The 55,100-nt window shown below is 71.3% G+C and carries 55 protein-coding genes and 1 pseudogene (2 of these 56 running past the window's edge); 25 read left to right on the top strand and 31 right to left on the bottom strand.

Annotated features, from left to right (window positions below; genetic code table 11):
• From ACIBEC_RS03740 to ACIBEC_RS03725, 4 genes are all read right to left on the bottom strand, one after another.
• A protein-coding gene (locus tag ACIBEC_RS03740) for a DEAD/DEAH box helicase (protein ID WP_360492236.1) crosses the window boundary here: on the bottom strand, positions 1–2,511 show its 5' portion. The gene continues 330 nt to the left of window position 1, outside the view; the window shows 2,511 of its 2,841 coding nt (coding positions 1–2,511); the start codon lies at positions 2,509–2,511; its stop codon lies beyond the left edge, outside the window.
• A gap of 109 nt (positions 2,512–2,620) precedes the next feature.
• Positions 2,621–3,826: a serine/threonine-protein kinase gene (locus ACIBEC_RS03735; RefSeq protein ID WP_360492233.1), complete on the bottom strand. Its 1,206-nt coding sequence runs from the start codon at positions 3,824–3,826 to the stop codon at positions 2,621–2,623.
• 57 nt (positions 3,827–3,883) lie between these two features.
• Entirely contained in the window at positions 3,884–5,167 is a 1,284-nt protein-coding gene (locus ACIBEC_RS03730; RefSeq protein ID WP_360492230.1) for a restriction endonuclease, read from the bottom strand.
• A complete protein-coding gene (locus ACIBEC_RS03725) occupies positions 5,164–6,993 on the bottom strand; it encodes a DUF4357 domain-containing protein (RefSeq protein ID WP_360492227.1) in 1,830 nt (609 codons plus the stop codon). The genes ACIBEC_RS03730 and ACIBEC_RS03725 overlap by 4 nt, the downstream gene beginning before the upstream one ends.
• Before the next feature lie 166 nt (positions 6,994–7,159).
• On the opposite strand from ACIBEC_RS03725, the gene ACIBEC_RS03720 reads away from it, so the two are divergent.
• Both ACIBEC_RS03720 and ACIBEC_RS03715 read left to right on the top strand, forming a co-directional pair.
• Entirely contained in the window at positions 7,160–7,840 is a 681-nt protein-coding gene (locus ACIBEC_RS03720) for a hypothetical protein (protein WP_360492224.1), read from the top strand.
• Between the two features lie 163 nt (positions 7,841–8,003).
• A pseudogene (locus ACIBEC_RS03715) lies at positions 8,004–8,105 on the top strand (pirin family protein); the annotation flags it as partial.
• 156 nt (positions 8,106–8,261) lie between these two features.
• Here ACIBEC_RS03715 and ACIBEC_RS03710 read toward each other — a convergent pair.
• On the bottom strand, positions 8,262–8,735 hold the full coding sequence (locus ACIBEC_RS03710; RefSeq protein WP_360492341.1) for a hypothetical protein: 474 nt from the start codon (positions 8,733–8,735) through the stop codon (positions 8,262–8,264).
• Between the two features lie 4 nt (positions 8,736–8,739).
• Positions 8,740–9,126, bottom strand: a complete 387-nt coding sequence (locus ACIBEC_RS03705) for a hypothetical protein (RefSeq protein WP_360492221.1) — start codon at positions 9,124–9,126, stop codon at positions 8,740–8,742.
• Between the two features lie 281 nt (positions 9,127–9,407).
• On the opposite strand from ACIBEC_RS03705, the gene ACIBEC_RS03700 reads away from it, so the two are divergent.
• Positions 9,408–9,842, top strand: a complete 435-nt coding sequence (locus tag ACIBEC_RS03700) for an Hsp20/alpha crystallin family protein (protein WP_360492218.1) — start codon at positions 9,408–9,410, stop codon at positions 9,840–9,842.
• A gap of 201 nt (positions 9,843–10,043) precedes the next feature.
• Positions 10,044–10,436: a DUF2267 domain-containing protein gene (locus tag ACIBEC_RS03695; protein ID WP_360492215.1), complete on the top strand. Its 393-nt coding sequence runs from the start codon at positions 10,044–10,046 to the stop codon at positions 10,434–10,436.
• Positions 10,437–10,675: 239 nt separating this feature from the next.
• On the opposite strand, the gene ACIBEC_RS03690 is transcribed toward ACIBEC_RS03695, so the two are convergent.
• Positions 10,676–11,080: a DUF2267 domain-containing protein gene (locus tag ACIBEC_RS03690; RefSeq protein WP_360492212.1), complete on the bottom strand. Its 405-nt coding sequence runs from the start codon at positions 11,078–11,080 to the stop codon at positions 10,676–10,678.
• 53 nt (positions 11,081–11,133) lie between these two features.
• Complete coding sequence (locus ACIBEC_RS03685; protein WP_360492335.1) at positions 11,134–11,343, bottom strand: STAS domain-containing protein; 210 nt, start codon at positions 11,341–11,343, stop codon at positions 11,134–11,136.
• A 93-nt stretch (positions 11,344–11,436) separates the two neighbouring features.
• Between ACIBEC_RS03685 and ACIBEC_RS03680 the strand changes: the two genes are divergently transcribed.
• Complete coding sequence (locus ACIBEC_RS03680) at positions 11,437–11,775, top strand: hypothetical protein (RefSeq protein WP_360492209.1); 339 nt, start codon at positions 11,437–11,439, stop codon at positions 11,773–11,775.
• On the opposite strand, the gene ACIBEC_RS03675 is transcribed toward ACIBEC_RS03680, so the two are convergent.
• From ACIBEC_RS03675 to ACIBEC_RS03665, 3 genes are all read right to left on the bottom strand, one after another.
• Positions 11,715–12,356 (bottom strand): hypothetical protein, encoded by a 642-nt coding sequence (locus ACIBEC_RS03675; protein ID WP_396287717.1) that lies wholly within the window; start codon positions 12,354–12,356, stop codon positions 11,715–11,717. The two genes, ACIBEC_RS03680 and ACIBEC_RS03675, sit on opposite strands and share 61 nt — an antisense overlap.
• 257 nt (positions 12,357–12,613) lie before the next feature.
• A complete protein-coding gene (gene htpG, locus ACIBEC_RS03670) occupies positions 12,614–14,590 on the bottom strand; it encodes a molecular chaperone HtpG (RefSeq protein ID WP_360492203.1) in 1,977 nt (658 codons plus the stop codon).
• Positions 14,591–14,661: 71 nt separating this feature from the next.
• Positions 14,662–15,348, bottom strand: a complete 687-nt coding sequence (locus tag ACIBEC_RS03665) for a type III effector protein (protein ID WP_360492200.1) — start codon at positions 15,346–15,348, stop codon at positions 14,662–14,664.
• Positions 15,349–15,569: 221 nt separating this feature from the next.
• On the opposite strand from ACIBEC_RS03665, the gene ACIBEC_RS03660 reads away from it, so the two are divergent.
• Complete coding sequence (locus tag ACIBEC_RS03660; protein WP_360492198.1) at positions 15,570–16,175, top strand: Hsp20/alpha crystallin family protein; 606 nt, start codon at positions 15,570–15,572, stop codon at positions 16,173–16,175.
• On the opposite strand, the gene ACIBEC_RS03655 is transcribed toward ACIBEC_RS03660, so the two are convergent.
• Positions 16,156–16,554 (bottom strand): hypothetical protein, encoded by a 399-nt coding sequence (locus ACIBEC_RS03655; RefSeq protein ID WP_360492195.1) that lies wholly within the window; start codon positions 16,552–16,554, stop codon positions 16,156–16,158. The genes ACIBEC_RS03660 and ACIBEC_RS03655 overlap by 20 nt on opposite strands.
• Positions 16,555–16,748: 194 nt before the next feature.
• On the opposite strand from ACIBEC_RS03655, the gene ACIBEC_RS03650 reads away from it, so the two are divergent.
• The 3 genes from ACIBEC_RS03650 (at position 16,749) to ACIBEC_RS03640 (ending at position 18,344) form a co-directional block, all read left to right on the top strand.
• Complete coding sequence (locus tag ACIBEC_RS03650) at positions 16,749–16,937, top strand: hypothetical protein (protein WP_360492192.1); 189 nt, start codon at positions 16,749–16,751, stop codon at positions 16,935–16,937.
• A 133-nt stretch (positions 16,938–17,070) separates the two neighbouring features.
• Complete coding sequence (locus ACIBEC_RS03645; protein WP_360492189.1) at positions 17,071–17,271, top strand: hypothetical protein; 201 nt, start codon at positions 17,071–17,073, stop codon at positions 17,269–17,271.
• Between the two features lie 767 nt (positions 17,272–18,038).
• Positions 18,039–18,344, top strand: coding sequence for a MerR family transcriptional regulator (locus ACIBEC_RS03640; RefSeq protein WP_329924752.1), 306 nt, complete (start codon positions 18,039–18,041; stop codon positions 18,342–18,344).
• Between the two features lie 179 nt (positions 18,345–18,523).
• On the opposite strand, the gene ACIBEC_RS03635 is transcribed toward ACIBEC_RS03640, so the two are convergent.
• Positions 18,524–18,751 carry a hypothetical protein gene (locus ACIBEC_RS03635; protein WP_360492186.1) on the bottom strand — a complete coding sequence of 76 codons (228 nt, stop codon included), beginning with the start codon at positions 18,749–18,751 and terminating at the stop codon, positions 18,524–18,526.
• 501 nt (positions 18,752–19,252) lie between these two features.
• Between ACIBEC_RS03635 and ACIBEC_RS03630 the strand changes: the two genes are divergently transcribed.
• Both ACIBEC_RS03630 and ACIBEC_RS03625 read left to right on the top strand, forming a co-directional pair.
• The gene (locus ACIBEC_RS03630) at positions 19,253–19,456 is read left to right on the top strand and encodes a cold-shock protein (RefSeq protein ID WP_030918248.1); all 204 of its coding nucleotides are present in this window, start codon (positions 19,253–19,255) and stop codon (positions 19,454–19,456) included.
• Positions 19,457–19,942: 486 nt separating this feature from the next.
• Positions 19,943–20,347 carry a CBS domain-containing protein gene (locus ACIBEC_RS03625; protein ID WP_360492183.1) on the top strand — a complete coding sequence of 135 codons (405 nt, stop codon included), beginning with the start codon at positions 19,943–19,945 and terminating at the stop codon, positions 20,345–20,347.
• 66 nt (positions 20,348–20,413) lie between these two features.
• On the opposite strand, the gene dnaE is transcribed toward ACIBEC_RS03625, so the two are convergent.
• From dnaE to ACIBEC_RS03610, 3 genes are all read right to left on the bottom strand, one after another.
• Positions 20,414–23,968 carry a DNA polymerase III subunit alpha gene (gene dnaE / locus ACIBEC_RS03620; protein WP_360492180.1) on the bottom strand — a complete coding sequence of 1,185 codons (3,555 nt, stop codon included), beginning with the start codon at positions 23,966–23,968 and terminating at the stop codon, positions 20,414–20,416.
• Positions 23,969–24,270: 302 nt separating this feature from the next.
• Positions 24,271–25,200: a glyoxalase gene (locus tag ACIBEC_RS03615; protein ID WP_360492177.1), complete on the bottom strand. Its 930-nt coding sequence runs from the start codon at positions 25,198–25,200 to the stop codon at positions 24,271–24,273.
• Between the two features lie 156 nt (positions 25,201–25,356).
• Positions 25,357–26,193: an alpha/beta hydrolase gene (locus tag ACIBEC_RS03610; RefSeq protein WP_360492174.1), complete on the bottom strand. Its 837-nt coding sequence runs from the start codon at positions 26,191–26,193 to the stop codon at positions 25,357–25,359.
• Positions 26,194–26,508: 315 nt separating this feature from the next.
• Here ACIBEC_RS03610 and ACIBEC_RS03605 point away from each other — a divergent pair, with 315 nt between their 5' ends.
• Both ACIBEC_RS03605 and ACIBEC_RS03600 read left to right on the top strand, forming a co-directional pair.
• Entirely contained in the window at positions 26,509–27,234 is a 726-nt protein-coding gene (locus ACIBEC_RS03605) for an alpha/beta hydrolase (RefSeq protein WP_360492172.1), read from the top strand.
• A 28-nt stretch (positions 27,235–27,262) separates the two neighbouring features.
• On the top strand, positions 27,263–27,817 hold the full coding sequence (locus ACIBEC_RS03600; RefSeq protein WP_360492169.1) for a DNA starvation/stationary phase protection protein: 555 nt from the start codon (positions 27,263–27,265) through the stop codon (positions 27,815–27,817).
• Between the two features lie 252 nt (positions 27,818–28,069).
• Here the strand turns inward: ACIBEC_RS03600 and ACIBEC_RS03595 are convergent, their stop codons facing one another.
• Together ACIBEC_RS03595 and ACIBEC_RS03590 are read right to left on the bottom strand one after the other, a co-directional pair.
• Positions 28,070–28,552 carry a DoxX family protein gene (locus tag ACIBEC_RS03595; protein WP_360492166.1) on the bottom strand — a complete coding sequence of 161 codons (483 nt, stop codon included), beginning with the start codon at positions 28,550–28,552 and terminating at the stop codon, positions 28,070–28,072.
• Between the two features lie 31 nt (positions 28,553–28,583).
• On the bottom strand, positions 28,584–29,246 hold the full coding sequence (locus tag ACIBEC_RS03590; protein ID WP_360492163.1) for a hydrolase: 663 nt from the start codon (positions 29,244–29,246) through the stop codon (positions 28,584–28,586).
• Positions 29,247–29,661: 415 nt separating this feature from the next.
• Between ACIBEC_RS03590 and ACIBEC_RS03585 the strand changes: the two genes are divergently transcribed.
• Together ACIBEC_RS03585 and ACIBEC_RS03580 are read left to right on the top strand one after the other, a co-directional pair.
• A complete protein-coding gene (locus tag ACIBEC_RS03585) occupies positions 29,662–31,542 on the top strand; it encodes an amidohydrolase (protein ID WP_360492332.1) in 1,881 nt (626 codons plus the stop codon).
• An 85-nt stretch (positions 31,543–31,627) separates the two neighbouring features.
• Positions 31,628–32,353: a YoaK family protein gene (locus ACIBEC_RS03580; protein WP_396287716.1), complete on the top strand. Its 726-nt coding sequence runs from the start codon at positions 31,628–31,630 to the stop codon at positions 32,351–32,353.
• A gap of 103 nt (positions 32,354–32,456) precedes the next feature.
• On the opposite strand, the gene ACIBEC_RS03575 is transcribed toward ACIBEC_RS03580, so the two are convergent.
• The gene (locus tag ACIBEC_RS03575; RefSeq protein ID WP_360492160.1) at positions 32,457–33,416 is read right to left on the bottom strand and encodes a hypothetical protein; all 960 of its coding nucleotides are present in this window, start codon (positions 33,414–33,416) and stop codon (positions 32,457–32,459) included.
• A 254-nt stretch (positions 33,417–33,670) separates the two neighbouring features.
• On the opposite strand from ACIBEC_RS03575, the gene ACIBEC_RS03570 reads away from it, so the two are divergent.
• The 4 genes from ACIBEC_RS03570 to ACIBEC_RS03555 all read left to right on the top strand — a co-directional run bounded on the left by ACIBEC_RS03570 (position 33,671) and on the right by ACIBEC_RS03555 (position 38,864).
• The gene (locus ACIBEC_RS03570; protein ID WP_360492157.1) at positions 33,671–34,399 is read left to right on the top strand and encodes a dienelactone hydrolase family protein; all 729 of its coding nucleotides are present in this window, start codon (positions 33,671–33,673) and stop codon (positions 34,397–34,399) included.
• 132 nt (positions 34,400–34,531) lie between these two features.
• The gene (locus ACIBEC_RS03565; RefSeq protein ID WP_360492154.1) at positions 34,532–36,586 is read left to right on the top strand and encodes a transglycosylase domain-containing protein; all 2,055 of its coding nucleotides are present in this window, start codon (positions 34,532–34,534) and stop codon (positions 36,584–36,586) included.
• Between the two features lie 123 nt (positions 36,587–36,709).
• A complete protein-coding gene (locus tag ACIBEC_RS03560; protein ID WP_360492151.1) occupies positions 36,710–37,765 on the top strand; it encodes a hypothetical protein in 1,056 nt (351 codons plus the stop codon).
• A 304-nt stretch (positions 37,766–38,069) separates the two neighbouring features.
• On the top strand, positions 38,070–38,864 hold the full coding sequence (locus tag ACIBEC_RS03555) for an NAD(P)-dependent oxidoreductase (protein ID WP_360492326.1): 795 nt from the start codon (positions 38,070–38,072) through the stop codon (positions 38,862–38,864).
• Between the two features lie 39 nt (positions 38,865–38,903).
• Here the strand turns inward: ACIBEC_RS03555 and ACIBEC_RS03550 are convergent, their stop codons facing one another.
• The 3 genes from ACIBEC_RS03550 to ACIBEC_RS03540 form a co-directional block, all read right to left on the bottom strand.
• Positions 38,904–39,677, bottom strand: a complete 774-nt coding sequence (locus tag ACIBEC_RS03550; RefSeq protein ID WP_360492148.1) for a class I SAM-dependent methyltransferase — start codon at positions 39,675–39,677, stop codon at positions 38,904–38,906.
• A gap of 154 nt (positions 39,678–39,831) precedes the next feature.
• Positions 39,832–40,056, bottom strand: coding sequence for a DUF397 domain-containing protein (locus ACIBEC_RS03545; protein WP_360492145.1), 225 nt, complete (start codon positions 40,054–40,056; stop codon positions 39,832–39,834).
• Positions 40,053–40,901 (bottom strand): helix-turn-helix transcriptional regulator, encoded by an 849-nt coding sequence (locus ACIBEC_RS03540; RefSeq protein ID WP_360492142.1) that lies wholly within the window; start codon positions 40,899–40,901, stop codon positions 40,053–40,055. The genes ACIBEC_RS03545 and ACIBEC_RS03540 overlap by 4 nt, the downstream gene beginning before the upstream one ends.
• Positions 40,902–41,146: 245 nt before the next feature.
• Here ACIBEC_RS03540 and ACIBEC_RS03535 point away from each other — a divergent pair, with 245 nt between their 5' ends.
• Positions 41,147–41,548 (top strand): ATP-binding protein, encoded by a 402-nt coding sequence (locus tag ACIBEC_RS03535; RefSeq protein ID WP_360492139.1) that lies wholly within the window; start codon positions 41,147–41,149, stop codon positions 41,546–41,548.
• A complete protein-coding gene (locus tag ACIBEC_RS03530; RefSeq protein WP_360492136.1) occupies positions 41,545–41,805 on the top strand; it encodes a hypothetical protein in 261 nt (86 codons plus the stop codon). The genes ACIBEC_RS03535 and ACIBEC_RS03530 overlap by 4 nt, the downstream gene beginning before the upstream one ends.
• 229 nt (positions 41,806–42,034) lie before the next feature.
• On the opposite strand, the gene ACIBEC_RS03525 is transcribed toward ACIBEC_RS03530, so the two are convergent.
• Positions 42,035–42,400, bottom strand: coding sequence for a metalloregulator ArsR/SmtB family transcription factor (locus ACIBEC_RS03525; RefSeq protein WP_360492133.1), 366 nt, complete (start codon positions 42,398–42,400; stop codon positions 42,035–42,037).
• A gap of 97 nt (positions 42,401–42,497) precedes the next feature.
• On the opposite strand from ACIBEC_RS03525, the gene ACIBEC_RS03520 reads away from it, so the two are divergent.
• Positions 42,498–44,489 (top strand): heavy metal translocating P-type ATPase, encoded by a 1,992-nt coding sequence (locus tag ACIBEC_RS03520; RefSeq protein ID WP_360492130.1) that lies wholly within the window; start codon positions 42,498–42,500, stop codon positions 44,487–44,489.
• A 78-nt stretch (positions 44,490–44,567) separates the two neighbouring features.
• On the opposite strand, the gene ACIBEC_RS03515 is transcribed toward ACIBEC_RS03520, so the two are convergent.
• Both ACIBEC_RS03515 and ACIBEC_RS03510 read right to left on the bottom strand, forming a co-directional pair.
• Positions 44,568–45,911, bottom strand: a complete 1,344-nt coding sequence (locus tag ACIBEC_RS03515; RefSeq protein ID WP_360492127.1) for an MFS transporter — start codon at positions 45,909–45,911, stop codon at positions 44,568–44,570.
• A 240-nt stretch (positions 45,912–46,151) separates the two neighbouring features.
• On the bottom strand, positions 46,152–47,549 hold the full coding sequence (locus ACIBEC_RS03510) for a right-handed parallel beta-helix repeat-containing protein (RefSeq protein WP_360492124.1): 1,398 nt from the start codon (positions 47,547–47,549) through the stop codon (positions 46,152–46,154).
• Positions 47,550–47,643: 94 nt separating this feature from the next.
• On the opposite strand from ACIBEC_RS03510, the gene ACIBEC_RS03505 reads away from it, so the two are divergent.
• Positions 47,644–48,804: a Dyp-type peroxidase gene (locus ACIBEC_RS03505; protein WP_360492121.1), complete on the top strand. Its 1,161-nt coding sequence runs from the start codon at positions 47,644–47,646 to the stop codon at positions 48,802–48,804.
• Positions 48,805–48,873: 69 nt separating this feature from the next.
• Here ACIBEC_RS03505 and ACIBEC_RS03500 read toward each other — a convergent pair whose 3' ends face one another.
• A complete protein-coding gene (locus tag ACIBEC_RS03500; protein ID WP_360492118.1) occupies positions 48,874–50,151 on the bottom strand; it encodes a cytochrome P450 in 1,278 nt (425 codons plus the stop codon).
• A gap of 103 nt (positions 50,152–50,254) precedes the next feature.
• On the bottom strand, positions 50,255–50,872 hold the full coding sequence (locus tag ACIBEC_RS03495; protein ID WP_360492115.1) for a helix-turn-helix domain-containing protein: 618 nt from the start codon (positions 50,870–50,872) through the stop codon (positions 50,255–50,257).
• 154 nt (positions 50,873–51,026) lie between these two features.
• Here ACIBEC_RS03495 and ACIBEC_RS03490 point away from each other — a divergent pair, with 154 nt between their 5' ends.
• Positions 51,027–51,443: a DUF4345 domain-containing protein gene (locus ACIBEC_RS03490; protein ID WP_360492112.1), complete on the top strand. Its 417-nt coding sequence runs from the start codon at positions 51,027–51,029 to the stop codon at positions 51,441–51,443.
• Here the strand turns inward: ACIBEC_RS03490 and ACIBEC_RS03485 are convergent.
• Entirely contained in the window at positions 51,425–53,077 is a 1,653-nt protein-coding gene (locus ACIBEC_RS03485; protein WP_396287715.1) for an FAD-dependent monooxygenase, read from the bottom strand. The genes ACIBEC_RS03490 and ACIBEC_RS03485 overlap by 19 nt on opposite strands.
• A 114-nt stretch (positions 53,078–53,191) precedes the next feature.
• On the opposite strand from ACIBEC_RS03485, the gene ACIBEC_RS03480 reads away from it, so the two are divergent.
• On the top strand, positions 53,192–53,836 hold the full coding sequence (locus tag ACIBEC_RS03480) for a TetR/AcrR family transcriptional regulator (protein WP_360492106.1): 645 nt from the start codon (positions 53,192–53,194) through the stop codon (positions 53,834–53,836).
• Between the two features lie 68 nt (positions 53,837–53,904).
• Here the strand turns inward: ACIBEC_RS03480 and ACIBEC_RS03475 are convergent, their stop codons facing one another.
• From ACIBEC_RS03475 to ACIBEC_RS03465, 3 genes are all read right to left on the bottom strand, one after another.
• Positions 53,905–54,192, bottom strand: a complete 288-nt coding sequence (locus tag ACIBEC_RS03475) for a hypothetical protein (RefSeq protein WP_360492103.1) — start codon at positions 54,190–54,192, stop codon at positions 53,905–53,907.
• 190 nt (positions 54,193–54,382) lie between these two features.
• On the bottom strand, positions 54,383–54,664 hold the full coding sequence (locus ACIBEC_RS03470) for a metal-sensitive transcriptional regulator (protein ID WP_360492100.1): 282 nt from the start codon (positions 54,662–54,664) through the stop codon (positions 54,383–54,385).
• A gap of 111 nt (positions 54,665–54,775) precedes the next feature.
• Positions 54,776–55,100 carry the 3' portion of a cation transporter gene (locus ACIBEC_RS03465; protein WP_360492097.1) on the bottom strand. It continues 2 nt past the right edge of the window, so only the last 325 of its 327 coding nucleotides appear in the window; its start codon straddles the right edge of the window (only 1 of its three bases is visible, at position 55,100); its stop codon occupies positions 54,776–54,778.

The following is a 55,100-nucleotide window of genomic DNA, read 5'->3' as shown; positions in this document are numbered from 1 at the left end:
GTCGTCGTCGACGGCGCCGTCCCGCGTGACCGCCATCCACTTGACCACCGTCGGCCGGCCGAGGGCATTGGAGTAGACGCCCTGGATCAGGTACGTGGGTTCGGCGACGTCCGCGCTGACCACCAGGGCCTCCTGGCGCCCGAGGCGCACCAGCACCTTGTCGGTGAGCCACTCCACCACCGGGTGGAGGTCGGTGAGCAGCGAGATCTCCGGCCAGCTGGAGGTGGAGGATTCGCGGGCCCGCTGGAGGGAGTGTTCGGCGAGGCGGCGGTTGAGGGTGACGAGCAGGCGTTCGCGCAGCCGTTGCTCGCGGACGTAGTCGAGCGGGAGTGCCTTGAGCCGGTGGACGAGGTCGGCCGGCGGGCGGAAGGAGATCAGGCCGGAGGTCTCGTCGCGGTCCATCTCCAGAGTGCTCTGGGCGTCCGGGAAGACCTCGCGCAGGGCCTCGTCCAGGAACTCCCGGGTGGAGGCGAACAGGCGCGGGACGTCGGCGCGCGGCACGGAGGTTTCCTCGCCGGTGGGCTCCTCACCGACCGAGCCGAAGAAGTCGGCGAGGAAGTCGTCCATGCCGTCGGCCTCGTCGGCTTGCGGGCGGTGCGCCTCCAGGGATTCCTCCACCGTGCGGCCGCGTAGCAGGTCCTGGATGAGCGACTTCTCCTCGGCCTCCGCGCGGTAGAGGCCGGTGACCGCCTCCGCGGTGCCGAGCTTCTGGTGGGCCTCGCGCTCCCGGTCGAGCAGGCGCTCGGCGACGAGCGTGTCGTCCTTGGCGCCCTCGACCTCGCTGGTGAGGATCAGCGCGCGGAACTCGGGGGAGCGGGCCTGGCCGTAGCGGTCGATGCGCCCGTTGCGCTGCTCGATGCGGATCAGCGACCAGGGCACGTCGTAGTGCACCAGCTGGCTGCACTGGCGGTGGAGGTTGACGCCTTCGGACGCGACGTCGCCGGTGAGCAGCACGCGTACGGGGGTGTCGGCGAGGCCGAAGTCCTCGACGCACTGCATCTGCTGCTCGTCGGTGAGACCGCCGTGCATGATGCGGACGGCGCCCTCGGCTGCCCGGCCCTTGAAGCCGAGCGCGGCGGGGAGGACGCGGTGCAGCCATTCCAGGGTCTGTACGCGCTCGGAGAAGACGACGACGCGGGTGTCGGAGCCGGGCTTCACACCGATCGCCCGCAGCTCGGAGACGAGCGCGTTGAACTTCGCCGAGTCGGTGTCGGACATCGAAGCCGTGAGGTCGCGCAGCCGGAGCAGGGCCTCCCGCTCGGCGGCCACCGAGGACTGGCTCTCCTTCTTCTCAAGGGTCTTGATCCGTGTCTCGACCGTCGCCCTGAGAGCCGCGGGCGAGGACAGGAAGGACTTGAGCAGGGTGTAGGGGAAGAGCGGTACGTCGCTGACCGACTTCCGGCCGTCGGACGGCAGCCAGACCTCGGCCAGCTCCTCGAAGACCTTCTCCTCGGCCGGCGTGGCTGCGCAGCGGACCGATCGGGAGGCGCCGCGGTCGGCCCACTGACCCTTCATCTGCTCGCGCACTTCTTGGCTGATCTTGGTGCGACGGATGAAGAGGTGTTCGATGTCCTCGGCCCGGTAGTTCTCCGGGTCTCGGATGGCCGCCGGGTCCAGCAGACCGATGAGCTCGGCGAAGGACTTCGCGTCGCCGTTGTGCGGGGTGGCGGAGGCGAGGAGCAGGGCGTCCGTGCGCGGGGCCAGGATCTGGGCGAGCTGGTTGCGCAGCGAGCCGCGGTTGATCAGGTTGTGCGATTCGTCGATGACGACCGCGTCCCAGCTGATCCGTTCCAGGTGGTGCTTGTACTGGTCGGTGTTCTTCAGGGTGTCGATCGAGACGATCACGCGCTTGAAATAGGTGAAGGGGTTACGGCCGGCGGGGATCTCGCGCTGGATCCGCTCGATGCCCACCGAGTCCAGCCGGATCAGCGGGATTGCGAAGCGCGTCCACAGCTCGTGCTGGAACTGCTCCAGCACGTGCTGCGGGGTGACGACCAGGATGCGGTCCCCCCGGCCACGCCGGATCAGCTCGGCGAGGGTGAGCCCGATCTCCAGGGTCTTGCCGAGGCCAACCACGTCGGCGATCAGCATCCGGGGCCGCAGGTTGCGCCCGGACAGCGCGAGCTCGGCCGGGCGCTGCTGATAGGGGAGGGGGTCCAGCAGGAAGGAGTCGGCGAGGGCGAGGCCGCGCTCGGACTGGGGCAGGGCGGTCCGTCGCAGCACGGCCTCCAGGAAGAGGCGGGAGCGGCGGAAGTTCGGCGAGTCGTCGGCGACGAGCTTCGTCTGCCGGGGGTCGACCAGCTCGATCCGGTCCAGGGCGGTGAAGAAGACCGCCTCCTGGTCGCGGACGAAGTCCGAGACGCCGACCACTTCGACCCGGGCGCCGTCGTGCTCGGTGAGCGAGCTGTTGCGTACGAGCCACACTTCGTCCCGAACGAAGACCTGCGCGCCCGCCGGATACGGGTCCTCCGCGGTCCCGGTCGGTTCGGCGCTGCTCAGCTCGGGGGTCACCCGCGGCCTCCTGTGTTCATCGTGCTGTGTGATGGTGCCGGCCGTCCTCGCAGGACAGCGCACCAGGTGAAGAGCTTACGGCGAGTGCGAGGAGGGGGTGGGGCTCCGCTCAGAACGGAGCCTTGGCTGCGTAGACCTCGCGCAGCTGCTGGGCCGTGCGGCGGGCCTGCAGGGATCGCCGGCGTGTGCGAGGCGCTGATGCCGAGGGCGGTGCCGATGCCGGCCCAGGCGTGTCGGCGGGTGCGGCCGCTGCCGCCGGGGCGTCTTTGAGCGTCGGTGTGTAGCCGGGACCTTCGTCGGGTGTGGGGCCAGGCAGCGAGACGACCACCGGTGCGGGAGGGGACGGGGCCTGCACCGTGGGTGCGTCGACCGGGGCCGGTGGCAGCAGCTTCACGGTCGGGGCCGTTACATCGAGCCCGGGAGCCGGTTTCGCCGTGGTCAGGGCTGTCAGCCGTCGGCGGGCCTGGGCGACCTTGAGTCCCTGAGCCTCGATGACGGCGCGGAACTCCTTGACCACGGACGGCAGGGACGGCCGATTCTTGGCCTCGTGGGCCAGCATCGAGGCCAGGATCGGTGACAGCTCGGTCGGGACGCCGGTCAGGTCCGGTGGCGTGTCCGGATCGGTGACCATGTGGAAGAGCACATTGATGTTGGCCGCCTGGTACGGGTACCGGCCGGTCAGCGCGAAGAGGAGGACCGCGCCCAGTGCGTACGCGTCGACCGCCTCCGTGAGCGGCTTCACGCCGTTGGCCTGCTCCGGAGCCATGCACATGGGTGTGCCGACGACCGTATTCGGGGCGGTGAGGGAGGAGCTCGACTCGGCGAACACCGCGAGGCCGAAGTCGATGATCTTGGGCCCGTTGGGCCCCAGCAGGACGTTCGCCGGCTTGAGGTCCCGGTGCAGCAGTCCTTGCTTGTGCACCAGGGCGAGGGCCTCGGCGAGGGTCGCGCCGAGCGAGGCCGCCAGGACGGCGGGGAGCGGGCCGTAGGCGTCGACGTGCCTTCGGAGATCGGCGCCCTCCACGTACTCCGTGGCCAGCCACGGCGGTTCCGCCTCGGGGTCCGCGTCGAGGAAGGCCGCGACCCGGTTTCCCCAGACGGTCTTGAGTACCTCGATCTCCTGGGCGAAGCGCAGCCGGGTCTCCGAATCGACCAGGGACGGCTTGATCACCTTGACCGCGGCCTGCTCCCCTCCGGGGGACTCGCCGAGGTAGACCTGACCCATGCCCCCCTGGCCGATCCGGGCAAGGAGTTCGAAGCCACCGATCTCGGGCGGGTCCTCGGGACTCAGGGGACTAGTCGTGTGCACGCCCATCCTCGTCATGGTGCTGATCGGAGACATACTGTGGCCACCGTAGTAGACGTTGTCCGGTCAAGCGGGTGGATCGGGAGACATGGTCCGGAGGCCGACGGCGCTGGTTTGCTGACCACGCCTGCCGGGTGGGATCCGTGCGGACGCGCCGACGGCTGGTCGTAGGTTCCGGGCGATCGCGGCTATTTCGGCCAGGAGTCCCGCGGGCGGCTGCTCCAGATCCAAGGCGTGCTGGTGGATCGTCACTCCTGCGTGGCGAACCCGGTGCGAGGCGCGTTGCGCGCGGCCCTTCGCGTACACGAGGTGGCCCTCGGTGAGTCCCAGCGTGGTGCAGTAGGCGAGCATCTGATAGAGGTCGGCGTCCGGATAGCCGGCAGGTTTCTCGGCCTTGTACTTGGCGTCGGCGACGCCACGGGGTGTTCCGTCGGGGCCGTAGTGGACGAAGTCGGGCCTCATCCGGATGGCGCCGAGATCATCGAGGTGATGGTGCGGCTGGAGACGGCAGTAGCCATCGCTGTCGCGCAGGGCCTCCCGCAGGGCGACAGTGGTGAAGTCCTCGAACAGCTTGTTCATGTCGAACAGGAAGCCGCTGGTACGGACATCGCCCGTGCGGTGGTCCACCGATCCGCCTCGCAGGATGGCAGTGGCGAGGTGCAACGCCGGTTGGTAGTGGGCATTGAGTCGTGACGGTTTCCAGCCAGGCAAGGTCCGGCCGGGCACCAGACGGGTCGCATCCGTCAACCGAGCCTGCTGGTGCAACAGTCGGCTGCGGACGGCCGGGGCGACCCCGGGCAGCCGCAGCAGGCGCTCGGTGGCGGCGCGGAGCAAGCGGTTCTCGGCCGTGTCAACGGTGAACTCGTCGTACGTGATCTCCAGTGGGAGCATCGTGCCGTGGCGGCGGCGGATCTGGTCGCCCTCGCGGATGCGGCCCCGCACGACCAGGCTGCTCTCGTCCGTAGCGCGGTAGCCCTTGAGCGGTCCTGTGCGGAGGGCGACGCGGAGGAGACGCTCGAACGCGTGGGCGACGGCAGGGAGCAGTTCCATCTCCTCAGCCAGCTCCACCAGGTCGTCCTTCCAACCCCTGGGGTCGAGGGCATAGCCGAGCAGGAAGAAGAGCCGCGCGATCCTCAGCTTGGGGATGATGCGCAGGAGTGTCGGCGCGCCGCCCGGCACGGATACCGTCACCGCGCCGACCTTGCTGCCCGCCTTCAGCAGCCAGTGGCCGGGACGTTCGGGATCGGGTGTCGCCGTGATGATCCGGGAGGCGGCAAGCGCCCGGCCTGTGGCGGTGTCGACCGGAAGGGACACCGGGCGGGCGTGTTCGACGAGTTCGATGGTGGTCATGCGCTGGAGGTGCCCAGGCGGTGACGTAGCGCCGTGCGGAGGGCGTCGAGGCCGTAGCGGGCTTCGACGTCCATGCCCTCGCCGTAGTGGTGTTCCTCCAGCAGGGGAAGGATCTTGGTGCGCCAGGTACGTTCGAGTCCACCCTCTCGGTAGACGCCCTCCTTCATCAGATACGAGGGACCGACCTGGAAGTCCGGATCGTCGACCCGTGCGTTGAGGGCCTCCAGGAGTTCGGCCGGCTCATCGTCCTTCTCGACCGCCCTGAGCCATCGCCGCAGCAGCCCACGGGTGGGTTCGACCCGGGGCGACAGTTCGACGAAGGCGAAGCGCCGGCGCATGGCGGCGTCCACCAGGGCGATGGATCGGTCGGCAGTGTTCATGGTGCCGATCACGAACAGGTTGGGCGGCAACGAGAAGTCATCGCCGGAGTAGGTCAGGCGCACAGTCCTGCGCCGGTACTCCAGGAGGAAGTACAGCTCGCCGAACACCTTGGCGAGGTTGGCTCGGTTCATCTCGTCGATGACGAGGAAGTACGGCACGTGCTGGTTGCCCTCACGGGAGGCGAGGTCGGCCAGCTCGCGCAACGGGCCGGGCGTCAGACGGAATGCGACCTCCCGGGAGTCAGGGTCCTCCTGAGGACGGAAGCCCTCGAAGAAGTCCTCGTAGGTGTAACTGGGGTGGAACTGGACGAGCTTGACCCGTTCGGGGCCGCCGCTCAGGAATTCGGCGAGCTCCAGGGCGAGGTGGGTCTTCCCTGTGCCAGGAGGGCCGTACAGGACCAGTTGGTGCTCGTCGCAGAGGAGGTCACGGATCTCCTGGAGCCACGTCAGGTCGTGCACATGCAGCTTGTCCGCGAGACCCTGGTCGGGCCGGGGGAGTTCAGCCCCGCGGCGCGCGGTGATGGTGGGCGATCCGGTGCCAGGGCCGCCACCGGTCGCCTCGGCTTCGTCGGCGAACTCCTGGTCGGTCAGGCCCAGACCGGTGATCAGGGCATGGACTGCCGTCAAGTCGACGATGTCGTGCGGTGAGGAGAACCTCTGCCGAAGCTCGTCGGGAAGCTCGTCGTACGGGAATCCACCGGGGCGCCACTCGACGGGACGGCGGAGGTTGGAACGCCCGTCCTCGGAGACCACCTGCTCGGCCGAACCGGTGACCTTCGCGCGATAGAGCTGCCCGCCGGAGACCGTGCAGATCGTGTCACCCGGCTTCATCCGGGAGAGGAACGCATGGCAGTCCTCGACGATCTGGTCGCGGTGCACATACGTCGCCGTGGAGCCGTAGTCCTCGTCCACGAAGGAGCGGAGCCGGTCCTTGCTCATGCCCTGTTCGGCTCTTGGCCGCAGCTGGGTGGCAGGCAAACTGACCAGCGCTTCCGGCAACCAGAGATGCTGCACGAGATCCATCCCGGCAACGTCGGAGCCGCGCACCAGCCAGGCTCGGTTGGGGCCCCACCACACCTGCTCCATGAAGTCGGACAAGCGGCGGCCGTCGGCGGTCTTCCACACCTCCCAGCCGTTGACACTGCTGCCGGTCAGGATGGAGCCGGCGGCGGACGGAGAGGTGCACTCGACGTCCGCGAAGACTTCCAGCCAGCCGGGCCACTGATCGGACGGCCGGATCGTCCCGTCCTCGATCAGCTGCTGCCGGAGCCGGTAGGGCGCTGTCGTTCCCAGTGCGAACGACGGCACGACCTCGGAGCGCACCGGAGATCCCGCCCTGATCACGAACTTCTGGACCGCGCTGACCTTTTCGGCCAGCAGGCGGCCGTGCGCGACCGGGCCGCCGTTCGGCAGGCGCAGTTGGAACGCTGGATAGTTCTCGGACACGCTGCTTCCCGCCCCCTGATGAACTGATATCGCTGAGGATCGTATCCGTACGGTGTGACAGGGATGGCCGACGAGCTGAACCGCAGAGGCGTTGGTTGGCACGTCGGGCGGGACAGGTCCATGATCGCTCCTGGACGAGCGGGCGTGCTGGGGGAAGGGAAGAGCGATGGGTTCGAAGCAGTCGAAGGATGTTGCGCAGGAGGATGGCTGGCTGTTCGCGGCGTTGATGCCGAGGAGGGAGTTCGTCCGGGCTGCGGGTCGGTTCGATGGAGACGCAACGGCCATGCTGCGGCAGTCGGTGCAGGCGGCGGGAAGGGCGTTCGACGAACTCGGTGTTTGCCACGAAGTACTCGATCGGGCAGCGGAGGAGGGTAGGTCGGTCGCCAAAGAACTGGGCCGTTGCCTGGTTGCCGAGTACGAACGCGACGTTCCCAGGCTGATCGGGAGGTTGCACGACCTCGCCGACCGGGTCCGGCGGTCTGAGGAGAACCGGGTTGTGGTCAGCCGGATCCTGGGCCAGGCAGAGCAGCCGGCACCGTCGGCCGTGGCGGTGCCGCACTTGGCAGAAGAGCAGCTTCCGCGAGTGCCGACGCTCTACGAAGAGGAGGACGGGGAACACTACGGTGATCTCGAAAGGATGCTGGCAGCCAGGGCAGAGAAGCTTCCAGAGCGGGCGCACGCCGAGCGGGTCGGGAGGGTCGCTCGACACCTGACGACAGTGGTCGACCTGATGGTGGAACAAGGCTTCGTGGATGGCGTGTTTACTGCCGCTGTGCTGGAGGAAGCCTCTTCTGCCTGTGGTTTGTGGTTGCGTTGCCTCGCCGAACGGCGTCGAGACCTTCAATAGCCTTCTTGCCCTGGGCCGAGGTCGGCATTGCCGGTCCGCGACCCGGTGGCCAAAGCCGCAAATGTCATTGGTTCTGTCGCCCGAACCGTCCGACGCTGACCTTTTGCTGACCCCCGATGGTCGACCAAGCCTCTGACCTGGGAAGAACCGTGAAACGCGTGGTATGTGGTGGAACTTCATCGGCCGATCCGGTGACGAGATCGTGCAGGCGCGAACCGACTGGGAGAGGGGTTCCCGGTTCGGCGGCGTGCAGGGCGCCGGCGGTGTGGTGGACGTCGGTGGGATAGGGGTACGCGTCGATGCGGGTGGTGCGTGCGTTGAGTCGGCGGATCTCGTCGGCGGCGGCCACCGCGATCTGCTGAGGGGTGCGATCGGTTGTCATCGCCGGCCTTCCTTCGGCGGATGTGCGCGGGGTTCGAGGTCAGGCGTGTGCCGCGACCGGGCCCGGCACGCGCCGGCGACCGGTCCTGCCGGGTGGGGCCGGTGGAGCGGCGGGGGCCTCGGGCGCGGGCGCCTGGTGGGTGGCGGTGGGGGTGGCGCGGCGAATCGCGGTCCGCAGGTCGGCCGCGGTCTGCGGGGCCCGGGTGGTGTGGGCGGCGATGCGGGCGTAGGGCGCGGGAGGGCGCAGGTCGATGCCGACCGCGCTCGCGCCGAACGGGCGAAGGGCGACGAGGTCGCGTCCGCGGGAGTGGCGCCAGATGCCGGCGCACAGCCGGCCGGGGATGAGCAGGCCCCGCTCCCGGGTGCCGCGCAGAAGCCGCCACGGCTGCCGGGTCGCCGTCACGCTCTCCACCGCCGCCAGCGGGATGCGTATCCGGCCGGTGCCGGCGGCGAGGCGCTCCCACCATGCGAGGTCGACGACCAGGTCCTGGCCGTCGACGGTCAGGACGGCCATCGCCTCACACCCCCTCGGCAGGTGAGCGGTCGGGCCCGCCGGTTCGCGGCGGCTGGGGGTGGGCGTGAGCCCCGAGCCGTGGCGCGCCGTGGCGTCCGGGCCGGTGGCTCACGCTGTCGGTGACGTGCCGGCGCAGCGTTGCCGGGGTGCCGGGCGGGATCGCGGTGGGGCGGTGGGCGGCGATGCGGCCCGCCCGGCAGCGCCCGCACCCGGGGCGGGTCATGGCGGCGGACGGGGCGCCGGGGGAGGCGGGGGCGGTGTCGTCCCGGGAGAAGTACTCCCTCGTCGTCCCGTCGTCGTGGTACTGCCGGACGTCGTAGTCGATGCTCCGCAGGTGCCGGCAGTGCCCGCGGGTGAATTCCACGCATTCCAGGGCCAGTTCCGTGATCATCTGCCATTACCTCATCGGCGGGCTCGGTCGGGGGCGGTGCCGCCGGGCTCCCTGCGAAAGCGCCGCGGCCCCCAGTAGTCCGTATACCTCGCCGCAGTGGTTCGCGACAACCGCCGTCAGGGCCTGCTGCGGCGGTTGTGTGCGGCGGGCGGGGCGGGGCTCTCGCGCATGGCGTCACTCCTTTGGTGACTCGCATATTTGTCATCGGATGGATGACATGCTAGAACGGATTCAGGTGAAGCGCACTGGCCCCCTTTGATCCCTACTGGAGGTGTTTCGCGATGCTGATGCGCACCGACCCGTTCCGCGAGCTGGACCGCGTGGCCCAGCAGTTCCTCAGCACGACCGGTACGTGGTCCCGCCCCACCCCGATGCCGCTGGACGCGTACCGCACCGGCGACGAGTACGTCATCTGCTTCGATCTGCCCGGGGTGGACCCGCAGGCGATCGACATCGACGTCGAGCGGAACATGCTGACCGTCAAGGCCGAACGACGTCCTCGCCGCGAGGGCGAGGACGTCAAGTGGGAGCTGTCCGAGCGCCCGCTCGGCGTGTTCTCCCGCCAGGTCATGCTGTCCGACACCCTGGATCCCGAGGGGATCAGCGCCGACTACGATTCCGGCGTGCTGACCCTGAAGATCCCGGTCGCGGAGAAGGCCAAGCCCCGCAAGATCGCGATCAGCCACGGCGGCGACCGCAAGCAGATCCAGGCCTGACCCCTCACCCCTCCCCGGAAGCGGGGCTGTCCCGCGCGGCTTCCCCCCGGCCGCGCGGGACAGCCCACCCCCGTTCAGCGCCGAGCCCCGCAGCACGCGCAAGCCCAGGTCGAGACCGCCGCGACGGGCCAGCGGCTGCCCGCCGGACACCCCGTACGCCGCACCAGCCGGCCCCGTGACCCGGAAAGGCCCTGATCCGTCATGACGTGGCACCACCTCGTGCAGCAGGTCCGCGACCTCGGCCGCTACGACACCGACCAGAAGGCGGAGCGCGTCCTGGACGCGGTCCTCACCGTCCTCGGCTCCCAGCTCAGCGGCGACGAACGCTGCGACCTCGCCGCCGCCCTCCCCGACCGTGCCCGCGCCGTCCTCGCCGCACAGATCCCCCTGACCCACCCGGTCGCCGCCCCCGCCTTCGTCGAGGCCGTCGCCCGCCTGCTCACCACCACCCTCGCCGCCGCCCGCTGGGACAGCTCCACCGTCCTCACCGTCCTGTCCGACCTCGTCGGGGAGCAGCTCACCGGCCGCCTCCTCGCCTCCCTGCCCCGCAGCTACGCGCTGCTGTTCGGCCGCGCCGACCTCGCCGCCGCCTGATGGATCTGCCGCCCGGCCCACGCCCCCGAGTCGCGCGTCATCCTGTGCCTGGCCGGCCGTAGGGGCAGCCGGCGGTGACCGATGAGGGGCCAGGCTCGTTGGACCGTGGACCTGCTCGGCCGCAGCCAGAAGGCCGGTGCACGGACGTACCCCCCGTACTGCCGAGCGTCCGCCCTACGGCCGTCCTCCCCAGGCGTCTGCGGGCGTGACCTCGCAGGGCGGCCGGGTGGCCGGGCGGTTCACGGGCGCCGGCCGGGCTGCGGGCGGCCGAACAGGAGGTCGTAGCCGGGCGGCAGTTGGAGCAGGACGCGGCCCATGAGGTCCTCGCCGACCGCGTCGGCGACGGTGGACAGGACCGCGCCGACGTCCCACAGGGCGGTGGTCTCGGTGGCGCCCTCGATCCACGCGGCGGTGGCGCGTACGAACCGCTCGGGAGTGAGCGGCTCGGCGGCTTGCAGCGGGTTGAGCAGGACCAGGGCGAGAGTCTCGGGCAGCCGGGCCGCGAGATGGGCCCGCACATCGCCGAGCAGGTGGGCGCCGAGCAGGGCCAGCACGACGCGGGCCGCCCGTTCGGCCTCCTGCGGGGTGCCGTACTCCCCGCGGTCCTGGACGGTCTCGAGGAATGCTTCCCAGCGCAGAGTCATCGCTTTTTCGTCCCTTCGCTCCGCCCGGGTTCGCCGGGCCGGGATTGGCCAGGTCAGGGTTCGACGGGCAGGCGCCGGTGCGGGCCGGTCAGGCGCAGCAGCCGCTTCACCCGCCCACCGGAGACGCGCAGTGTGAGGATGCGGCCCGCCCGCTCCGCCCGGTTGGCGGCGGCGACCAGGGCGCCGAGGCCGGCGGGGTCCACGGAATCGACACGTGACAGGTCGACCACCGCCCGTGGGGCCCGCTCGAGGGCTGCGTCGATGCGCTCGCGCAGCGTCGGACCGGTGGCGATGTCGACATTCCGGCAGTCCCGAAAAACTGCTGGGCGAGGCGGTCCCGTTCAGGGAAGGGATCGGTGCGCATCACCATCACGGAACACCTCCGGTCGCTCCAGACACGTGCTGCCAGTGCTCCTGACCTCTCCACCGTTGTAGCAGGTCGTCGTAACGACGACAAGCGGCAGGTCGTCGAGAAGGTGACTGATGGATTCGCGGCGCTGACGACCACGTCCGCGGCGAGCGCCGTGCGTAGCGCCGGCAGCCCCGTCCGGATCGGTGACGTGCGTGAACAGGCCGATCAAGCGCCTGACACAGCCGTCATCGGCGGCACGCACCGCCCCGACGATCTCGAGCTTCAGCTGGCGGTGACCCACCGGGCGGTGCGTGTGTGCAGAGGAGAGACGACGGCGGCGTAGCAGTGGCCGGGCAGGTCGGCCACCCAGTCGAAGGTGTCGAGGGTGACGCCGTGCTGGGCGGCGGCGCGGAGCATGTCGGTCAGCAGGGCGGTCGCGGCGGCCTTCTGTTCCTCGGTGCCGGGGGTGGTACGGCGCTGGGCGGCTTCATCGATGCGCTCGGTCAGGTCGCGGTGCCTGACGACGGCGCGGTAGCACGTGCTGGGCAGGTCGGTGACCCAGTCGAAGGTGTCGAGGGTGAGGCCGTGCTTCGCTGCGGCCTGGAGGATGTCCGCGAGCAGGGCGGTCGCGGCGACCTTGTCCTGCTCGGTGCCCTGGTCCGGGCGGCGCTCGGCGACGGCGTTGACGCGCTCGGACAGGTCGCGGTGCCTGGCCACGGCGCGGTAGCACGTGCTGGGCAGGTCGGTGACCCAGTCGAAGGTGTCGAGGGTGAGGCCGTGCTGGGCGGCGGCGCGGAGCATGTCGGCGAGCAGGGCGGTCGCGGCGGCCCTGTCCTGCTCGGTGCCCTGGTCCGGGCGGCGCTCGGCGACGGCGTTGACGCGCTCGGACAGGGTGCGGTTCCTGCGGTCGGTGTACTCGTACACGCTTCGGTTTCCTTGATCGGTCGGAGAGGCGTCGACCGGGGCCGGCTTCCGTTTCCGACTGCCGGCGTGGGTGACCGCGGCGGTACCGGAGGGGGGTGGATGCCGGGCCCGGCGCGGCCCAGGCGTTCCGCCGGGGCCGGGTACGGCTCGTGGACCTGGCCCCGGCGGTGCGTGTTGGCTGGGCGGAGGTGGCGCCGAGCGGTGCGGGGTGCGGCCGGGCCGGCTGGGACGCCGGGCGGGCCGCACCCCGGCGCGGGCTACAGGGTGTTGGCGAGGCGGTCGGTCAGGAGGCGGGTGAAGCGGGCCGGGTCGGGCAGGTCGCCGCCCTCGGCGAGCAGGGCACTGCCGTAGACGAGTTCGGCGGTGTCCGCGAGTACCGGGCCCGTGGCGTCCCTCTCGTGCGCCTGACGCAGGGCGGTGATGAGGGGGTGAGCGGGGTTGAGTTCGAGGATGCGCTTGACCTGGGGGAGTTCCTGGCCCATCGCCCGGTACATCTTCTCCAGGGTGGGAGTCAGGTCGTGGGCATCGCCGACCAGGCACGCCGCGGAGGTGGTGAGCCGGGTGGAGAGGCGGACCTGCTTGACGTGCTCGGCCAGGACGGTCTGGAGCCAGGAGATCAGGGCGGCGAAGTCCTGTTCGCGCTGGGCCTTCTCGGCCTTCGCCTCGTCACTGCCGTCACCGTCACCGTCGGCGTCGTCGTCGAGGTCGACCTGGCCCTTGGCGATGGACTGGAAGCGGTGGCCGTCGAAGGCGGGGATCTGGTCGATCCAGACCTCGTCGACGGGGTCGGTGAGGATCAGGACCTCGTAGCCCTTGGCGGTGAAGGCCTCCATGTGCGGGGAGTTCTCCACCGTCGCGCGGTTCTCGCCGGTCAGGTAGTAGATGGTGTCCTGGCCGTCCTTCATCCGCGCGATGTACTCGCGCAGCGTGGTCTGCTTCTCCGCATCGTGGGTGGAGGTGGCGCTGACCAGCTCGAGCAGTGCGTCGGTGTTGTCGCGGTCCTCGACCAGGCCTTCCTTGAGGACACGGCCGAACTGCTCCCACAGCTTGAGGTAGGCCTCGGTGTTCGTGGCCTGCATGTTCTTGAGGGCGGCGAGGACCTTCTTGACGAGGCGCCGACGCACGGCGGTGATCTGGCGGTCGTGCTGCAGGATCTCCCGGGAGACGTTCAGCGACAGGTCGTGGGCGTCGACGACGCCCTTGACGAACCGCAGGTAGTTCGGCATCAGCGCGTCGCAGTCGTCCATGATGAAGACGCGCTTGACGTACAGCTGCACGCCCCGCCTGGTGTCGCGGGAGAACAGGTCGAACGGGGCGTGGGTGGGGATGAACAGCAGCGCCTCGTACTCGAAGGTGCCCTCCGCGCGCATGTGGATGGTCTCGGCCGGGGCCTGCCAGTCGTGGCTGATCTGCTGGTAGAACTCGTTGTACTCGGCCTCGCTCACCTCGCTTCGCGGGCGGGCCCACAGCGCCTTCATCGAGTTCAGCGTCTCCGACTCGCGCGCGGCCCCGTCCCCGGCGGCGGACTCGATGCCGTCCTCGGTGGCGGACTGGGTGGCGGACTTGGTGTCGGCGGGTTCGGTGGCCATGCGAATGGGCCAGCGGATGAAGTCCGAGTACTGCTTGACGATCTGCCGGATCTTCCACGCGGCCAGGTAGTCGCCGAGCCCGTCCTCACCGTCCTCCGGCTTGAGGTGCAGCGTGACCGACGTACCCACCGGCAGACCCTCGGCCTCCGCGATCGTGTACGTGCCCTCACCGTCGGACTCCCACACGGTGCCCTGCTCGGTGCCGGCCCGGCGCGTGTGGAGGGTGACCTTGTCGGCGACCATGAACGCCGAGTAGAAGCCGACGCCGAACTGCCCGATCAGGCTCTGCGCCGCCTCCGCGTCCTTGGCTTCCTTGATCTTGGCCAGCAGGCCGGCGGTGCCGGACTTGGCGATGGTGCCGATCAGGTCGACGACGTCCTCGCGGGTCATGCCGATGCCGTTGTCCCGCACCGTCAGGGTGCGGGCCTGCTTGTCGACGTCCAGCGTGATGTGCGGGTCGGAGGTGTCGACGTCGAGGTCGGTGTCGGTGAGGGACTCCAGGCGGAGCTTGTCGAGGGCGTCGGAGGCGTTGGAGATCAGCTCGCGCAAGAAGATGTCCTTGTTCGAGTAGATCGAGTGGATCACCAGCTGCAGCAGCTGGCGGGTCTCGGCCTGGAACTCCAGCGTCTGGGTCGGGCTGGCCACGAGAGGTGTCTCCTTCGAGCGGTGGAAAGGGTTCGGTCGGGTCGCCCGGCATGCGATCGTCGCCGGGGTGGTCACGGTCCGGCTGGGGGCGTGCGGCGGTGCCGGTCACTGTCGGCGCGCAGCTGGTCGGTTTGGGCGGTGACCTGATCGAGGCGGTCGGCGAGCTTCGGGTGGCCTGCCTCCAGGAGGGGCCGGGTTTCGGCGAGCGGGGCGAGCAGGCGGGCGGCGTCGTGGTGGCCGAGCGCGTCGAGGAGGCGTTCCATGGCGGGGGCCGCTTGGGTGCTGAGGTCGTCCAGGGCACCGATCTGACCGGCGAGGCGGCGCAGGTCGGCGGCGTTGTCACGGGCCCAGGTGGTCACCGCGCGGTCGGCGGCGCGCTGAGCCCGCGTGGCCTGGACACGCTGCTCGCCGGTGCTGCCCGCCCCGGTGCCGGCGTCAGCGTTGGGACGCAGGCGCAGGTAGCGGCGCTCGGCTGCCTGGCGGCTCTGGACGCCCAGCGGTTCGGCGAGATCGGCCCAGGTGGCTCCCGCATCGCGGGCGGTCTCGATCAGGCCGCTCTCCCAGCCGACGAGTTCCTCACGAAGGTGGCGCAGCATCAAGAGCGCGGCCAGGGCCTGGCCCGGGTCGTTCTGGCCTGCGTGGTCCGGAGGGGCGTGGCGGGCGGTGCGGGCGGCGGCGTCCATCATGCCCAGCGCGGCGGCGGCGGCCAGGAACGAGGCCGGCCCCACCCCGGCCGCGCCGGTGTCCTGCACATCCATGTCGTCATTCTTTCGCTGACCATGCCGTTGTCATCGGATGGATGACATATTACAACGGCTGGTGTCGCGCCGCACCGGTGCGAACCACCCGAAGACCTCACGGCCCGTCGGGTCCCCTTAGGCGATGTCCGTGCGCACTGCGGTGACCTGCCAGGTGCCCCGGGCTCCGGTCGAGGCCGACGGCGATCCCGACGGACGCCGGGCGCGCGGACGAGGGTTCCGTGATCGTGCTCGACCTGCCCGGAATCGCGCCGGAGGCGAGCGAGGTCGAAGCGCTGGGCCGGATGGTCACCGTCGGGGCCGAACGCCGTTTCGCCCCGCCCAGCGGGGGAGTGCGCACCCGGCTCGCCGAGCGGGTCCACGGGGTGTTCGAGCGCCGGATCCGGCTGGCTGACACCCCCGAGCCGGGCCGCGCCGCAGCTCACCTTCAGGGCGGTGTCCTGGCCCTCGCCGTCCCCATCGCCTCGGCCTCCCGTCCCCGCAGGATCACCGCCCAGACCGGTGAGGCCGCCCCGTCGGCCGCCGGCAGCGGCCGGGCCGTTCCTGCGGCTGAGCCCGTCGGCGGCGCTTCGCGCCCGAGGCCGCCCGCCATTGGTGCTGCCCGGCGGGCGGCTGACCGCCGGCGAGCCCGAGCCGATCGACGACTCCCTCGCAGGCACGCCCTTCCTGCGCGCCAGTGCGGTCGGGGTCGCCCGGACCGACGGCGTACGGGTGTGCCTGCCTCTGCTGGACGGCAGCGAGCAGGTGGGGGTGCCGGCCCTCATGGCCGCCGGGCCGCGGCACCGGCGAACCCGCCCCGGACGGGCCTCACTGGTCGGAGTAGCTGAGGTCTCCCACCGTCCAGCTGCTGATCTCGGCGATGGCGATCCGGTACATGCCTCCGGTGTGGGGCAGGCCGTAGCTGCCCTGCAGGATGCGGGCGACATGCAGATGCAGATGCGTCGGCCTCACGACGGGCGCCGCCGCCGCGTCGTCGCCGCCCGCTCCGCCGTCGCCGGTGACGCGCGCCGTGAACAGCGCGGCGAAAGGCTTCAGGTGGTCGGAGGCGGCGAGGACTTCGGCCACCCGCTCGTTCCACAGGCTCTCCGGCGCCAGTCGGCCGGTGATGACCGCCCCCGGGACGACCACGGTCAAAGGCATCTGGTTACTGCGCTCGGACTCCACCATCGTGGCGATGTCGACGAGCAGCCCATCAGGGTTCGACATGAACCAGAGGATAGTGCCCGCCGGAAGCTGCTCGCACGGACACCCCCGACCCGCCGCCGGCCCATGACGCCGCCGGGCACGACGGATCACGAAAATTCCACTATCTGTGATCGCTGCATGGAAAAATATGGGATGGCCAGAAAAGGTATCGGGCGCGGTTCGGGCGCGACCCGCCCGATCGGGAAGGGGTGACCGTGGTCCTCAACGTGTCGGCCGTGGTGTTCTTCGGCGCGGTCCTTCTGGTGCTGGTGCGTCGGCGCGAGGCGACCGGGTTCACGGCCTGCGTCGCCGTCGTCTTCGGCTTCCTGCTCGCCTCCAGCTCGGCCGCGCCCGCCGTCCACGACGTCCTGGCCACCGCGCTCACCGCACTCGCCCCCCGCTGAACGACACCGCCGCGCAGGCCCCCGCAGGCCCCGGCCGCTGCCCAGCAGATATTCTCCCGCCCCGACCAGGGCGCCCCAGGGCGCAGACACGGCATACGCACCGCCCCCCGCCGGGGCGCGAAGGAGAGTGGAGATGCAGCAGCCCGCCCCGATCACCGACCGCTCCGTGCTCAGCGGAATCGTGGAGGCGGTCCGCGACGGCGACGAGAGGGTCCTGCGCCGGCTGCTGGCGCGCCTGGCCGAACAAGCCACCGTCGCCGACCTCTACGCCCTGCGCGACGCCCTGGCCCCGCATCCCGGCACATGCGCCGGGCCGGAGAGGTCACGCCGATAAGGTCCGGCGTCCAGCCATGGAAACCTCCGGTGGCGAGAGTAGACATTGCCCCACGGTCTGTGTAGTGTTCCTGGTGTTGGAAGAGCAGGACCGCAGGGCAGGCAGACACGAACTGCCTGGGCAGTACCCCAGTTGGCAGTAACAGCAGAGATGCAGGAGGCGTGCAGGTCGTCAGTACGCGGGGCCCGGTCATGGCAGAAGGGTTTCCCGACGGAAGACGGGTGACCTGTCAGGCGTCTCGGGCCCGGTTGTGCATGGGGCCCCAGGCGGTGGCGGTCGCGCACGCGCAGGACGCAGTACCGGCAGCACCCGGCAGTTCGCAGTAACCGCAGTATCTGAAGTCCGCACCACGCAGTACCAGCAGGACGGGTGTTGCCAGCAGTTCGCAATACCGCATTACCGCATTACCGCAGTACGCACGATGCACACCAGAGGAGAAGGGAAGGGTTCACCCCGTCGGATCGCCCGCCACGGCACGCAGTACCAGCCGGGCGGTCACCGCAGCAGCCATCGTCATGGAACGTCATGGAAGAGGTGGTCCTCGGTCACGCATACGCGATCCCCGCATCCTGTCCCTCCCCGGGGCAGTGCGGACACCGCAGGCCGGCGAATCAGCCGGCAGCAGTAGTGCAGTAGATGGTGCAGTGAATCCACATATCCCTGGGCCCCGGCGCACAACAGCGCCGGGGCCCTCGACCCGTTTCCCGAGAAAGAAGGTGCCGGTGGAACAGACCACCCTCGCCACCGACCACGACCCGGCGGACCACATGAGCGCAGAGACCAAGTTCGACGACGACGACTACCCCGCCTACACCATGGGCCGGGCCGCAGAGATCCTGGGCACCACGCCGGGCTTCCTGCGCAGCCTCGACGAGGCCAAACTCATCACCCCCCAGCGATCAGCCGGCGGTCACCGCCGCTACTCCCGCTACCAACTGCGTATCGCCGCCCGCGCCCGCGAAATCGTCGACCAGGGCACCCCGCTCGACGCCGCCTGCCGCATCATCATCCTCGAGGACCAACTCGAAGAGGCCCTGCGCATCAACGCCGAACTCCGGCGCGACCGCACCTGAGGAGAACGCGACCGCACCTGAGGAGAACCGGACTGCCGGCCCGCGACCTCCACGCCGCGTGCCGCGGTCCTTCCCTCCGGGCGTGGCCGCCACGAGGGCGCGATGAGGTGGGAGCCCGACGCGCTCTGTCGGTGAGCTGCGCGGGACGATCGGCCGGCCGGGACCGGCGGCGCCCGGGGTCAGAGTTTGTGCATCGCGGTGTACGGCTGGGTGATGCGTTCCTGCCGTGTCCCGAAGTCGACGAGTACCGCGATGTCGCTGTCGCCTTCGACGCCGATGGCCCGGCCGAGGCCGTACTGGTCATGAGTGACCCGGTCGCCGACGGCGAAATGCTTGCGCGGGGCCTCCACCCGGGCCTTGAAGGGGCTGGTGGGCAGGTGGCGGGGGACTGCTGCGAATTTGGTCATCAGCTCCAGTATGCGCCGGAAAGCGCAAGGTCGGACCTTCTCGCGCCGTCGATTCCCGGGGGACCCGGAATGACGCGTGCGCTCGTCCGAGTCGGCCCCTCGGGGGCGCCGGTAGGCGCGATCCGTCCCCCTGGCGGCTGCACCGTGACGACGGACACTGCGCACCTGCGGTCATCGCGCCGCGGGGCGGCCGGCCGGGCGGAGTGATCCACTCGGCCAACCGGCCTGCTGTCCAAGCGACTTGGCGGACCCGTCGGCTCTGGGCCGGCGGCTCTGGGGTGCGCCGCCGCGGAACTGGGGCGGAAATATCCCACCGCGGCGGGCCGCGGCCTGCTACTGTCGTCTTAGTTGCAGTAGTGGTTCCCATGAACTTTGTGTGCGCCTGCTGATGTTTTGCAGGCGCATTTTTGTTTCCCGGCTCTTCCCCGGGTGGGTGCTCATCGCGGCGACTCGAAGTCCGCACTGTGCGTGCTTCGGACAGCCTCTGAAGGAGAATTTTTAATGGCTAATGGCACCGTGAAGTGGTTCAACGCGGAAAAGGGCTTCGGCTTCATCGAGCAGGAGGGTGGCGGCCCCGACGTCTTCGCCCACTACTCGAACATCAACGCCAACGGCTTCCGTGAGCTGCTCGAGGGCCAGAAGGTCGAGTTCGACGTCACGCAGGGCCAGAAGGGCCCGCAGGCGGAGAACATTCGTCCGCTGTAATTTCTGCCACGGCACCCGCCAAGCAGCGAGGGGCCCGCACCGCGCACACATGCCCGGTGCGGGCCCCTCGGCATTGCGCCACACGCATCCCCGGCCGTTCAGGCTCCTGGCTCCGCCCCCGGACCATCCCCACGCGAGACGCACAGCGCCGCGTCCGGATCGGCGCCCTGCCGTGACAGCTCACGGTTCGAGGTTCTCCGCTCCCGCCCTCCGCGGTGGGCGCCGACCGTAGATGACATGCCGCACGGTTCTCAGATGAACCGCTCCAGTCGCTCCCTCGCCGCGTAGCACCGCCGGACCCGGCTCCCGACACGGACCTGGCCCGCACAGGTCGCCGGGCCGGCGACACCGGATTCCCATGACGACCGCACGCGGAATCCTTCAGCAGCGCCACGGCCCGCTCCGCGGAGCCTGTCGGCCCGTCCGCCACCAGTGCCCTGATCATCACCGCCGGACTCGGCGGGAGAAACACGAAGGAGTCAGCCCTTGACCACCACGATCCAAAGCCCGCCGACCACCGCGACGGTCGGCGATCTCATGAAACACCCCGAGCTGCAGATCAGCGACGATGTCATGGTCGACGCCGCGATGGACATCCTGCAGAGCTCCGGCGCGGACCACCTCCTGGTCCGCGACGAGGACGGCCGCTGCGCCGGGCTGCTGACCCGCCTGCACCTGGCGCCGTTCCAGGCCCGATCCTGGTATACCGAGCGCACCCCGGTACGCGACGTGGCCCTCGACCGAGCCCCGTTCGCCACCATCGGCATGCCCGCCGCCACCGCGGCCGCCGCTATGCGCTCCCGCGGCCTGGACACCTGGCCGGTGGTGGACCACGACGGTCACGCAATCGGCCTGCTCAGCGGGTGCCCTGCCTCGCGGTTCGGGAGCTGATCAGCCCCACGGCCCGGGGGCGGCAGTGCTGACCTGGGGAAACGTGCTGGGGTGGGCGGGCTGCCGCTATGCCGTTCCGGACCAGGCGTTGGTGCCGAGCAGGGTCTTCACGTCGGAGGCGAGGCCGTTGTCGGGGTTCACCAGGAAGCCCAGCTCGTAGAGGGTGTCCTTGTCCCAGTTGGTGGTCAGGAGGCGGACCGGCACGTCTCCGGGGTGCGCCTGGAGAGCGAGCTTGAGTTCGGCCACCTTCTCCGGGGTGATCCGGGCGGCGGGGATGCTGATCTGGACGGGCGGCTTGGTGCCGAGTTCGGCGGAGGACATGTCCAGGGTGGTGATCTCCTGGCCGAAGATGCTCAGTGAGCCGTCGCGTTCGTTGAGCCGCCCGCGGACGGAGATGACGTTGTCCTCGATCATCTGGGCGGACATGAGGTTGTAGGTGGCGGGGAAGAACAGCACCTCGACCGAGCCGTCGCGGTCGGCGAGGGTGATGATTGCCCAGGCGTTGCCGGCCTTGTTGATCCGTCGGTCGACGGCGGTGATCAGGCCGGCCAGGCGGATCTCTCCCTCGGAGCGGCCGGAGCCGAGGAGTTCGGCGATCGAGGTGTCGCGGTTGCGGGAGAGGATGTGCTCGGCGCCGTCCAGCGGGTGGCTGGAGACGTAGAGGCCGAGCATCTCCCGTTCCAGGGAGAGGAGTTGGCGGCGCGGCCATTCGCGGTCGGTGAGCTGGAAGTCGAGACCGATCGCGGGGGTGTCGGACCCGGTCTCGAGGGAGCCGAAGAGGTCGTCCTGGCCGATCGCCTGTTGCTTCTTGACGCCTGTCACGGCGTCGATCGCGCTCTCGTGCACGGTGCTGAGGGAGAGGCGGGTGTGGCCGAGGGAGTCGAAGGCGCCCGCCTTGACGAGCGAGTCGACGGTGCGCTTGTTGCACACCACCAGCTCGACCTTGTCGAGGAAGTCGGCGAACGAGGTGTACTTGCCCTGCTCCTCGCGGGTGCGCACCAGGGATTCGATGACGGGCACGCCGACGTTGCGCACGGCCTTGAGGCCGAAGCGGACGTCGCTGCCGACGGCGGTGAAGTCGACGACGGACTCGTTGACGTCGGGGGAGAGGATGCGGATGCCCATCTGCCGGCACTCGGCCAGGTAGATCGCCATCTTGTCCTTGTCGTCGGCCACCGAGGTGAGCAGTGCGGCCATGTACTCGGCCGGGTAGTTCGCCTTGAGGTAGGCGGTCTGGTAGGAGACCAGGCCGTAGGCGGCGGAGTGCGACTTGTTGAACGCGTAGCCGGCGAACGGGACCAGGACGTCCCAGACGGCCTTGATGGCCTCGTCGGAGTAGCCGCGTTCGTGGCAGCCGGCCTGGAAGGGGATGAACTCCTTCTCCAGGACCTCCTTCTTCTTCTTGCCCATGGCCCTGCGGAGCAGGTCGGCCTGGCCGAGCGAGTAGCCGGCGAGCACCTGCGCGGCTCGCTGGACCTGCTCCTGGTAGACGATCAGGCCGTAGGTCGGGCCGAGGACGTCGGCGAGCGGGGCTTCCAGCTCGGGGTGGATCGGGATGATCTCCTGCTGGCCGTTCTTGCGCAGGGCGTAGTTGGTGTGGGAGTTCATGCCCATCGGGCCGGGCCGGTAGAGCGCGGAGACGGCGGAGATGTCGGCGAACTCGGTGGGCTTCATCAGCCGCAGCAGGGCGCGCATGGGCCCGCCGTCGAGCTGGAAGACGCCCAGGGTGTCGCCGCGGGCGAGGAGTTGGTAGGTGGTGGGGTCGTCGAGCGGGATGTTCTCGATGTCGACGTCGATGCCCCGGTTGGCTTTGACGATCTTGATGCAGTGGTCGATGATCCCCAGGTTCCGCAGGCCCAGGAAGTCCATCTTGATCAGGCCCATGGCTTCGCACGACGGGTAGTCGAAGCCGGTGATGATCACGCCGTCCTTGTCCCGCATGTGCAGCGGGATCAGGTCGAGCAGCGGGGTGGAGGAGAGGATGACGGCTGCGGCGTGCACGCCGGTGCCGCGGATCAGGCCCTCGATGCCCCGCCCGGTGTCGATGATCTTGCGGACGTCCGGCTCGTTCTCGTAGAGCCCCCGGATCTCGGCGCCCTCGTTGTAGCGGGAGTGGTTCGAGTCGAACAGGTCGGCCAGCGGGACGCCCTTGCCCATCACGTCCGGCGGCATCGCCTTGGTGATCCGGTCGCCCATGGAGAACGGGTAGCCCAGGATGCGGTTGGCGTCCTTGACGGCGGCCTTGGCCTTGATCGTGCCGAAGGTGTTCACCTGGGCCGTGTAGGCGGCGCCGTACTTCTCGGTGACGTAGCGCACCATCTGGTCGCGCTGGCGGTCGTCGAAGTCGATGTCGACGTCCGGGGGATTGATGCGCTCGGGGTTGAGGAAGCGCTCGAACAGCAGGTCGTGCTCCAGCGGATCCAGCTGGGTGATGCCGGTCAGGTAGGCGACCATCGAGCCGGCCGCCGAACCGCGGCCCGGGCCGACCGGGATGCCGTTGTCCCGCCCGTACTGGCAGATGTCGGCGACCACGAGGAAGTAGGCGTCGAACCCCATCGGGGTGATCACGCCCATCTCCAGCTCGATCCGGTCCAGCACCTCCTGGCTCGGGCTGTCGCCGTAGCGGTGCTGCAGGCCGGCGGCGATCTTCTGCCGCAGGAACGACGCCTGGGTCTCGCCCTCGGGGACGTCGAACTGCGGCATCCGGTCGACGTAGGTGAACACCTCCTCGTACGACTCGATCCGCTCGGCGATCGCCAGGGTGTTGTCACAGGCCTCGGGCAGCTCGCGGAACAGCTCCCGCATCTCCTCGGCGGTCTTGACGTAGTAGCCGGTGCCCTGGAACTTGAAGCGGTTCGGATCGTCCTTGTTCTTGCCCACGCCGACGCACAGCAGGCTGTCGTGGGCGTCCGCCTGGTCGGCGGTCACGTAGTGCGAGTCGTTGGTGGCCAGCAGGGGGATGTCCAACTGCTTGGCGAGCCGCAGCAGGTCGTCGCGGACCTGCCGTTCGATGTCCAGGCCGTGGTCCATCAGCTCCAGGAAGTAGTTCTCCTTCCCGAAGATGTCCTGGTACGCGCCGGCGGCCTTGACCGCCTCCTCGTACTGGCCGAGCCGCAGCCGGGTCTGCACCTCGCCCGAGGGGCAGCCGGTGGTCGCGATGATGCCTTGCGCGTTCGCGGCGATCAGCTCGCGGTCCATCCGGGGCTTCATGTAGTAGCCCTCCATCGACGCGAGCGAGGAGAGCTTGAAGAGGTTCCGCAGGCCGGTGGCGTTCTGCGCCCACATCGTCATGTGGGTGTACCGGCCGCCGCCGGAGACGTCCTTGCCGCCCTCGCCGTCGGCGCCGCTCGGACGCTGGCCGCCGGGGGACCAGAACACCTGCTTCTTCAGGAAGCGCGAGCCGGGCGCGACGTACGCCTCGATGCCGATGATCGGCTTCACGCCGGTCTTCGCGGCGGCGTGGAAGAACTCGTACGCGCCGAACATGTTGCCGTGGTCGCTCATCGCGATGGCGGGCATGCCCTGTCTCTCCGCCTCGGCGAACAGCTTCCCGTTCTTCGCGGCCCCGTCGAGCATCGAGTACTCGGTGTGGACGTGCAGGTGGGCGAAGCTGTCGGACACGGTGGGCAGGCTCCTTGCGTCGGGGCGAGATCGGACGGGGTCGGGCGCGGCGGGGGAGGGAACGCGGCGAGAAGGTGTCCACGCTAGCCGAACGAGGCGCCCGACTCGCCGGACGGGGGTCCGGAAGCACCCTGTTTGACGGCGCCCTGACGTGTGCGGCCGCGTTCGCGATGCGGCGGCGCACTGGCCGGCCATCCCCCGCTGATGCTCCGATTAAGGTGGCCGTAGGTCCGAATTCCACGGTGGGGCCGTGGTGTCTCGCACCGCTCATGGCGTTGGCGGGCCGGCGGTCCGGGGGCTGATCACCGGGCGGTGTGGATCTCCGCCGTGTATCCGCCCGGGAACTGGACGACGGCGCTGTCCCGGCCGCCCGCCGAGACCGGTCCCCACAGCACCGAGGCGCCGGCGGCCTCGGCCCGCTCCAGGGTGGCGCCGAGGTCGGGCACGCCGTAGCCGGTGAGCTCCCGGCCGAAGGGGCTCGGCAGGTGGCCGTCCGTCACCATGACCGTGGTGGCGCCGAAACCGGAGGTGAGGCGGACGAGCCGGTACGTCGTCCCGGGCAGGCCGATCGCGGCGCCGTCGGCGCGCTGGTCGTCGGAGACGATGCGGCCCTTGGTGAAGGCGAGGTAGCTGTCCAGGAAGGCGCCTACGGAGTCCGGCGACAGGTAGAGCCGGTTCTCCGGCACGCTCGCCAGGCCGGGGTAGGACGGCGGGGTGGTGTGCACGTAGAGCTGGGCGTTGATCCCGCCGGGGAACTGGACGACGGCGTCGCGCCCGATCGGGTCGGCGAAGGGGGCCACGGTCACGGCCGCGCCGTCGGCGCGGGCGGCGCGGACCGCCTGGTCGAGGTCGGTGACCAGCCAGCCGGTGCGCTCGGTGCCGAAGGGGTACGGGACGGGCGTGGTGTAGTCGAACACCGACAGGGTGCCGACCGGGGAGACGACCAGTTCGGACAGCGTCCGGCTGGGCGTCGGGGTCACCTGGGTGGAGACGGGCCCGATCGTGGTGCCGCCGAAGGTGGACACCCAACTGGCCACGAACGCCTGCTCGGTGCCGGGTGCGACGTACACGTGGGTGGAGTCGTACTGCGGGCCGACGGCGAACTGCCGGTGCGTGCCCGGCGGCTTCGCGGGGCCGGGGGTGCTCTGGGCCGCCGAGGCGGTGGGGACCGCCGTGAGTGCGGCGATCGCCGCCACCAGCGGGACCATGCGGCGGGTGAAACGAAGCTTCACGGGTGACCTCCTGGTCGTGGTTCGAGACCCGCGCCCGGCGTCCACGGAAGGGGACGCCGGGCGCGGGTCTCTGGTCGGTCGGCCGGTCAGGCTGTGCTGTCAGCGGACCGGCGGGCGGGCGGACGGCCGCGGTCGGGGGAGCCGCGGCCGTCCGGGTCACTTGGCGAGGAAGGCCAGCAGCGCGGTGTTCACTTCCTCGGCGTGGGTCCACAGCAGGCCGTGCGGCGCGCCCTCGATCTCCACGTACTCGGCGGAGGGCAGGGCCCGGTGGAAGACGCGGGCGGTGTTCTCGATGGGCAGGGTGCGGTCGCCGGTGCCGTGCAGGATCAGGGCGGGCACGTCGATGCGGGGGATGTCACCGCGGAAGTCCGTGTACCAGGTGCTCGGTGCGGCCGAGGCGGCGTAGGAGCCGCCGGAGGCCGCGGTGTTCCAGCTGTTGCGGACGGCCTCCTCGCTGATCCGGGTGCCGAGGTTCTCGTCCAGGTTGTAGAAGCCCTTGAAGAAGTCGGTGTAGAAGGCGTACCGGTCGGCCTTCACGGCGGCGACGATGCCGTCGAAGAACTCCTGCGGGGCGGCGCCGTCGGGGTTGTCGTCGGTCTTGAGCAGGAACGGCTCCAGGGAGGCCAGGAAGGCGACCTTGGCGACCCGCTCGGAGCCGTAGGTCGACACGTACCGGGCGACCTCGCCGGTGCCCATGGAGAAGCCGACCAGCACGGCGTCCCGCAGGTCCAGGGTCTCCAGCACGGTGTTCAGGTCAGCGGCGAAGGTGTCGTAGTCGTAGCCGGTGGTGGGCTGCGAGGACTGGCCGAAGCCGCGGCGGTCGTAGGTGATGACCCGGTAGCCGGCGTCGAGCAGCGCGGCGCTCTGCCGCTCCCAGGAGCGCCCGTCCAGCGGGAACCCGTGGATCAGGACGACCGGCTGACCGGTGCCGTGGTCCTCGTAGAAAAGGTCGATGGAGGTGGAGTTCTCCTGGCCAACGGTGATGAACGGCATGGGTTTTCCCGTTTCTCTCGGACAGCGTGTGGGCTGCTGATGGGCCTCACGTTAGGGGCGGCCGGTGGCGGTCGATGGCCTGTGAGAGCACACGGTGTCGTCCGAGAGTGCCGCAGACGGATCGACCGGCGTTGCGATGATCCAGCGCATCTGACGCGGTGTCGGCCGCTGTGCGCTGACCGGCTGTGGGCGGTGCGCCGTCGGAACAGGCCCCGGGCCGGCGCATTCCTACGCTGATGCCGCCTCGCGCACGGCGTCGGACCTCCGGCGCGGTGCGCATGCCCCGAAGAAAGCAGCGATTTTGAGGATTCAGTCATGACGACGAATGACACACCAACTGTCGTGCTCGTGCACGGCGCCTTCGCCGATGCCTCCAGCTTCGCCCGGGTCATCCCCGAGCTGCTGGCCGAGGGGCTGAAGGTGGTGGCGCCGGCCGTGCCCAACCGCAGTCTGGTCGGCGATTCCGCCTACATCGCATCGGTGGTCCGGCAGATCCCCGGGCCGGTCGTGTTGGTCGGCCACTCCTACGGCGGCGCCGTGATCACCGTGGCGGGCGCCGAGGACAACGTCAAGGCGCTGGTGTACCTCGCGGGTTACGCGTTGGAGGAGGGCGAGAGCCTGGGTGAGCTGCAGGGCCGCTTCCCCGCGTCCGAGCTCGCCTCCGCCCTGGTGTACACCCCCTTCCCGCTGGAGGGCGGGGACGGCGAGGGTACCGACGTCTCGGTGGAGGTCGACCGTCTTCCGGCGATCTTCGCGGCCGACGTCGACCCCGGGCGGGCCCGGGTCCTCGCGGTCTCCCAGCGGCCGCTCGCCGCAGCGGCGTTCGGCGAGGCCGCGCCCACCGCCGCGTGGCGGACCAAGCCCTCCTGGGGGATCGTGGCCGGCGCCGACCGGACCATCAACCCCGATGTCCAGCGGTTCGGCTACCGGCGTGCCGGGGCGGCCACGGTCGAGGTCGACTCCTCGCACCTGGTGATGCTCTCCCACCCCGGGCGGGTCGCCGACGTGATCCGCGAAGCCGTCCGGTCCGTGGACAACTGACACCCCCCGAAACAGTGACAGGAGCACCATGACCAACCAGCCACGCCTCCACCAACACGGCCCCGAGATGCAGGAGTTCGGCACCGCCACCCAGCTGCCGATCGCGCTCTCCCACGACGCCCGGCAGTACTCGGCCCAGCGGCTCAACCGCGTCCTCGCGGACACCCAGTTCCTGTACGCGCTGTACAAGAAGTACCACTGGGGCATGCGCGGGCCGACCGCCTACCAGCTGCACCTGCTCTTCGACAAGCACGCCCAGGAACAGCTGGAGCTGGTCGACGCGCTCGCCGAACGGGTGCAGATGCTCGGCGGCGTCGCCGTCGGCGACCCCCGTCACGCCGCCGAGATCACGGGCGTACCGCGCCCGCCGGACGGCATCGAGGGCGTGCCGTCGATGCTCTCGCGCCTCCTCGACGCACACGAGAGCATCCTCGCCGACGCCCGCGACGCCGCCACCCGCACGGCGCGGCTCGGCGACGACGGCACCCAGGACCTCCTGGTCTCCCAGATCATCCGCACCGGCGAGACCCAGGTCTGGTTCCTCGCCGAGCACCTCGTCGTCACCCCCGAGACGGGGGTGTGACGGCAGGCCGGGCCCTCCGATGGCGGGCCCGGCCCCGGTCGGCGGCTGTGCGGGAACCGGGACCCGGCTGTGCGCGTACCCCAGGGGCGGGTGCGCGCACAGCCGGGTCCCGATGCGTTGCGTCACCGCCGGGTCCGGGCCTCTGCGTGGGTTTCCGGGTTCGTGGCGCCGAAGGGTTCGAACCGCAACGAGCTCGGGCCCCTGGACACGGGCGTGTCCAGGGGCCCGAGCTCGTCGGGGGTGCCGCTGCCGTCAGGCCCGGTGCAGGGCGAGCCGGGTGGCCAGGCCGCCGCCCACGCCGGCGAGGGCAGCCACGGGCAGCCACCACAGCGGCCAGTGCGCCAGGCCGAGGGCGCCGTCGACCGACCACTGTCCGGGGCCGGTGGCGGCCAGCGCCGCGCCGATGGTGATCAGGACGAACGGGTACTCGTACCCGTCGTGCTGCACCCACAGTCCGTGGGGCCACTTGACGGTCAGGGCGACGGTCATCACCCCCATGGCGCCGGCGGCGGCCAGCGGGGTGAGCAGGCCGAGGGCCAGCATCAGCCCGGCCCCGATCTGGGTGCCGCCGGCGGCTATCGCGGTGAGCTTGCCGCCGCGGAAGCCGTCACCCCGGAATTCGGCCGTGCCGCCGTTCAGTCCGCTGCCGCCGAGGTGGAAGCTGACCTTCTGGACGCCGTGGCCCGCGATCAGCAGGCCGGCGACCAGGCGCAGCAGGAGAAGACCCGTGTTCATGTCGGACTCCGTCGGGGTCGGTGGCGGGCCGTCAGCCGGCGGCGTGCGGGTTGATCATGGACTGGGCGTAGACGATGCCCATGCCGTAGGCGCCGCCGTGCTCCTTGACCAGGTCCGTCACGGCGACGTAGGTCTCGGTGCGGGCCCAGTCACGCTGGAGTTCCAGCAGCACCTGCACCCAGGTGACGGGCACGGCGCCGGCGGCGGTCATCCTCTGCAGGGCGTGCTCGTGGGCCCGCGGGCTGACGCCACCGGAGGCGTCGGCGACGACGTACACCTCGTAGCCCTGCTCCAGCGCCGAGAGCGCCGGCAGGACCAGGCAGACCTCGGTCCACAGGCCGGACAGGATGATCTTGTGGCGGCCGGTCGCCTTGACCGCCTCGACCAGCGCCTCGTCCTCCCAGGCGTTCATGCTGGTCCGGTCGATGACCTCCTGCTCGGGGAAGACCGCCTGCAACTGCGGGAGGATCGGTCCGGAGAAGGACTCGGCCGCGACGGTGGACAGCACCACCGGGACGTCGAAGATCTTCGCGGCCTTCGCCAGGCCGACGGTGGAGTTGATGATGGAGGTGCGGTCACCGCTGCCGGTGCCGAAGAACATCTGCGGCTGGTGATCGACGAACAGCATCATCGCGTTGTCCGGGGTGAGCAGGTCGGGGCTCGGAGCGGCGTGGACCTGGGTGAGGTCGACCATGGTTCTTCTCTCTTCTGAGGGATGCAGGGAATCTGCAGGGAATCGGCAGCGGATTGGCAGCGCATCTGCCCCGCATCTGTAGCGGGTCTGCGGGGAGTCAGCGGGGAATCGCCCAAGAAGGCGACTCATTGACGCTGCGTCAGTTCCGGCTGTGTCAGCCGCGATCCGGATCATCCGGGGCGGCACGACAGCGACGTTAGTCGGCGATCGGCCGGTGGTTCTGCTCGCTGTGCGCCCTGGACTGTTCCGACAACGCACGGTAGGTCGGCGCCGCGTCCGGCCCCGACCGCAGTGCGCTGCGGGGCAAGTCGCGATGCGCTGCGAAGTGCGTCGGGTGCCGGTCTGCTGCCTAGGTTTCGCCGGGTGGCCCTGTCGGGCCGAGACCACCGTACGAAGGGACCCCTCGTTGTCCAGCATGCCCGTCGCCGGGATCCGTCCCGGCGCCCCCGCCCTGCCCGCCGACCTGGTCATCCGCAACGCCAAGGTGCACACCAACGACCCGCGCCGCCCCCGGGCCGGCGCGCTGGCCGTCCGGGACGGGCTGATCCAGGCGGTCGGTGACGACGCGGACGTGGTCCCGCTGGTCGGCCCCGACACCCGGGTCGTCGACGCGCTCGGCCGTCGGGCCGTCCCCGGACTCAACGACGCGCACCTGCACGTCATCCGCGGCGGCCTCAACTACGTGCTGGAACTGCGCTGGGACGGCGTCCCGACACTGCGCGAAGCCCTGGCCATGCTCCGGCTGCAGGCCGAGCGCACCCCGCCCGGCCAGTGGGTGCGGGTGGTCGGCGGCTGGTCCGCCGACCAGTTCGCCGAGCGGCGCCTGCCCACCCTGGCCGAGCTCAACGCCGCGGCGCCCGACACCCCCGTCTTCGTGCTGCACCTCTACCAGTCGGCCCTGCTCAACAAGGCCGCGCTGCGCGCCGCGGGCTTCACCCGCGACACCCCCGACCCCGCCGGCGGCCAGATCGTCCGCGGACACGACGGTGAACCGACCGGCTTGCTGATCGCCGCGCCGGGCGCCCTGCTGCTCTACTCCACCCTCGCCAAGGCGCCCACCCTGGACGAAGCCGATCGCATCGGCTCAACGAGGCACTTCCTGCGCGAGCTCAACCGCTTCGGCCTCACCTCCGCGATCGACGCCGCCGGCGGCTTCCAGGGCTTCCCCGAGAACTACGGCACCGTCATGGAGCTCGCCCGCCAGGGCCAGTTGACCCTGCGCATCGCCTACCACCTCTTCCCGCAGACCGCCGGGCAGGAACTCGACGACCTCAGGCGCTGGGTCGACACCGTGCGCCCCGGCGAAGGCGACGAGTGGCTGCGCCTCAACGGCGCGGGGGAGAACCTCACCTGGGCCGCCGCCGACTTCGAGAACTTCGCCGAACCACGCCCCCAACTCAGCTCCTATGAGACGGAGTTCGAGAAGGCAGTCCGCCTGCTGACGGAGCACGGCTGGGGATTCAGGCTGCACGCCACCTACGACGAGACCATCCGCCGTGACCTCGCCGTCTTCGAGAAGCTCGCCGCCGAAGGCCTCTTCCCCCACGGCAACCGCTGGCTCTTCGACCACGCGGAGACCGTCAGCCCCGACAGCCTCGACCGGATCGCCGCCCTCGGCGGCGCCGTCTCCGTGCAGAACCGCCTCTCCTTCCAGGGCGAGGCCTTCGTCTCCCGCTACGGCGCCCCGGTGGCCGCCGAGGCGCCGCCGCTGCGCGCCATGCTGGACCGCGGCCTCACCGTCGCCGCCGGCACCGACGCCACCCGGGTCTCCTCCTACAACCCCTGGGTCGCCCTGCACTGGCTGGTCTCCGGCCGCGCGGTCAGCGGGCGCCGCCTCGCCGCCGAGCACAACCGGCTCAGCCGCGAACAGGCCCTGGAGCTCTACACCCTCGGCGGCGCCCGCCTCACCGGCGAGGAGGACGTCAAGGGCCGTCTGACAGTGGGAAGTTACGCCGATATCGCGCTGCTCAGCGCCGACTACTTCACCGTGCCCGAGGCCGACATCCCGCACATCGAGTCCGTCCTCACCGTCGTCGGCGGACGCATCGTCCACGGGACGCAGGAGCACCAGGGCCTGGCCCCCGACCTGCCTGCGGTGACGCCGCCCTGGAGCCCGGTCGCGCGGTTCGGCGGCTACCACGCCACCCCCGCCCCCGGCCCGGCCGGCGTCCTCCAGGCCGAGAGCGTCCTGGAGGCCGTGGCGGCCTCCGGCGAACAGCACGCCTGGCGCGCGGCCCGTGGCCTCGCCACCCTCCCCGGGCACTCTGCGGTGCCGACGGACCCGTGTTTCTTCTGATGGTCCGTCAATTCCACCAGTGGGCACCGCCGGACCGAGGCGGTGCCGTCGCCCACCTTCCCCTACTTCGACACGAGGAGCCGTCGTGACCACGCCCGCGCCCGAGCCTGTGCCCGCGCACGAGTCCCGCACCGCGTCCCCGCCGCAGCTGCCCGGGGCGCAGATCCGCGACCGCCACCCGCTGGCCCTGGCCCTGTTCGGCCTCACCATGGTCAGCGGCCTGATCGACGCCGTGAGCTACCTCGGCCTCGGCCACGTCTTCACCGCGAACATGACCGGCAATGTCGTCGTCATCGCCTTCGCCCTCGCCGGAGCGCCCGGCTTCTCCGTCGTCGGCTCGCTGACCTCCCTCGCCGCCTTCCTCCTTGGCGCCGTCCTGGCCGGGCGCCTCGCCGCGCGGCACGCCGGCACCCGGCGCCCGCGCCTGGTGCGTACGGCCCTGGTCCTGGAGGTCGCGCTGCATGGCGCGGCCGCCGCCGTGGTCTTCGCCTGGAGTGCGGACGGCCCCGCGCAGTATGGCGTGATCGCGCTGCTCGCCCTGGCGATGGGCCTGCGCAACGGCACGGTCCGCGGCCTCGGGATACCGGACCTCACCACCACCGTGCTCACCCTCACCCTGACCGGCCTGGCCGCCGACTCCCGCCTGGCCGGCGGCACCGCCCCCCGCCGGACCAGGCGGATCCTCTCTGTCGCCACCATGCTCGCCGGCGCCGCCCCCGGCGCGGTCCTGGTCCTGCACGGGCAGCTCGCCTGGGCCCTGGTGGCCAGCGCGGCCCTCGCCGGGGTCACCGTCCTGCTCTACCGCGAGTGAGCCGACGACGCCGGGGGCGACCGGGGCCGGCCGGCGCACCGGCTGCCGATGGTGCGGAGCCCCGCCCCCGTCCGGCGGACGGGAACGGGGCTCCGGGTGAACGCTACTGGCCGCGCGTCACGCACTTGTTGGCGCTGTTCGACCACAGGCCCTGGAGGTCGAAGGTGCCGGTGCTCAGGGCGACGTAGGCGTCGAGGTCGACGCACGCGTCGCCGATCTCCCCGCCGCCGCCGTTCCAGCCGATGCTGGGCCAGAAGTCGGTGACCGTCTCGGCGTACTCGTGCGTCTCGGTGGACTCGATGCCGGAGAGCAGCCGTCCGTCCGTGAACGTCGTGCAGGCGCCCGCCCCGTTGTCCGGGATGTACGGGAGGTTGGTGTAGGCCAGGGTGCCGTACGAGGCGCTGGTCTTGTCGTGCCAGGCGCAGAAGCCGGTGTTGGGGAAGCCGTCCGGGTGCGTGTGGGTGGGGGAGACGACCACGTACTGGGCGTTGAGGTTGGGCGCCTGGGTGGTGTTGCCGAAGTGGCCGGCGGCCTTCACGGCCTCGGCGGCGATCTGCGTGGAGGTCGCCTGGGTGGGTGCGGCGGCTGCGTTGTCGAACCACACGCCGGCCAGCGGCGAGGACGTGGGGTGCTGGACGTGGACGCCCTTGGTACCGCAGGTGACGGTGCCCTTGGCGACGCCCTCGCAGTACTGGTCGAGGATGGTGCCCCAGGTGTCCTGGCTGCCGTAGAGGCCCTTGAACATGTTCTGCAGGTCGGGCGCGACCCCGGCGGGGTCGGAGGACCACTGCGAGCCCCAGAAGACCAGGTAGACCTTGGGGGTGGGGGACACCACACCCTGGCCGGCGCTGGAGCCGACCTTCAGGGTGTTGCCGGAGGCGGCCGAGGCGGCCCGCTGCTGCGAGGCGGCGGCGGGGGCGGCAGGGACGAGCGGCTTGGCCCCGAAGTGGGCGGGCGCCGGGGCGGGTTGCGCCTCGGCTCCGGTGGCCAGCGAAGTGGTGCCGACGGCGGCCAGGGCCAGCGCGGCCAGGGTGTGGGCGGCGGCCTTGAACGACTTGCGCATGCGTGTGCTCCCGAGTGTGAGGGTGTGGGAGGTCCGTACGTGCGAGATCGGAGCCCCGACACCACATCAACCCGACGGTGGGCCCGTCCAGATGCGCGGAGGCGGCGGGGGGAAGTGTTTGCCGCGGTCATACCAAGTCCTTGTCCTTGTCTCAGCTCTTGCCCTTGTCTCAGCCCTTGTCCTGCTCCTGTCCCGGCCCCGGGTGGCACTACGATGCGCAGCGGTACTTTCCGGCCGACTCAACGGGGGATCTGATGACAGGTCAGTGGCAGGAGCTGGGCACGCCCGGCGGGGTCGAGGCGTACGTGCACCGCCCGGAGGGCGAGGTGCGCGGGGCGGTGGTGGTCTGCTCCGAGCTGTACGGGGTCAATGCGTACCTGCGGGGCGTCTGCGCCGAGCTGGCGGGCCTCGGGTACGTGGCGGTGGCGCCGGACTTCTACTGGCGCAACGCCCGCCGCACCGAACTCGGGTACAGCGCGGAGGAGCGGGAGGCGGGCCTGGTGCTGATGCGCGCCCTGGACCGCGACGAACTGGTCGCCGACGCCGCCGCGGCCCTGGCGGAGGCCCGGACCCTGGCCGGCGGGCGCGGCGTGGCGTTCGTCGGAACGAGCATGGGCGGGCACATCGCCGTGCGCGCCGCCACCGAGCTGCGCTTCGAGCTGGCCGCGGTGTTCTACCCCGGCTGGCTGCTGAACTCCGGCTTCCCGCTGGTCGGCCCGGTGCCGCCGCTGGAGACGGCCGAGCGCATCGCCGCCAACGGCGTGTACCTGCTCGGCTTCTGCGGCGAGCTGGACCACATCCTCCCGCAGGAGGAGTGGCAGGCGGCCGAGCAGCGGCTGACCGACGCCAAGGTCGATCACGAACTGATCACCTACCCGGGCGCCCGCCACGGCTTCGCCGCCGACCGCCCGGCCGAGCACGACGCCGCCGCGACCGCCGATGCCTGGCACCGCGTCCACCAGGCCCTCGCCGAGCGCCTGTAAACCCGCTGCCCGTAGGCCCGAGCGCCCGTAGACCGGCAGCCCAGGGAGGCGGCACCGCCCTGTCGCAGAGCTGTGACAGGGCGGTGCCGGATCCCTTACGAGTTCCTCATGACGTGCACGTAGGGTCCTCGTATGGCAGAGAAGCTGGTGGGGACGGGTATGCGGAAGTTCGGGCACGGGCTGCGGCTGATCGGGATCAGCGTGGTCGCCGGTGCCGTGGCGGCGGGGATCGCGCTGCCCGCGGTGGCGGCGGCCGGGCTGGGCGCCCAGTCGGCGGCGGACGACTTCCAGAACCTGCCCGACGACTTCAAGACGCCGGCACTGTCCCAGGCCTCGACGATCCTCGACGCCCAGGGCGGCACGATCGCCACCGTGTACGACCGGGACCGTACCGTGGTGTCGGCGGACCAGATATCCCCGCTGGTGAAGACCGCACTGGTGGACATCGAGGACAACCGCTTCTACGAGCACGGCGCGATCGACCTCAAGGGGGTGCTGCGCGCCGTGGACAAGAACGCCTCCTCGGGCACCACCGCTCAGGGTGCGTCCACCCTGACCCAGCAGTACGTGAAGAACGTGTTCGTCGACGAGGCGGGCGACGACCCGAAGAAGGTCCAGGAGGCGCAGCGGCAGACCATCGGCCGCAAGATCCAGGAGCTGAAGTACGCGATCAAGGTCGAGGAGACCCTGGGCAAGGACCAGATCCTCACCAACTACCTGAACATCACCTTCTTCGGGGAGAAGGCCTACGGCATCGAGTCGGCCGCGCGGCGCTACTTCGGCGTCCACGCCAAGGACCTCACCCTGCCGCAGGCCGCGATGCTGGCCGGCCTGGTGCAGTCGCCCAGCGGCTACGACCCGGTGGTCGACCCGACGGCGGCCAAGGACCGGCGCGACACCGTGCTGCGCAAGATGGCCGAGTACGGGCACATCACCAAGGAGGAGGCCCAGCAGGCCATCGCCACCCCGCTGGGGCTCAACGTCCAGGCCCCGCAGCAGGGTTGCATCCTGGCCAAGCAGGGCGAGGGCTTCTTCTGCGACTACGTGCGCAAGGTGGTGCTCACCGACCCGGCCTTCGGGAAGTCGGCGGCCGAGCGGCAGGCCGTGTGGAAGCGCGGCGGGCTGCAGATCCACACCACGCTCGACCCCAAGGCGCAGGCGGCCCTCAACTCCTCGGTCACCAGCCACGTGAACGCGGGCGATCAGGCGGCGACCGCGATGAGCATCGTCGAGCCGGGCACCGGCAGGATCCTCGCGATGGGCCAGAGCCGCCCGTACGGTGTCGATGACAAGCAGAACCAGACCCAGATCAACTACAACGCCACCAAGGCCATGGGCGGCGGGCTCGGCTTCCCGACCGGTTCGACGTTCAAGCCGATCGTCGCGGCGGCGGCCCTGGAGAACGGCCTCACGCCGGGCCAGAGCTACACCACCGACTACAGCATCCCGTGGCCGGCGATGAAGGACTGCTCCGGCGGGAAGTTCCCGTCGGCCGGGCAGGTGCACAACGACAGCCAGTCCCTCACCGGCCAGTTCACCATGAAGACGGCGATGGCCCAGTCGGTCAACACCTACTTCGCGAAGCTGGAGGCCGACACCGGGCTCTGCAACGTCGCCCAGATGACCAACAAGCTCGGCATCACCGAGCAGGCGGGCGGCGAGAAGCTCCAGGTGGTGCCGTCGATGACGCTCGGCAGCAACGACCTGACCCCGCTGGAGATGGCGGGCGTCTACGCGACCTTCGCCGCCCACGGCACCTACTGCGCGCCGACCGCCATCACCTCGGTGACCGGCCCCGACGGCAAGCAGCCGGCCGTGCCGCAGGCGAACTGCTCCGCTGTGATGTCCGCCGACACCGCCGACACCGTCACCGCGATGCTCAAGGGCGTCGTGGAGGACGGCACCGGAAAGGCGGCCGGCCTCACCGGCCGGGACAGCGCGGGCAAGACCGGCACCACCAACGAGAGCCGCCAGGTCTGGTTCGTCGGCTACACCCCGGAGATGGCCGGCGCCACCGTCGTCAGCGACACCGACAACCCCAAGCCGCTGGACGGCCAGCGGATCGGCGGCAAGGTCGTCGGCCAGGCCTTCGGCGGCACCCTGGCCGGCCCGATCTGGCGCGACGCTATGGACGGCGCCCTCGACGGCACCCCGGCCGGCACCTTCCCCGCGATCCAGCTGCCGTAGCGCGGCACGGGGGCGGGTGGACGAAAGTGGGTGGACGAAGGGTGGGTGTGCGGCAGTAGGGTGCGGCGGTCGGTAGTCGGCCGGGTCTCCGGTCGACGGGGGCGACCGCGTGAGGACCTCGGCATGACCTACGGAGAGCAGAACCCGTACCAGCAGCAGGGCTACGGGTACGGGCAGGGCTACGGCCATGGGCAGGACTACGGCTACGGCCACGGCCACGGCTACGGCCATGGCTACGGCCATGGTCAACAGCCGCGGGTGCCGCTGTGGCAGCGCTTCCGGGGCGAGGAGTGGCCCACGCTGCGGGAGTTGCTGGCGCCCGCGCGCAAGGCGATCGGCTGCTGGGTACTACCGCTGCTCTTCTGCCTGTGGCCGTTCCTGGTCTTCCTCGGCCTCTACCCGATGGCGCGCTCGGCGCGACGGCTGGCCCGGAGGGTGTTCGCCGTGCCGGGCCCGCGGGGGATCACCGACCCGGTGGTGCTGCGGGTGCAGCGGATACGGGGGTGGCTGGCGCTCGTGGCCGGTTTCCTGGTGCTGGCGGTCTACGGTTCGCCGGAGGACTGGAGCGAGGCCAACGACCAGTTCCAGCTCCGGCTGGTGATCACGCCCTGGCTGGTACTGGTGACGGCCCCGGTGGTGGTCGGCATCCTGTTCCGGCTCGCCGGCCCGGCCCTGCGGCCCGCGATGCGCGCCCAGGTGCGGCCGGCCGTGCTGAAGGCACTGCAGTACGTCGGCGCCTGCACGGTGGTGCCGGTGCTGCTCTGGCTCGTCGCCCAGGCACGCGGCTCGGTCCAGGTGGTGCTGGTCGGCGCGCTGGTCGACCTGCTGCTCCTGGCCGCGCCGATCTGGGCGCTGATGTTCGTGGCGTTCGCCTCGCCGACCGTCGTCCGCACGGCCTTCACCCTGGACCGGGTGCACGCCGTCTTCCCACCGGTGCTGACGGGCGTCCTGGTGTGGGAACTCGCCGCGATCGGGCTGCTGTTCGGAGGCCTGCCGCCCGGCCCGCTGCCCGTCGAGCTGGGCGCCGTCATCGGCGGCCCGGCGACGGTGACCGCCGTCGCCTGGTGGGAGATCCGGCGGCTCCGCACCCACTTCGGGGTGACGCTGCGCGGGGCGCGGGCGGTGGGCGGCGAGGGCGGCCGGGGTGGCGCCGGTGCCCCGCGGTACGAAGGGGAATGAACCGGACGGAACGGGGCAGACGAACGCCGCACAGCCGTCGGCCCCGCCGTGTCCGCCACCGACCGATGACTGGGCACCTGTCAGGCCTCCGGGGTGCACGCACCCCGGGGTGCCGGGCCGGGCTGTCGGCGGGCAGTCCGGTCCGGCGGGCTCCCGCCACTCGGCGAAGCGGTTTCTTCGCCGAGGGGCGCGGACTCCGTTTACTGCAAGGACCTCTGTCGTTCCATCAGGTATCGTCGCACCTCGCCGAAATACGAGCGTCAGTTCGAAGAGTCTGTGAGGAACCATGGACGCGCAACAGAGGGTGGACCAGCCGCGCGAGGTGCTGCTGACCGGTGCCGCCGGCCGCATCGGGACCTGCCTGCGGGAGCTCCTGCCCGCCTACGGCTACCGGCTGCGCTGCTTCGACCGCGCCCCGGTGCCCGGTGAACCCGAGGCGATCATCGCCGACCTGCGGGATTCCGCGGCGCTGGCCTCGGCGATGGACGGCGTCGATGCCGTCGTCCACCTGGCCGGGATCCCGGGGGAGGCGCCGTTCGCCGACATCCTCGCCGCCAACATCGAGGGCACGTACCGGCTCTACGACGCCGCCCGGGCGGCGGGCGTGCGGCGGATCGTCAACGCCGGCAGCAACCACGCGGTGGGTTTCACCGAGCGGCCCGCCGACGGCGGCACCGTGCCGGTGGACACCCCGCAGCGGCCCGACACCTACTACGGGCTCTCCAAGTGCTTCGGCGAGAACCTCGCCTCGCTGTACGCCGACCGGCACGGGATGGAGACGGTCTCGCTGCGGATCGGTTCCTTCACCGCCGAGCCCCGCAGCATCCGGATGCTCGCCACCTGGCTCAGCCCCGGCGACTGCGCCCGGCTGGTGCACGCCGCGCTCACCGGGCCGGTGGCCGGCCACACCGTGGCCTACGGCATCTCCGCCAACACCCGGGCCTGGTGGGACCTCGCGTCGGCCCGGGCGCTCGGCTACCAACCGCTCGACGACGCCGAGGTGTTCGCCGCCGAGCTGATCGCGAAGCTCGGTGAGCTGCCCGCCGACGACCCGGAGTTCCGCTACCTCGGTGGCGGATTCACGCAGGCCGGGCGCTGATTCCCGAGAATTCGCCCGAGGCGCCCCGAGGATCGGGCGTCACATCCGCCGGACGCGCAGCACGCCGGTCAGCATGGGCAGGGTGAACTCGCCGTCGCCGGTTTCCGGTCGGCTCGCGAGGTAGGCGCGGGTCCGGGCCAGCGCGGCCTCCCGTTCCCGGTCCGGCATGACCAGCATGCCCGCCTTCGTCCCGAGGGTCGCGACGAGGGAGTCGGCGGTCCGGCGCTGCCCGTGCGGGAACTCGGCCTGCTCCGGCGAGTCGAACCGGGCGTCCCCACCCGCCGTGGGACGGTGCAGGCCGGCCGTCTCGGCACGCCAGCCGGCGGGCACGTCGCGCGGGCCGACGGCCGCGCTGCCGCTGACCCGCGCGAGCCCGGCCACCCAGTCGACCCCGTCGTCGAAGACGTTCCACAGCCCGGCCAGGACCCCGCCGGGGGAGAGGACCCTGGCGATCTCCGGGCCCGCGAGGTCCATGTCGAACCAGTGCATGGCGTTGCCGGACACCACGGCGTCGACGGACCCGTCCGGGAGCGGGATCGCCTCGGCGCTGCCCGGCAGCGCGCGCACGGTCGGGAGGCCGCGGCGCAGCTCGGCCAGCATCGCCGGGTCGGGCTCGACCGCGACGACGTCGACGCCCATCGCGAGCAGTGTGCCGGTCAGCTTGCCCGTCCCGGCACCGAGGTCGAGCACCCGCGGCCCGGGCGCCGGTTCGAGCGCCCAGCGCACGGCGGCCTGCGCGTAGTCCGGGCGGTGCTCGGCGTAGGCGGCCGCCGCCGCGCCGAACGACGAGCTGTGGAGCAGCCGTTCATCCATCGCAACTCCTATGACGTCACTGAGGTGACCGGGGCAGCCCAGCGTATCGGTGCGACGAACGACGCAAGGTCCAGTTCTGCTGGCCCGACCTCAGAACGCCATGAGAAGGCGGTGCCTCGCCCGAGCAGGGCGAGGCACCGCTCAGCGGGACTGCTCAGAGGAGCCCGAAGTCGAACTCCCCGGTGGCGACGGCGTTGACGAAGGCGGCGTGGGCGGCGCGGTCGAAGGACAGGGCGGGGCCGTTGTGGTCCTTGCTGTCTCGGATCGCGACCGTTTCGGGAAGGATCGCGAACTCGACACAGTTCTCGTTACCGCCGCTGTAACTGGACTTCTTGAAGTCGAACCCGGTGGTGGAAGCGTCGGGGTAGTAGTAGGTCACTTGATCTTGTCCCTCTGTGCGGTGATGAAGTCGAGCGATGAGTCAACTGACAGGGCTTCGGCAGTGATCTCCTGAAACTTCGCCCGGTACGACTCGACGTCGGTCGGGTCCTCGACCCAGAACCCGTTCAGCGCCCCTTCGACGAACACGACGTCGAGATCCTTCCGCTGAGGGAATCCGAGCAGGGCGAACGCGCCGCTCATGCCTGGGTGGATTGCCGCACCTGCAGGCATGATCTGGATGTTGACGTTCGCCAGCCGACTGAGCGTGAGCAGCTTGTCGAGTTGCGGACCCATGACGTCGGGGCGATTTGCGATCGCACGGAGCGCGGCTTCATGGATGACCGCCCAGACCTCGACGGGGTTCGGGCGGGTGAGGATGGACTGCCGTGCCATGCGGACCTGCACGAGATCGTCAACGGTGCCGCCCTGCATGGTCCGAAGCCGGTCGATGACCAGCCGGGCGTATTCGGCAGTCTGGAAGAGGCCCGGGATGAAGGCGGGTTCGTAGGTCTTGAAGGTCGAAGCCTCGGTTTCGAGCGTGATCAGGTCGGTCGCGGAAGCATTGATCACATCGCGGTAGCTCAACCACCAGCCCCGCTTGCTGCCGTCCTTGGTGATGGCGATCAAGCCGGCGCGGAACTCCTGGTCGTCGCAACCGTAGTGGTCGAGGAGCCTGTTGACGTCCTCGATCTTGGCTGCGGTGCGGGCGTTCTCGATCCGGTTCAGCTTGGCCAGGCTCATGCCGGTGGCTTCGGCTGCCGTGTCCGCTGCGATCTTCTTCTGCTCCCGCAGCCTTCGAAGCTCTTCGCCCAGCCGACGACGCCGAACGGTTGATACCGCCATGCCTTGCCCCTCCTGACCTGTCGGTTGACCAGTCTGCCTGTGTCCCTTGCGTCAGCGCTACCGACAACTGGCAGAGGATGGCACCGAATTCGGGTTCGATATGAGATTTTGCAGATTAGTTGAGTCTGCTTGCGCACGTGATGGCCCTCACGTCATGCTGAGCGTAGCCAGTCGCATGCGCCGAGTAGGCGGCGACTGGTGATCTCGCCGTGCTCTGCGACGTTTCTGTCGGTATGCGGCGCCGCATGATCCACTTCATCCCCCACGGAGGTCTCTTCGTGTTCTCCCTCGAACTTCCCCCTGACTGGTCGGCCGCGCGCGAGGAGTTGCGCGAGGCGACGGCGCGCGCCGGGTGGAAGCCCGACCTGGTCGCCGACGCGGAGCTCGCGTTGCTCGAACTGTTCGTCAATGCCTGGCGGCACGGCGGCAGTCCGTCGCCGCTCGTCGTGATCGTGGTGCTCGACCGGGTCCTCCGGGTGTCCGTCAGCGACGCGAGCCCCGTCCTCCCGCTCCAGCGGGACGACTCCGACCCCTACGCCGTCTCCGGCCGGGGCCTGCACCTCGTCCGTTCCCTCACCCACCGCTTCGGCGCCGAGCCCCGGAAGTCCGGGAAGTCCTGCTGGTTCGAGCTGGACGCCGCCGCGTGACCGCCGCCGATGGCCGCCCGATCGAGCCGGCCGACCCGCTGATGCGGAGCTACACCGAGCCGGAGGTCGCCTACCTGATCGCCGAACTCCAGGAGCGTGGCCGGAACTTCGGCCTGCTCTGGCCGTCCGTCACCACGGACAGCGTCGTGGACGGCCGCGTGCTCGTCCGCTTCGGCAACGCCCCGGCCAGCACTGTCCTGAACCTGCTCGCCCTCCTCCGGGGGCACGGGAAGGTCGAGGCCCCGTGCGACTCCTGATCGGCCTCGCGGCGCTCCTCGCCATCGCGGTCGTCGCGCTCGGCGCGGTGGCCGCCCGGGGGATGCCCCACCGCCCCGACCGCGAGCGCCGATCGGTGGCCTGACGCACAGCCCGACTCCAGCCGCCCGGCCGGGCCCGCCGGGCGGCCGAAGCATACCCCTGCCATCGCGTAGCGGACGCCTCCTCGCGCGCTACTCGTTACTCGTTCGGGTGTTACTCGTTCGTGCGCTACTCCGCGGTGTCCGGTGCGTCGCTGAGCCCGAGCCGCAGGTGCTCGATGTGGTAGATGGCCTGGTCGAGGAGGGCCGCGACATGGTTGTCGTACAGCGCGTAGACCACCGAGCGGCCCTGGCGCTGCCCGACGACGAGGCCGAGGTTGCGCAGCAGTCGCAGTTGGTGGGAGCAGGCGGACTGTTCGAGGCCGACCTCGGTGGCGAGTTCGGTGGCGGCGCAGGGGCCCTCGCGGAGGCGGGAGAGGATCAGCAGGCGGGAGGGGGTGGCCAGGGCCTGGAGGGTGGTGGCCACCCGGGCAGCGCTGACGGCGTCCAGGCGTGTGTGCTGGACGGCGGTGGCGGGGGCGGCTCCATGACCCATGCGGCCAATACTACAACTCATCCATGAAGGAGCGTTCATATGTTCATGTATGGTGGATGAGTCCTTGGCTCGCCCTGCCCCGAAGGTCCTCCCCGCCATGCCCTCCTCCACCCTCATCGAGCGCCCCGCACCCCAGGCCGCCCGGCGCCCGGACCCCGCACCCCGACGGCGCACCCGGGTGCTCTCGCTGCCCGAAGCCCGCTGGGCCGCCACCGCGACGACGCTCTTCCTGATCGCCCTGCCGCTCCAGCTGACCGGCGCCCCCGCCTGGGCCTGGGGCCCGCCAGCCGCGCTCGCGTACGCCACCGGCGGCTGGGAGCCCGCCTGGGCGGGCCTGCAGGCGCTGCGCGAGAAGACCCTCGACGTCGACCTGCTGATGATCGTCGCCGCGCTCGGCGCCGCCGCCGTCGGCGAGGTCATGGACGGCGCGCTGCTGATCGTCATCTTCGCCACCTCCGGCGCCCTGGAAGCGCTCGCCACCGCCCGTACTGCCGACTCCGTGCGCGGGCTGCTCGACCTCGCCCCGGCCACCGCCACCCGGCTGCTGCCCGACGGCCGGGAGGAGACCCTGCCGACCGGGGAGCTGGCCGTCGGCGACACCGTCCTGGTCCGGCCGGGAGAGCGGATCGGTGCCGACGGGCGGGTGCTCGACGGCGCGAGCGACGTCGACCAGGCCACCATCACCGGCGAACCACTTCCCGTTGCCAAGCAGATCGGCGACGAGGTGTTCGCCGGTACCCTCAACGGCACCGGCGCGCTGCGCGTCACGGTCGACCGGGACGCTTCGGACTCGGTGATCGCCCGGATCGTCGCGATGGTCGAAGAGGCCTCCGAGACCAAGGCGCCGACCCAGCTGTTCATCGAAAAGGTCGAGCAGCGCTACTCGATCGGCATGGTGATCGCCACCCTCGCCGTCTTCGCCGTGCCCCTCGCCCTCGGCGCGGCCTTCACCGGCTCACTGCTGCGGGCGATGACCTTCATGATCGTCGCCTCGCCGTGCGCCGTCGTTCTGGCCACCATGCCACCACTGCTCTCCGCCATCGCCAACGCCGGACGGCACGGCGTCCTGGTGAAGTCCGCCGTGGTGATGGAACGCCTCGGACAGACCGACGCCGCCGCCCTGGACAAGACCGGCACCCTGACCGAAGGCACGCCCCGGATCAGTGACATCCACCCGCTGAGCGGATCCGGTCTCTCCGACGACGACCTGCTCGCACTCGCGGCCGCCGCCGAACACGCCAGCGAACACCCGCTCGGCCGCGCCGTCGTCGACGCCGCCCGCGCCCGAGGACTCACCCCGGCGCCCGCGGAGGACTTCGCCGCCGTCCCCGGGGCCGGCGTCACCGCCACCGTCGGCGGGCGGGTCGTCGCGGTCGGCGCGCCGGCGCGGCTGATCAACGACCGGACCGACACCGCCTCCACCGAAGCCGCCGAACTCGCCGCCGAACTGGAGGAAGCCGGCCGCACCGCCGCCCTGGTCGAGGTCGACGGCATCCCGGTCGGCCTGCTCGGACTCGCCGACCGGCTGCGCCCCGACGCCGCCGCCACCGTCACCGCGCTGACCCGGCTCACCGGCCGCACGCCGGTGCTGCTCACCGGCGACAACCCGCGCGCCGCCGCCCGGGTCGCCGCCGAGGTCGGCATCGACGAGGTCCGGGCCGGGCTGCTGCCGAGGGAGAAGGTCGCCGCCGTACGGGACCAGGAAGCGGCCGGGCGCAAGGTGCTGGTGGTCGGCGACGGCGTCAACGACGCGCCCGCGCTGGCCGCCGCGCACACCGGCGTCGCCATGGGACGGGCCGGCTCCGACCTGGCCCTGGAGACCGCCGACGCGGTCGTCGTCCGCGACGAACTCGCCACCGTCCCGGCTGTGGTGGCGCTCTCCCGGCGGGCGCGGGGCCTGGTGGTGCAGAACCTGGTGATCGCCTCGGTGTTCATCTCGACCCTGGTGGTCTGGGACCTGGTCGCCACCCTGCCGCTGCCGCTCGGCGTGCTCGGCCACGAAGGCTCCACCGTCATCGTCGGCCTCAACGGGCTGCGGCTGCTGCGCGAGGCCGCGTGGGCCAAGGCCTCTGCCGAGGACGGAAGCTGAGGCCCGGCCAGGCCCAGGCCCGGCCCGGCCGGCTGCCGTACCTCGCCCGGGGGAGGAGCCGCCTCCCCCGGGCGAGGGCTACTTGACCTCGTCCTTGGCCTCGTTTTCGGCAGGGGCGGAGGTGGTGGAAGGAGCGGAGGTGGGGGCGGGAGCGGCGGCGGCCTCCGGCTCGGGGGCCTGGGCCTGAGCGGCCTCCATCGCGGTCATCCGGGGCAGCAGGAAGAGCACGGCGACCAGCAGCACGAGCAGCAGGGTGCCGCCCGTGACGAGCGGGGTCCGGATGCTGGTGACGGAGGCGATCCACCCGCTGAGCGCGGCGCCGCCCATGATGCCGAGTCGGCTCAGCAGCATGTAGCAGCTGTTGACCCGGCCGAGCAGCTCCTTCGGGATGGCCTGCTGGCGCAGCGAGAGCGCCTGGATGTTCCAGGTCACGATGCCGAAGCCGATCACGCCGTACAGCGCCGCGATCTCGAACACCGAGGTGCTGAACGCCATCAGGATCAGCGAGACGCCCATCAGCAGGAAGGAGAGGGCGATCCGGGTGCCCCGGCTGAGCAGGCTGCTGAGCCGGCCGGCCAGGGTGCTCGCGGCGGTGCCGCCGATCGCGCCGGCCGCGAGGACGATGCCGTAGGAGGCGGCGGGGGCCTTCACGACCTTGGTGACCATCAGCACCATCATGGTGGTGCCCATGAAGCAGGTCAGCGCGCCGAGGGTGGAGAGCACGGCGAGCATCCGCACCTCGCGGTGGCGGAACAGCCAGCTGACGCCCTCGCGGATCTCGGTGAGCACCGGGCGGCCGGCCTTGGCGCGGGCGGCGGTGGAGCGGCCGGTCGCGGCGACCAGGACGGCGGCGAGCGCGAAGGAGACGCCGTCCACCGTGAAGGGGAAGCCGGCGGCCACGGCGAACAGCACCGAGCCGAGCAGCGGGCCGATCAGGTTCCCGCCGACGAGCATGTTGGCCTGCATCCGGCCGTTGGCGGTGTCCAGCTGGTCGGGGCGGACCAGCTCCGGGACGGCCGAGGTGGCGGCGTTGGAGAAGACCGTCTCGCCGCAGCCGAGCAGGAAGGCCAGTGCGGCGAGCGCGACCAGCGGCGGGGTGGCGAGGAAGACCCAGCAGGCGAAGCCCAGGACGACGACGGCGCGCAGGGCGTCGATCGTCCACATCAGCTGTCGCCGGTCGGCCCGGTCGGCGAGTACGCCGCCGTACAGCGACATCAGCAGGAAGGGCAGCGACGCGGCGACGGAGACCACCGAGACCGCGCTGGGCGAGTCGGAGACCGCCACCGCCAGCAGCGGCAGGGCCGAGTCCCGCATGCCGTCGCCGACCGAGGAGATCGCCGAGGCGGACCACAGCAGGGTGAACTTCCGGCCCAGTTGCGGACGGCTTTTGGGTGGCTTCTCGGCCAGGTCTGCTGCGGTCACCGACGCAGTATGTCATGTCCGCGGAGGGTCTTTCGGGCGGATTCCGAACTGCCCGTGGTGTCCCGAACTGCCCGTGTCGGCAAGGAAGTCGGGGTCGTCCCGAGCTGTCCGGACTGTCCTGCCGGTTTGGGAACTCTTGACGGCGTTCCCGGCCGGCCGAGAGTGGCGGGCTGTCGGGGCGGGCCCGGGGTGTGTGGGTGGCGGCGGGCCCGCCCGGTGGGGTGGTGCGGGTGGGGGTGGTCAGTGCTTCGGGACGGCGTCGGCGGTGTCCGGGATCGGGTAGGCGGCGGGGTCGACGGGGCCCGGGAGGTCGGTCGCGGGGCGGCCGGGGGCGGCCGGGTCGGGCAGTGACGGCTGGGCGGGCGGGGCGGGGACCTGGCTGAACGGGATGCCGGGCGGCGCCTGGACCGGGGTGGTGCGGCCGGCGGGTACCGGGCCGCGACCCTGGACTCCGCAGCCGGCCACGGCCTCCAGGTTCTCCGGGCTCTGCACGGCGGGCTGGTTGCCGGTGAAGCAGTTGCCCGGGTCGACGGAGGCCATGGTGAGGTCGGTGCCGTTGCCGGTGGCGCGGTTGCCCTCGACGCGGTTGCCGCTCGCCGGGTGGCCGGGCGGGTCGGTGATGACGATGCCGACGGCGCGGTTGCCCTGGACGAGGTTGCGCTGCACCTGGTTCGCCGTACCGCCGCCGATGCCGATCCCGATGCCGTAGCCGCCGTCGGCCTGTTCGGGGGTGTCGGCGGCGTTGTTGTCGGTGACGGCGTTGCCCGCGATGACCGCGCCGTGCTGCGGGGCGAGGGCTTCGAGGTCGTTGGAGTTGACGGTGACGCCGACGCGGTTGCCGGTGACCCGGTTGCCGAGGATGCTCAACCCGTCGGAGGCGTTGGTGAGTTCGATGCCGACGGCGTTGCGCTCGACGGTGTTGCCGCGCACCAGGGTGTCGCAGGGCTTGCACTGGCCGACGTAGATGCCGGAGTCGGCCTGCCCGGAGGCGTACGAGTCCTCGATGACGCCGCCGCGCGCGTCGAAGGCGTAGATCCCGTACAGGCCGTTGTTGTAGGCGGTGACGCGGGTCGCGCGGAAGCCCTGGACGACGGGGAATCGGGCGGTGTCCAGGGGGTCGTAGGCGGAGCCGCCGGCGCCGCGCTGCTGCAGTTTCTCGTCGGTGACGCCGGTGAACAGGACGCCGTTGGCCAGGTAGCCGTGGACGGTCAGGTTCTCGACCACCGAGCCCGGGCCGGTGACGGTGACGCCGTTGACGAGCCGCACGCCGCCGTCGAGGACCACGGTGTTGCGGTCGGTGCCGCGCAGCACGATCCGGGGCTTGGTGATCCGGACGCTCTCGCGGTAGGTGCCCGGCTCGACCAGGACGGTGTCGCCCTCGCGGGCCACGTCCACGGCCTGCTGGATGGTCGGGAAGTTCTGCGGGACGCGAACGACCGTGCCTTCCGGGTGTCGTGCATCGGACGAGGTCGAACCGGTGGACGAGCAGCCGGAGACGGCGAGCGCGGCGGCGGTGAGCAGGGCGGGGAGGAGGTGGCGGAGCGCGGCTCCCCGTGGGGGCGTTGTGGCGGGCGTCGTAGCGGACGTTGTAGTGGACGCTGCGGCGGAGCGAAATTGACGTGTGATCAAAAGTTGCATAAGGCGTGTTCTATCGTCTCCAATGTCGCCCATGCATGCCGAAAACGGAAAGGCGCAGAACCGGCCACGAACTGTCCGAACTGTCCCGAGCGGCGTGGACCGCAGGGCCCTGCTCGCGGGCGGGGCGGTCCTGGCCGCCGGGGTCGGTGCGGGGGTCGGCGCCGGGGTCACGGCGCTGGCCCGCGGGGGCGACGGCGGACGGGCCGCGGCGCCGCCGCCCGAGCCGTCCGTCCCCTTCCACGGCGAGCGGCAGTCCGGGGTGACGGCCCCGCAGCAGCCGGCCACCCAGCTGCTCGCCTTCGACCTGGCGCCCGCCGCGACCTCGGACGGCCGGACCGCCCTGCGGGGCCTGCTCGGGGAGTTGACCCGGGTGCTCGCCGAAGCCGTCGGCGGCACGTCGGCGGACGCGCGCCTGCGCGGCGGCGAACCGGCCCGGCTCAGCAGCCTGCTGGGGGTCGGGCCGGGGCTCGCTTCCCGGCTGGGGCTGAACGTTCCGGCGCCGGTCCTCGCGGAGCTGCCCGCCTTCCCGGGGGACCGGCTCGACCCGGCGCGGGGCGGCGGCGACCTGCTGGTCCAGCTGTGCGCGGCGGACCGGTGGCCACTGTCCGTCGTCGCCGAGCAGGTCGGCGCGGCGGCCGCGGCGGCGGGCGCCGCCGTGCGGTGGACACAGTCCGGCTTCCTGCCCCGGACGGCCGCGGGCACGACGCCGAGGAACCTGTTCGGCTTCAAGGACGGCACGGCGAACCCCGACGAGGACGCCGCCCGGCAGTGGGTCTGGGGCCCGCCGGGCCCGCACCAGCACGGGACGGCCCTGGTCTACCGGCGGATCCGGATGGACACCGCCGCCTTCACCGCCCTCCCCGAGGAGCGCCGGAACCTCGCGATGGGACGCCGGGAAGGCGACGGCGCCCCGCTCACCGGCACGGCCGAGCACGACGAGCCGGACATCTACGCGAAGAACCCCGACGGCTCGTACGTCATCCCGGCCACCGCCCACGTCCGGCTCTCCAGCCCCCGACTGGACGGCGGCGCCCGGATGCTGCGGCGCGGCTACAGCTACGACGACGGACCGGGCGACCGGGGCCTGCTGTTCTGCGCCTTCGTGCGGGACCCGGCGCAGTTCACCCGGGTGCAGAACCGGCTGGCGGCGCGGGACGCGCTCAACCCGTTCCTGGAGCACACGGCGTCGGCGGTGGTGTACGTGCTGCCGGGGGTGACGGAGGGCGGCGTGCTGGGGGAGGGGTTGTTCGGGTGAACCCTCCCGGCACGGCCCGCTGAGCACCAGCGGCACGGCGCGCTGAGCACCGGCGGCACGGCCCGCTGATCACCAGTCGACGGGGATGCGGGCCGGGCTCCTGGTGGTGCTGCCGAGCTGCCAGGCGATGTCCGCGACCGGGGTGGTGAGGCGGAGGCGGGGCAGGGCGGCGGCCAGGCGGTGGAGGGACTCGCGCATTTCGAGCCGGACGCGCCAGGCGCCGATGCAGTAGTGGGGGCCCGCGCTGAAGGCGAGGGTGGGGGCGGCGAGGGGGAGGTCGAGGTCGGCGTCGAGGCCCTCGGGGTAGACGTCGGGGTCCCGGTTGGCACTGCCGAGGCTGATGGCGACGACGGCGTCGGCCGGGATGGTGGCGCCGCCGAGCTCGATCGGGGCGGTGGCACGGCGGATGGTGGCCTCGTCGTCGCCGAGCGGGATGAAGTGGAGCAGGCGTTCGGCGGTGCGTTCGGCGGTGTCCGGGTCGGCGAGACGCGGCCAGTGGTCGGCGCGTTCGCCGAGGAGGTAGACGAGGGCGTTGCCGAGGGCGCCGGCGACGCTCTCGTTGCCGCTCGCGGTGAGCCCGGCGACCAGGTGGACGAGTGACTCCTCGGGGATGCCGCCGTCGTGGTCGGCGGCCTGGACGAGCCGGCTGACCAGGTCGTCGCCGGGATCGCGGCGCCGGCGCTCGATCAACTCCGTGGTGAACGCGCCGTATTCGGCGAGGGCTTCGGCGTGCGCTGCGGCCTCGGTCCCGGCTTCGGTTCCTGTACCGGCCCCGCCTCCGGCCTCGGTTCCGGTCCCGGTTCCGTTGTCGTTGGAGGCCTCGCCGTCGTCCCCCTGGGCGAGCAGTGCGAGCGTCCAGCGGTGCAGCCGGTCCTCGTCCAGGCTGTCCGGGCCGTCGCCGTCGAGTCCCATCAGCCGGGTGGTGACGGCGAAGGGCACCGGCCGGGTGAATGCGGCGACCAGGTCGGCGGGCGGTCCGGCGGCGACCAGCGCGTCCACGGACTGCTGGACGGCGGCCGCGACCCAGGGCTGCCAGCCGGCGATGGCGCGCGGGGTGAAGGCGCGCTGGACGGTGCCGCGCAGGCGCCGGTGGGCGGGGCCGTCCTGGTTGAACAGGGACGCCGGGTTGGCCGCCACGTCGGCGGTGGCGCCCGCGGTGCCGACGTCGTGCAGGTCGGCCCGGGTGATCCGGGGGTCGCCGAGGACCTGCCGGACGTCGTGGTAGCGGGTGACCAGCCAGGCGGGGGTGCCGTCGGGGAGGGTGGTCGGGTGGGGTGGTCGGACTGGGGAGACGGCGAGCCGGTGGAGCGGGGGGAGGGCGGTCCGGGTGTCGGCGGCGGAGTCCATGGGTCCCTTCGGGCTGGGTGCGACCTTCACATCCAACTGTCATATTTTCAGCCGTAGTTGGATGCTTTCTGCGGTTTTTCCCGTTACGGACCGATGGTAAGCGTCACCACCCCCGGTCGGGCGCCGGACCGGCGGGCAGGAACGGCCGGAGCGCGCCCAGGACAGCGCCGATGCAGGCGTCGCGCAGCTCGTCGCGGGTGCAGCTCTCCTCGGTCAGCCAGTCGATGACCAGCACCCGGACGAACACCAGCCAGCTGCGCAGGATCTGCGACACGGCCGGCCGCGCCGTCTCGTCCGCGAGCGGGAGGACGCCGAGCAGGCGGCCGCGCAGGGCGTCGAGCTCCTCGGTGATGATCGTCTGGATCACCTGGTCGCCGGCCAGGACGCGGTTGGCGGCGAGCACGGCGTGCCGGTTGGCGATGAAGTAGTCCAGGTGGGCGTCCATGCCCTCGACCAGCTGCTCGATCAAGCTGTCGGCGGGGTCGAACCGGGACTTGGCGAGCAACTCGTCGGCGGCCTGCCGGTAGACCTCCGCGAACAGGTCGTGCTTGCTCGGGAAGTGACGGTAGAGCAGGGCGCGCGAGACCCCGGCCTGCTCGGCGACCTCCTCCATCAGCACCTCCTCGTACGGGCGGGCGGCGAAGAGCCGGGCGCCGACGGAGAGCAGCTGGGCGCGTCGCTCGGCGGGGGCGAGCCGGCGGCGCCGTTCGTGGACTGACATGCGCGCCAGGGTACTTGACACGTGTCTACTTGTGGGCTTCAACTAGCTTAGTAGACGCGTGTCAACTAAGGCGGCGTCAACCAAGGCGCGTGTCAGCTGGGTCGCAGGTCCATCGGGGCGCGCGCGGACCGGACCGACGACGGGTGGATGGGTCATGGCCAGGACACTGCGGGTGCTCGCGTGGATGATGGGGGTCGCCGATGTGGCGATCGGGTTCTTCCACCTCCTGCTGGGGAACGTCGCGATCCCCGGGGCCGCGCACGCGGGCCCGACGGTCGACAGCTTCGGCCGCTTCATGGGCGCGATCTTCGCCGGGTACGGCGTGGCCTGGATCTGGGCGGCTCGGCAGACGCCGGTGCCCGCGCGGGTGGTGCGGTGGCTGGCGGCGGTGTTCCTGCTGGGTGGCCTCGGGCGGGTGCTGTCCATCGCGGCGGACGGGTGGCCGCACTGGTTCCAGGTGGTGCTGATGGTGATCGAACTCGGGCTGCCGGCCGTCTACTTCTGGCTCGCCGACGCGGACGAGCGGGCGTGCTCGTCCGCGTCGGGCGGGGTTCACGCCACCGGGGCGTAGCCCCCCAGGTGCCCGGCGATGGTGCCCGGGTCGGCGGTGGCGCCGGTGAGTGCGACGTAGCCGTCCGGCCGGACCAGGACGACGGCGTCGCCGCGCAGCCCGTACGCCCGGGCGACGTGGCCGTCGGGGTCGAGGACGGCGGACCGGCGCAGGCCGGCCGCGCCGGGCAGGCCCGGGAGGGCGTACAGGCCGGCTTCGGTGGCCAGGCCGACGCTACCGGGCAGGCCGGCCTCACTGGGCAGGCCGGTGAGTGCCGGGTGCTCGCCGATGGTCAGCAGGGTGAAGTGCGGGCCGCGGAGGAGGTCGAACAGCCGGGTCGGCGTGCCGTCGGCGGTGGTGCAGGGCGCGTCGGGGGCGCGGTCGCCGGCCCGGATGCCGGTGGTGTCGTCGAGGTCGCGGCCGAGCGGGCCGCCCCGGTAGCCGACGGAGAGTCCGGTGAAGTCGGTGCCCGTGGCGGCCGGGTTGACGAACTGGTCGGTCAGTGCGCGGGCGCCGTCGGCACTGAACAGCGCCTTGTGCTGGGCGGAGGTGGCGGCGAGGACGGCGCGGGCGACGGGCAGCCGCTCGTCCTGGTAGCTGTCGAGCAGCGCGTCGGGCGCGCCGCGCAGGACGGCGGCCAGCTTCCAGCTCAGGTTGTGCGCGTCCTGGATACCGGTGTTCATGCCCTGGCCGCCCGCCGCGGACTGGCAGTGCGCGGCGTCCCCGACGAGTAGTACCCGGCCGTCGCGGTAACGCTCGACCATGCGGACCGTCGGCCGCCAGACGCTGGACCAGATGGGTTCGTGCAGCGTGACTCCGGGCAGTCCGGCGCGTTCGGCGAACAGGTGGCGGAAGGTTTCCGCGGTCGGGGCGGGGATCTCGCCGTGCTCGTCCGGGTCGACGGCGGCGTGTACGGCCCAGTTGGTGTCCGCCCGCATCGGGATCATCGCCAGTGCGCCGACGCCGAGCCGGGGGTCGTTCCAGATGTGCATGGCGTCGGTGTCCAGGCCGTCGACGTCCATCGAGGCCATGAGGAACCGTTCCTCCTCCCAGGTCTCGCCGAGGAAGGGGATGCCGGCCAGCTTGCGGACGGTACTGCGGCCGCCGTCGCAGCCGACCAGGAAGCGGGCGCTCAGCCGCTCGGTCCGGCCGCCGCGCCGGACGGTGGCGAGCACGCCGTCCGCGTCCTGGGTGTAGTCGAGCAGCTCGGTGTCCGTCTCGACGGTGACGCCGTGGTCGGCGAGCCGTCCGCGCAGCACCTCCTCGGTGTGGTGCTGGCCGAGCAGCAGCATGCCGGCGTACGGGCGGTCGGGGGTCGGCCGGTGGCCGGTCGCCGGGTCGGCTTCGCCGAGGAGCCGACTCCCCTCGTACGTACGGACCTTGAGGTCGAGCATGCCGCGGTCGAGGATCGCCTCCACGACGCCGAGGTCGTCGAACACCTCCAGCGTGCGCGGGTTGATGCCCTTGCCGCGGACGCCGCGGTCGCGGAACCGCGGCTCCCGCTCGATGACGCGGCAGCCCACTCCAGCGCGGGCCAGTCCGATGGCGAGTGCGAGGCCCACCGGGCCGGAGCCGACCACCAGGACCTCGGTCGTACGGGTGGTGTGAGTCATCTGGGTGGTGTGAGTCGTGTGGGTGGTGTGAGCAGTGCGCATGACGGATCTCCCCCTGGCCATCCGGCCATAAGATACGGCGCGTTTCTTGCCTTCGACTGTAGACTGACCTTGATAAGAAACGCAACGTATCTACGAGAGTCGGGTGCGGGACCAGTGCGAGACACGGTGCGGGCTTCGGCGGGGGACTCGGCGGGGCACTCGGCGGTGGGCGGCAAGCCGGTGCGGCGGCGCGGCGACGAACTGGAGCGGGCGATCCTGGACGCCGTCTGGGCCGAACTCGCCGACCACGGCTACGACCGGCTCACCATGGAGGGCGTCGCCGCCCGCGCACGGACCAGCAAACCGGTGCTCTACCGCCGCTGGCCGAACCGCGCCGCCCTGGTCATCGCCGCCCTCGGCCGCAACGCCCCCGACTACCAGGAGCCGCCGGACACCGGCGAGTTGCGCGCGGACCTGGCGCGCTTCCTGGGCAGCCTGCTGCACCGCTTCGACGACCTGCCGACCGACGCCGTCCACGGCTTCCTGGTCGACCTGCTGCGCGACCCCGAGCTGCGAGCCGGCTTCACCGGCGGACTGACCGCCGAAGGGCCGGTCAGCAGCCTGGGCGTGATGATGCGACGCGCCGCCGACCGGGGCGAGATCAACCCGGTCCGGATCACCCCGCGCGTCGTCTCGCTCCCGCTCGACCTGCTGCGGGACGCGTTCCTGGTGGGCGGGGTCGTACCGTCCGACCGCGTGGTGGCGGAGATCCTGGACGAGGTCGTCCTGCCGCTGCTGAAGGCGCCCACCACGGGCTGACCGGGGCGGGGCCGTGCTCAGGGCTTGCGCTCGGGGGGCGCGAGCCACTTTCGGGCCGCGCGCCGGCGCTACGGCTCCCGGTCGCTGCGGCGCAGGTCGTAGAGGTACGACTTGCCGGCCTTCCAACTGCGCCAGGGGCAGAGCGGCGGGAACCGCTCCTCAGCCGTTCCGCCGGGCAGTGGCGCGGAGTTGGGCACCCCGTCGGCGTCGACCGTGCACCAGCCGCGCTCGGGCAGCCGGCGGCACCAGATGTCGAGGTCGGTCCGCTTGAACGACGGCCTGCCGTTGAAGGTGCCGTCCGCGTCGAAGCGGTAGACCAGGCCGTCCAGCCGGCGGACGAATTCGATCGTCGACACGGTGGATCCCCCCTGTCCGGTCGGTTCTGTTCTGCCCGGTCGGTGTCCGGTCGTCCCGCCCGTCCGGCGGGCCTTGAGCATACCCCTACCCCCTACCTGGGGGCGGTGAACAAGCGTGGGGCCCAGCAGACTTCGCTGCTGGGCCCACGCGTCGAACGGGTGCCGCCCTCCGGGTGCCGTCCTCGCCGGATCAGGAGCGGACGAGGCGGGCGATGGCCTGGTTGGCCTCGCGGATCTTGGTGCCCGCCTCCTGGCCGCCCTCGGCGATGGCGTCGCGGACGCAGCATTCGATGTGCTCGTCCAGGAGTTGGAGGGCGAAGGACTGGAGTGCGCGGCTGGCGGCGGAAACCTGGGTGAGGACGTCGATGCAGTAGGTGTCCTGTTCGACCATGCGCTGCAGGCCGCGGATCTGGCCCTCGACGCGGCGGAGCCGCTTGAGGAAGTCGTCCTTGTGGAGGCTGTAGCTGGCCATGGCCGTCTCCGGTTCCTGTGCGGTGAGGAGCGTTCTCACTCTACCGGGGCGCGGTAGCAGGGGAGTCGGCCCGGACCGGCGGGGGACACCGTCCGGGCCGATGACGGCGGGTCAGCCGTCGAGGCGGCCGACCAGGTCGTAGCCGGCCTCGTCGATGGCGGCGGCCACGTCGGCGTCGACGAGCGGCCGGGTGCTGCCGACGGTGACCTTGCCGGAGGCGAGGTCCACGGCGACGTCGGTGACGCCGTCGATCTTCTTCAGCTCGGCGGTGACCGAGGTGACGCAGTGGCCGCAGGTCATGCCCTTGACCTGGAAGGCCGAGGTCAGGCTCTGGCTCGACGTCGCGGCGGGGGCCTCGGTGGCGCCGGTGCCGCACGAACCGCAGCAGGAGGCGCCCTCGGTGGTGGCCGACTCGACGGTGACGGTGGTCTCGCTC

It is taken from the genome of Kitasatospora sp. NPDC051164 (genome assembly GCF_044455625.1).
In the GTDB taxonomy this organism is placed as follows: Bacteria; Actinomycetota; Actinomycetes; order Streptomycetales; family Streptomycetaceae; genus Kitasatospora.
The sequence above is the reverse complement of the archived record's forward strand: the minus strand, read 5'-3'. Positions and strand labels throughout refer to the sequence as shown.

Bases quoted from the DNA above. Each gene is read 5' to 3' on its own strand.
- ACIBEC_RS03690 (WP_360492212.1), bottom strand. From the start codon at position 11,080: ATGACTCTGCGCTGGGAAGCATTCCTCGAGACCGTCCAGGACCGCGGG.
- ACIBEC_RS03705 (WP_360492221.1), bottom strand. From the start codon at position 9,126: ATGATCACGGAACTGGCCCTGGAATGCGTGGAATTCACCCGCGGGCAC.
- ACIBEC_RS03700 (WP_360492218.1), top strand. From the start codon at position 9,408: ATGCTGATGCGCACCGACCCGTTCCGCGAGCTGGACCGCGTGGCCCAG.
- ACIBEC_RS03630 (WP_030918248.1), top strand. From the start codon at position 19,253: ATGGCTAATGGCACCGTGAAGTGGTTCAACGCGGAAAAGGGCTTCGGC.
- ACIBEC_RS03590 (WP_360492163.1), bottom strand. From the start codon at position 29,246: ATGGTCGACCTCACCCAGGTCCACGCCGCTCCGAGCCCCGACCTGCTC.
- ACIBEC_RS03635 (WP_360492186.1), bottom strand. From the start codon at position 18,751: ATGACCAAATTCGCAGCAGTCCCCCGCCACCTGCCCACCAGCCCCTTC.
- ACIBEC_RS03720 (WP_360492224.1), top strand. From the start codon at position 7,160: ATGGGTTCGAAGCAGTCGAAGGATGTTGCGCAGGAGGATGGCTGGCTG.
- ACIBEC_RS03565 (WP_360492154.1), top strand. From the start codon at position 34,532: ATGGCAGAGAAGCTGGTGGGGACGGGTATGCGGAAGTTCGGGCACGGG.
- ACIBEC_RS03510 (WP_360492124.1), bottom strand. From the start codon at position 47,549: ATGCAACTTTTGATCACACGTCAATTTCGCTCCGCCGCAGCGTCCACT.
- ACIBEC_RS03595 (WP_360492166.1), bottom strand. From the start codon at position 28,552: ATGAACACGGGTCTTCTCCTGCTGCGCCTGGTCGCCGGCCTGCTGATC.
- ACIBEC_RS03585 (WP_360492332.1), top strand. From the start codon at position 29,662: ATGCCCGTCGCCGGGATCCGTCCCGGCGCCCCCGCCCTGCCCGCCGAC.
- ACIBEC_RS03645 (WP_360492189.1), top strand. From the start codon at position 17,071: ATGCAGCAGCCCGCCCCGATCACCGACCGCTCCGTGCTCAGCGGAATC.
- ACIBEC_RS03470 (WP_360492100.1), bottom strand. From the start codon at position 54,664: ATGGCCAGCTACAGCCTCCACAAGGACGACTTCCTCAAGCGGCTCCGC.
- ACIBEC_RS03500 (WP_360492118.1), bottom strand. From the start codon at position 50,151: ATGGACTCCGCCGCCGACACCCGGACCGCCCTCCCCCCGCTCCACCGG.
- ACIBEC_RS03520 (WP_360492130.1), top strand. From the start codon at position 42,498: ATGCCCTCCTCCACCCTCATCGAGCGCCCCGCACCCCAGGCCGCCCGG.
- ACIBEC_RS03730 (WP_360492230.1), bottom strand. From the start codon at position 5,167: ATGACCACCATCGAACTCGTCGAACACGCCCGCCCGGTGTCCCTTCCG.
- ACIBEC_RS03640 (WP_329924752.1), top strand. From the start codon at position 18,039: ATGAGCGCAGAGACCAAGTTCGACGACGACGACTACCCCGCCTACACC.
- ACIBEC_RS03485 (WP_396287715.1), bottom strand. From the start codon at position 53,077: ATGCGCACTGCTCACACCACCCACACGACTCACACCACCCAGATGACT.
- ACIBEC_RS03550 (WP_360492148.1), bottom strand. From the start codon at position 39,677: ATGGATGAACGGCTGCTCCACAGCTCGTCGTTCGGCGCGGCGGCGGCC.
- ACIBEC_RS03665 (WP_360492200.1), bottom strand. From the start codon at position 15,348: ATGGATGTGCAGGACACCGGCGCGGCCGGGGTGGGGCCGGCCTCGTTC.
- ACIBEC_RS03735 (WP_360492233.1), bottom strand. From the start codon at position 3,826: ATGGGCGTGCACACGACTAGTCCCCTGAGTCCCGAGGACCCGCCCGAG.
- ACIBEC_RS03540 (WP_360492142.1), bottom strand. From the start codon at position 40,901: ATGGCGGTATCAACCGTTCGGCGTCGTCGGCTGGGCGAAGAGCTTCGA.
- ACIBEC_RS03560 (WP_360492151.1), top strand. From the start codon at position 36,710: ATGACCTACGGAGAGCAGAACCCGTACCAGCAGCAGGGCTACGGGTAC.
- ACIBEC_RS03495 (WP_360492115.1), bottom strand. From the start codon at position 50,872: ATGTCAGTCCACGAACGGCGCCGCCGGCTCGCCCCCGCCGAGCGACGC.
- ACIBEC_RS03695 (WP_360492215.1), top strand. From the start codon at position 10,044: ATGACGTGGCACCACCTCGTGCAGCAGGTCCGCGACCTCGGCCGCTAC.
- ACIBEC_RS03575 (WP_360492160.1), bottom strand. From the start codon at position 33,416: ATGCGCAAGTCGTTCAAGGCCGCCGCCCACACCCTGGCCGCGCTGGCC.
- ACIBEC_RS03610 (WP_360492174.1), bottom strand. From the start codon at position 26,193: ATGCCGTTCATCACCGTTGGCCAGGAGAACTCCACCTCCATCGACCTT.
- ACIBEC_RS03535 (WP_360492139.1), top strand. From the start codon at position 41,147: ATGATCCACTTCATCCCCCACGGAGGTCTCTTCGTGTTCTCCCTCGAA.
- ACIBEC_RS03605 (WP_360492172.1), top strand. From the start codon at position 26,509: ATGACGACGAATGACACACCAACTGTCGTGCTCGTGCACGGCGCCTTC.
- ACIBEC_RS03490 (WP_360492112.1), top strand. From the start codon at position 51,027: ATGGCCAGGACACTGCGGGTGCTCGCGTGGATGATGGGGGTCGCCGAT.
- ACIBEC_RS03570 (WP_360492157.1), top strand. From the start codon at position 33,671: ATGACAGGTCAGTGGCAGGAGCTGGGCACGCCCGGCGGGGTCGAGGCG.
- ACIBEC_RS03655 (WP_360492195.1), bottom strand. From the start codon at position 16,554: ATGTCGAACCCTGATGGGCTGCTCGTCGACATCGCCACGATGGTGGAG.
- ACIBEC_RS03600 (WP_360492169.1), top strand. From the start codon at position 27,263: ATGACCAACCAGCCACGCCTCCACCAACACGGCCCCGAGATGCAGGAG.
- ACIBEC_RS03710 (WP_360492341.1), bottom strand. From the start codon at position 8,735: ATGGCCGTCCTGACCGTCGACGGCCAGGACCTGGTCGTCGACCTCGCA.
- ACIBEC_RS03525 (WP_360492133.1), bottom strand. From the start codon at position 42,400: ATGGGTCATGGAGCCGCCCCCGCCACCGCCGTCCAGCACACACGCCTG.